This is a genomic window from Cupriavidus sp. (genome assembly GCF_057315035.1).
Map to the genome: position 1 here is coordinate 352411 of NZ_DBHKYV010000003.1, position 56482 is coordinate 408892.

General features: G+C 63.3%; 55 protein-coding genes (2 of these 55 running past the window's edge). 31 read left to right on the forward strand and 24 right to left on the reverse strand.

Annotated elements, in window-relative coordinates; all coding sequences use genetic code 11:
* On the forward strand, nt 1-488 hold the 3' portion of the coding sequence (locus tag ACO550_RS07995) for a ParB-like protein (RefSeq protein ID WP_315593556.1). The gene continues 127 nt to the left of window position 1, outside the view; only the last 488 of its 615 coding nucleotides appear in the window; its start codon lies beyond the left edge, outside the window; the stop codon is at nt 486-488.
* A 99-nt stretch (nt 489-587) separates the two neighbouring features.
* On the opposite strand, the gene ACO550_RS08000 is transcribed toward ACO550_RS07995, so the two are convergent.
* The 4 genes from ACO550_RS08000 to ACO550_RS08015 form a co-directional block, all read right to left on the reverse strand.
* Complete coding sequence (locus ACO550_RS08000) at nt 588-776, reverse strand: DUF3008 family protein (protein WP_315593555.1); 189 nt, start codon at nt 774-776, stop codon at nt 588-590.
* Between the two features lie 11 nt (nt 777-787).
* Nucleotides 788-946, reverse strand: a complete 159-nt coding sequence (locus tag ACO550_RS08005) for a DUF3309 family protein (RefSeq protein WP_315593554.1) — start codon at nt 944-946, stop codon at nt 788-790.
* A 200-nt stretch (nt 947-1146) separates the two neighbouring features.
* Nucleotides 1147-2304 carry an iron-containing alcohol dehydrogenase gene (locus ACO550_RS08010; protein ID WP_315593553.1) on the reverse strand — a complete coding sequence of 386 codons (1158 nt, stop codon included), beginning with the start codon at nt 2302-2304 and terminating at the stop codon, nt 1147-1149.
* Nucleotides 2305-2394: 90 nt separating this feature from the next.
* Nucleotides 2395-3843, reverse strand: a complete 1449-nt coding sequence (locus tag ACO550_RS08015; RefSeq protein ID WP_315593552.1) for an NAD-dependent succinate-semialdehyde dehydrogenase — start codon at nt 3841-3843, stop codon at nt 2395-2397.
* A gap of 176 nt (nt 3844-4019) precedes the next feature.
* On the opposite strand from ACO550_RS08015, the gene ACO550_RS08020 reads away from it, so the two are divergent.
* From ACO550_RS08020 to ubiT, 4 genes are all read left to right on the forward strand, one after another.
* Nucleotides 4020-4835 (forward strand): IclR family transcriptional regulator domain-containing protein, encoded by an 816-nt coding sequence (locus tag ACO550_RS08020; protein WP_315593551.1) that lies wholly within the window; start codon nt 4020-4022, stop codon nt 4833-4835.
* Nucleotides 4836-4916: 81 nt separating this feature from the next.
* Entirely contained in the window at nt 4917-5945 is a 1029-nt protein-coding gene (gene ubiU, locus ACO550_RS08025; protein WP_315593550.1) for a ubiquinone anaerobic biosynthesis protein UbiU, read from the forward strand.
* A 38-nt stretch (nt 5946-5983) separates the two neighbouring features.
* Nucleotides 5984-6910 carry a U32 family peptidase gene (locus ACO550_RS08030; RefSeq protein ID WP_315593549.1) on the forward strand — a complete coding sequence of 309 codons (927 nt, stop codon included), beginning with the start codon at nt 5984-5986 and terminating at the stop codon, nt 6908-6910.
* Nucleotides 6907-7365 carry a ubiquinone anaerobic biosynthesis accessory factor UbiT gene (ubiT, locus tag ACO550_RS08035; RefSeq protein WP_315593548.1) on the forward strand — a complete coding sequence of 153 codons (459 nt, stop codon included), beginning with the start codon at nt 6907-6909 and terminating at the stop codon, nt 7363-7365. The genes ACO550_RS08030 and ubiT overlap by 4 nt, the downstream gene beginning before the upstream one ends.
* A 36-nt stretch (nt 7366-7401) precedes the next feature.
* Here ubiT and ahbB read toward each other — a convergent pair whose 3' ends face one another.
* A complete protein-coding gene (ahbB, locus tag ACO550_RS08040; RefSeq protein WP_315593547.1) occupies nt 7402-8409 on the reverse strand; it encodes a siroheme decarboxylase subunit beta in 1008 nt (335 codons plus the stop codon).
* A gap of 564 nt (nt 8410-8973) precedes the next feature.
* On the opposite strand from ahbB, the gene ACO550_RS08045 reads away from it, so the two are divergent.
* Nucleotides 8974-9513 (forward strand): hypothetical protein, encoded by a 540-nt coding sequence (locus ACO550_RS08045; RefSeq protein ID WP_315593546.1) that lies wholly within the window; start codon nt 8974-8976, stop codon nt 9511-9513.
* Nucleotides 9514-9540: 27 nt separating this feature from the next.
* Here the strand turns inward: ACO550_RS08045 and ACO550_RS08050 are convergent, their stop codons facing one another.
* Nucleotides 9541-9870 carry an H-NS family nucleoid-associated regulatory protein gene (locus ACO550_RS08050; RefSeq protein WP_315593545.1) on the reverse strand — a complete coding sequence of 110 codons (330 nt, stop codon included), beginning with the start codon at nt 9868-9870 and terminating at the stop codon, nt 9541-9543.
* Between the two features lie 266 nt (nt 9871-10136).
* Between ACO550_RS08050 and ACO550_RS08055 the strand changes: the two genes are divergently transcribed.
* The gene (locus ACO550_RS08055) at nt 10137-10547 is read left to right on the forward strand and encodes a VOC family protein (protein ID WP_315593544.1); all 411 of its coding nucleotides are present in this window, start codon (nt 10137-10139) and stop codon (nt 10545-10547) included.
* Nucleotides 10548-10656: 109 nt separating this feature from the next.
* On the opposite strand, the gene ACO550_RS08060 is transcribed toward ACO550_RS08055, so the two are convergent.
* A complete protein-coding gene (locus ACO550_RS08060) occupies nt 10657-12039 on the reverse strand; it encodes a solute carrier family 23 protein (RefSeq protein WP_315593543.1) in 1383 nt (460 codons plus the stop codon).
* Between the two features lie 447 nt (nt 12040-12486).
* Between ACO550_RS08060 and ACO550_RS08065 the strand changes: the two genes are divergently transcribed.
* A complete protein-coding gene (locus ACO550_RS08065) occupies nt 12487-13449 on the forward strand; it encodes a chemotaxis protein (protein WP_315593542.1) in 963 nt (320 codons plus the stop codon).
* A 388-nt stretch (nt 13450-13837) separates the two neighbouring features.
* Here ACO550_RS08065 and ACO550_RS08070 read toward each other — a convergent pair whose 3' ends face one another.
* The 5 genes from ACO550_RS08070 to ACO550_RS08090 form a co-directional block, all read right to left on the reverse strand.
* Nucleotides 13838-14494, reverse strand: a complete 657-nt coding sequence (locus tag ACO550_RS08070) for a peroxiredoxin (RefSeq protein WP_315593541.1) — start codon at nt 14492-14494, stop codon at nt 13838-13840.
* Between the two features lie 216 nt (nt 14495-14710).
* Nucleotides 14711-15841 (reverse strand): 2-oxo acid dehydrogenase subunit E2, encoded by a 1131-nt coding sequence (locus ACO550_RS08075; protein ID WP_315593540.1) that lies wholly within the window; start codon nt 15839-15841, stop codon nt 14711-14713.
* 25 nt (nt 15842-15866) lie between these two features.
* Nucleotides 15867-16847 (reverse strand): transketolase C-terminal domain-containing protein, encoded by a 981-nt coding sequence (locus tag ACO550_RS08080; protein ID WP_315593539.1) that lies wholly within the window; start codon nt 16845-16847, stop codon nt 15867-15869.
* A complete protein-coding gene (gene pdhA, locus ACO550_RS08085) occupies nt 16840-17931 on the reverse strand; it encodes a pyruvate dehydrogenase (acetyl-transferring) E1 component subunit alpha (RefSeq protein ID WP_315593538.1) in 1092 nt (363 codons plus the stop codon). Before pdhA ends, ACO550_RS08080 begins: the two co-directional genes overlap by 8 nt.
* Before the next feature lie 184 nt (nt 17932-18115).
* Nucleotides 18116-19096 (reverse strand): aliphatic sulfonate ABC transporter substrate-binding protein, encoded by a 981-nt coding sequence (locus ACO550_RS08090; RefSeq protein ID WP_315593537.1) that lies wholly within the window; start codon nt 19094-19096, stop codon nt 18116-18118.
* Nucleotides 19097-19323: 227 nt separating this feature from the next.
* Here ACO550_RS08090 and ACO550_RS08095 point away from each other — a divergent pair, with 227 nt between their 5' ends.
* From ACO550_RS08095 to ACO550_RS08115, 5 genes are all read left to right on the forward strand, one after another.
* The gene (locus ACO550_RS08095; RefSeq protein WP_315593536.1) at nt 19324-20199 is read left to right on the forward strand and encodes a TauD/TfdA family dioxygenase; all 876 of its coding nucleotides are present in this window, start codon (nt 19324-19326) and stop codon (nt 20197-20199) included.
* Nucleotides 20200-20234: 35 nt separating this feature from the next.
* On the forward strand, nt 20235-21284 hold the full coding sequence (locus ACO550_RS08100; RefSeq protein ID WP_315593535.1) for an ABC transporter substrate-binding protein: 1050 nt from the start codon (nt 20235-20237) through the stop codon (nt 21282-21284).
* Between the two features lies 1 nt (nt 21285).
* Nucleotides 21286-22152, forward strand: coding sequence for an ATP-binding cassette domain-containing protein (locus tag ACO550_RS08105; RefSeq protein ID WP_315593534.1), 867 nt, complete (start codon nt 21286-21288; stop codon nt 22150-22152).
* A gap of 2 nt (nt 22153-22154) precedes the next feature.
* Nucleotides 22155-23024 (forward strand): ABC transporter permease subunit, encoded by an 870-nt coding sequence (locus ACO550_RS08110; RefSeq protein WP_315593533.1) that lies wholly within the window; start codon nt 22155-22157, stop codon nt 23022-23024.
* Nucleotides 23025-23092: 68 nt separating this feature from the next.
* Nucleotides 23093-23860 (forward strand): methyltransferase domain-containing protein, encoded by a 768-nt coding sequence (locus ACO550_RS08115; RefSeq protein WP_315593532.1) that lies wholly within the window; start codon nt 23093-23095, stop codon nt 23858-23860.
* On the opposite strand, the gene ACO550_RS08120 is transcribed toward ACO550_RS08115, so the two are convergent.
* Entirely contained in the window at nt 23861-25099 is a 1239-nt protein-coding gene (locus ACO550_RS08120; protein WP_315593531.1) for an MFS transporter, read from the reverse strand.
* A gap of 221 nt (nt 25100-25320) precedes the next feature.
* Here ACO550_RS08120 and ACO550_RS08125 point away from each other — a divergent pair, with 221 nt between their 5' ends.
* Nucleotides 25321-26094 (forward strand): helix-turn-helix domain-containing protein, encoded by a 774-nt coding sequence (locus ACO550_RS08125; protein ID WP_315593530.1) that lies wholly within the window; start codon nt 25321-25323, stop codon nt 26092-26094.
* Between the two features lie 234 nt (nt 26095-26328).
* Nucleotides 26329-27567, forward strand: coding sequence for a diguanylate cyclase (locus tag ACO550_RS08130; protein ID WP_315593529.1), 1239 nt, complete (start codon nt 26329-26331; stop codon nt 27565-27567).
* Between the two features lie 53 nt (nt 27568-27620).
* Here ACO550_RS08130 and ACO550_RS08135 read toward each other — a convergent pair whose 3' ends face one another.
* Both ACO550_RS08135 and ACO550_RS08140 read right to left on the reverse strand, forming a co-directional pair.
* Entirely contained in the window at nt 27621-28232 is a 612-nt protein-coding gene (locus ACO550_RS08135) for a DUF1120 domain-containing protein (protein WP_315593528.1), read from the reverse strand.
* Nucleotides 28233-28623: 391 nt separating this feature from the next.
* On the reverse strand, nt 28624-29052 hold the full coding sequence (locus tag ACO550_RS08140) for a TOBE domain-containing protein (protein ID WP_315593527.1): 429 nt from the start codon (nt 29050-29052) through the stop codon (nt 28624-28626).
* A 312-nt stretch (nt 29053-29364) separates the two neighbouring features.
* On the opposite strand from ACO550_RS08140, the gene ACO550_RS08145 reads away from it, so the two are divergent.
* A complete protein-coding gene (locus ACO550_RS08145) occupies nt 29365-31482 on the forward strand; it encodes a TonB-dependent siderophore receptor (RefSeq protein WP_315593526.1) in 2118 nt (705 codons plus the stop codon).
* 46 nt (nt 31483-31528) lie between these two features.
* Here the strand turns inward: ACO550_RS08145 and ACO550_RS08150 are convergent, their stop codons facing one another.
* Complete coding sequence (locus tag ACO550_RS08150) at nt 31529-32479, reverse strand: EamA family transporter (protein ID WP_315593525.1); 951 nt, start codon at nt 32477-32479, stop codon at nt 31529-31531.
* A gap of 80 nt (nt 32480-32559) precedes the next feature.
* Here ACO550_RS08150 and ACO550_RS08155 point away from each other — a divergent pair, with 80 nt between their 5' ends.
* Together ACO550_RS08155 and ACO550_RS08160 are read left to right on the forward strand one after the other, a co-directional pair.
* The gene (locus tag ACO550_RS08155) at nt 32560-33429 is read left to right on the forward strand and encodes a LysR substrate-binding domain-containing protein (RefSeq protein ID WP_315593524.1); all 870 of its coding nucleotides are present in this window, start codon (nt 32560-32562) and stop codon (nt 33427-33429) included.
* 85 nt (nt 33430-33514) lie between these two features.
* Nucleotides 33515-34588 carry a mechanosensitive ion channel family protein gene (locus tag ACO550_RS08160; protein WP_315593523.1) on the forward strand — a complete coding sequence of 358 codons (1074 nt, stop codon included), beginning with the start codon at nt 33515-33517 and terminating at the stop codon, nt 34586-34588.
* Nucleotides 34589-34617: 29 nt separating this feature from the next.
* On the opposite strand, the gene ACO550_RS08165 is transcribed toward ACO550_RS08160, so the two are convergent.
* The 6 genes from ACO550_RS08165 to ACO550_RS08190 form a co-directional block, all read right to left on the reverse strand.
* On the reverse strand, nt 34618-34974 hold the full coding sequence (locus ACO550_RS08165; RefSeq protein ID WP_315593522.1) for a hypothetical protein: 357 nt from the start codon (nt 34972-34974) through the stop codon (nt 34618-34620).
* Between the two features lie 182 nt (nt 34975-35156).
* The gene (locus tag ACO550_RS08170) at nt 35157-35396 is read right to left on the reverse strand and encodes a DUF2789 family protein (protein ID WP_315593521.1); all 240 of its coding nucleotides are present in this window, start codon (nt 35394-35396) and stop codon (nt 35157-35159) included.
* An 85-nt stretch (nt 35397-35481) separates the two neighbouring features.
* Nucleotides 35482-37002, reverse strand: coding sequence for an MltF family protein (locus tag ACO550_RS08175; protein ID WP_315593520.1), 1521 nt, complete (start codon nt 37000-37002; stop codon nt 35482-35484).
* Between the two features lie 138 nt (nt 37003-37140).
* Entirely contained in the window at nt 37141-38151 is a 1011-nt protein-coding gene (locus tag ACO550_RS08180) for a hypothetical protein (protein WP_315593591.1), read from the reverse strand.
* A 175-nt stretch (nt 38152-38326) separates the two neighbouring features.
* Nucleotides 38327-40672 carry a cytochrome P450 gene (locus ACO550_RS08185; protein ID WP_315593519.1) on the reverse strand — a complete coding sequence of 782 codons (2346 nt, stop codon included), beginning with the start codon at nt 40670-40672 and terminating at the stop codon, nt 38327-38329.
* 36 nt (nt 40673-40708) lie between these two features.
* Nucleotides 40709-41689: a tripartite tricarboxylate transporter substrate-binding protein gene (locus ACO550_RS08190; RefSeq protein WP_315593518.1), complete on the reverse strand. Its 981-nt coding sequence runs from the start codon at nt 41687-41689 to the stop codon at nt 40709-40711.
* A 101-nt stretch (nt 41690-41790) separates the two neighbouring features.
* Here ACO550_RS08190 and ACO550_RS08195 point away from each other — a divergent pair, with 101 nt between their 5' ends.
* On the forward strand, nt 41791-42600 hold the full coding sequence (locus ACO550_RS08195; RefSeq protein ID WP_315593517.1) for an IclR family transcriptional regulator domain-containing protein: 810 nt from the start codon (nt 41791-41793) through the stop codon (nt 42598-42600).
* Between the two features lie 3 nt (nt 42601-42603).
* On the opposite strand, the gene ACO550_RS08200 is transcribed toward ACO550_RS08195, so the two are convergent.
* Nucleotides 42604-43311: a glutathione binding-like protein gene (locus tag ACO550_RS08200; RefSeq protein WP_315593516.1), complete on the reverse strand. Its 708-nt coding sequence runs from the start codon at nt 43309-43311 to the stop codon at nt 42604-42606.
* Nucleotides 43312-43584: 273 nt separating this feature from the next.
* Here ACO550_RS08200 and ACO550_RS08205 point away from each other — a divergent pair, with 273 nt between their 5' ends.
* The 11 genes from ACO550_RS08205 to ACO550_RS08255 all read left to right on the forward strand — a co-directional run bounded on the left by ACO550_RS08205 (nt 43585) and on the right by ACO550_RS08255 (nt 55828).
* Nucleotides 43585-44643 (forward strand): porin, encoded by a 1059-nt coding sequence (locus ACO550_RS08205; RefSeq protein WP_315593515.1) that lies wholly within the window; start codon nt 43585-43587, stop codon nt 44641-44643.
* 228 nt (nt 44644-44871) lie between these two features.
* The gene (locus ACO550_RS08210) at nt 44872-46059 is read left to right on the forward strand and encodes an alpha/beta hydrolase (RefSeq protein ID WP_485994593.1); all 1188 of its coding nucleotides are present in this window, start codon (nt 44872-44874) and stop codon (nt 46057-46059) included.
* A 41-nt stretch (nt 46060-46100) separates the two neighbouring features.
* A complete protein-coding gene (locus tag ACO550_RS08215; RefSeq protein ID WP_315593513.1) occupies nt 46101-47819 on the forward strand; it encodes an AMP-binding protein in 1719 nt (572 codons plus the stop codon).
* Between the two features lie 14 nt (nt 47820-47833).
* Nucleotides 47834-48703: a VOC family protein gene (locus ACO550_RS08220; protein ID WP_315593512.1), complete on the forward strand. Its 870-nt coding sequence runs from the start codon at nt 47834-47836 to the stop codon at nt 48701-48703.
* Nucleotides 48700-49860 carry an FAD-dependent monooxygenase gene (locus ACO550_RS08225; protein WP_315593511.1) on the forward strand — a complete coding sequence of 387 codons (1161 nt, stop codon included), beginning with the start codon at nt 48700-48702 and terminating at the stop codon, nt 49858-49860. The genes ACO550_RS08220 and ACO550_RS08225 overlap by 4 nt, the downstream gene beginning before the upstream one ends.
* Nucleotides 49857-50306 (forward strand): thioesterase family protein, encoded by a 450-nt coding sequence (locus ACO550_RS08230; protein ID WP_315593510.1) that lies wholly within the window; start codon nt 49857-49859, stop codon nt 50304-50306. The genes ACO550_RS08225 and ACO550_RS08230 overlap by 4 nt, the downstream gene beginning before the upstream one ends.
* A 20-nt stretch (nt 50307-50326) precedes the next feature.
* On the forward strand, nt 50327-51082 hold the full coding sequence (locus tag ACO550_RS08235; protein ID WP_315593509.1) for an aspartate racemase/maleate isomerase family protein: 756 nt from the start codon (nt 50327-50329) through the stop codon (nt 51080-51082).
* A 65-nt stretch (nt 51083-51147) separates the two neighbouring features.
* The gene (locus ACO550_RS08240; RefSeq protein ID WP_315593508.1) at nt 51148-52458 is read left to right on the forward strand and encodes an MFS transporter; all 1311 of its coding nucleotides are present in this window, start codon (nt 51148-51150) and stop codon (nt 52456-52458) included.
* 81 nt (nt 52459-52539) lie between these two features.
* Entirely contained in the window at nt 52540-53364 is an 825-nt protein-coding gene (locus tag ACO550_RS08245) for a TetR/AcrR family transcriptional regulator (RefSeq protein ID WP_315593507.1), read from the forward strand.
* A 177-nt stretch (nt 53365-53541) separates the two neighbouring features.
* On the forward strand, nt 53542-54507 hold the full coding sequence (locus ACO550_RS08250) for a tripartite tricarboxylate transporter substrate-binding protein (protein WP_315593506.1): 966 nt from the start codon (nt 53542-53544) through the stop codon (nt 54505-54507).
* A gap of 145 nt (nt 54508-54652) precedes the next feature.
* The gene (locus ACO550_RS08255; protein WP_315593505.1) at nt 54653-55828 is read left to right on the forward strand and encodes a porin; all 1176 of its coding nucleotides are present in this window, start codon (nt 54653-54655) and stop codon (nt 55826-55828) included.
* Nucleotides 55829-55912: 84 nt separating this feature from the next.
* On the opposite strand, the gene ACO550_RS08260 is transcribed toward ACO550_RS08255, so the two are convergent.
* Complete coding sequence (locus ACO550_RS08260; RefSeq protein ID WP_315593504.1) at nt 55913-56137, reverse strand: hypothetical protein; 225 nt, start codon at nt 56135-56137, stop codon at nt 55913-55915.
* A gap of 291 nt (nt 56138-56428) precedes the next feature.
* Between ACO550_RS08260 and ACO550_RS08265 the strand changes: the two genes are divergently transcribed.
* Nucleotides 56429-56482, forward strand: partial view of an isocitrate lyase/phosphoenolpyruvate mutase family protein gene (locus tag ACO550_RS08265; protein ID WP_315593503.1) — the 5' end (the start) only. The gene runs 831 nt beyond the window's last position; the window shows 54 of its 885 coding nt (coding positions 1-54); its start codon is at nt 56429-56431; its stop codon lies beyond the right edge, outside the window.

Consider the following 56482-nt stretch of genomic DNA (forward strand, 5'->3'; position numbering starts at 1 on the left):
TCATGAACAGTCATCGCATCCAGACCATTGCCGGACCCGGCGGCGCGTTGTTTATCGCCGATCATCACCATTGGGCACGTGCATGGCTGGAACTCGGCTGGCACCAGGCGCCGGTGGAAATCCTGGATGACCTCAGCGCGCTGTCGCCGGGGAAGTTCTGGAAGCGCATGCGTGAATTGGGCCATCTGCATCCGTACGATGAACATGGCAAACACCTCGATGCCAAGGCATTGCCATCGACATTGATGGGAATGCGCGACGATCCGTATCGCAGCCTGGCGGCATTCACGCGTAATGCGGGAGCGTATCGCAAGCCCGGCAATGCCTATGGCGATTTCCAGTGGGCCGCGTTTTTTCGCCGGCATGTTGAAGAGGATATGCACAGCATTGCCGGCTTTGCGCGGGCCATGACACTGGCCATTCCACTTGCACGAAGCAGCAAGGCGAGAAAATTGCCGGGGTTTGTGGGAAGGTGCGAGGGGATGTAGGGGGAGGTGTGGGGGCGTGCGCGATCCGTCGCCGTGGGTTGAACTGTTTGCCCTCTCCCCCGGCCCCTCTCCCGCGTCACGGGAGAGGGGAGAGAAGGCTTAGCTCTTGGACTTGTGCGTTGGCTTGCCCTTTTGCTTGGTGCTTGCCATTTTCTTGAGTTCGGTCTCGCTCATGGACTTGGCCATCGACTTCGATGCGCCTTTGAGTGTGCTGGCTTTACGTTCGCCGCGCTTGGCCGAGAGCGCTGCGCCCGCCGCCATTTGTTGTGCCTTCGATTTGGCTGGCATGTCGATCTCCTTTATATGCGGCCCAAGACGACCAGGAGCACGACGATCACGACGATCAGCCCAAGGCCACCACTCGGGCCATAGCCCCAGCCGGAGCTATACGGCCAGGTCGGCAATGCGCCAACCAGCAGCAGGATAAGGATGATCAGAAGAATGGTGCCGATGCCCATATTGCGCTCCTTGTTGTGGTTCTGGCGGCGCGGCGGAGATAGTGCTGCCGCGCGGCTGTCCCGATGCTTCAAGGTTAGGACAGCACCAGTGCGCACTGAGGCGGGCAAGGGCTGAAATCAGTGTAGGAATAAGACGACGCCTGATCAGCACATCAGCACATCGGCACATCGGCACATCGGCACATCGGCACTTCAACAAATCAGAAAGCGGCGCTGTAGATGGCGAAGGCATCGGCTTCACGTACTTCGCGCGGATTGTTCACGAGCAGGCGGGTCTGCAGCATCGCATCGCTGGCCATGCGTGCCAGGTCGCTTTCCTTGACGCCCACTTCGCGCAATGTGCGTGGAATGCCAGTGGCTGCCACCAGGCCTTCGATATGAGCGATCAGCGCGGCCGTCTTGGTCTCTTCACTGCCGGTGGTGCCGGGCAGGACCACATCGCACAGTTCAGCGTAGCGCTTGCAGGCTGCCGGTGCGTTGAACTTCATCACATGTGGCAGTACCAGCGCGTTGGACAGGCCATGGGCTACGTGGAAGATGCCGCCAATCGGATAAGCCAGTGCATGCACGGCCGCGACCGGCGAGTTGGCGAAGGACTGGCCCGCGAACATCGCCCCCAGCAACATCGCCTCGCGCGCGGCGCGATCGTTGCCGTTATCGCATGCACGCATCAGGTTCTGCGACAGCAGTTGCAGCGCCTGCACGGCCAGCATGTCGGAGACCGGGTTCTTCAGGTGCGCGCTGGTATAGGCCTCGATGGCATGCACCATGGCGTCGATACCCGTTGCCGCCGTGGCGCCGCGCGGCAGGCCCAGCGTCAGTTCGGCATCCAGGATGGCAAGGTCGGCAAACAATTGCGGAGCGACCACGCCCATCTTGGTGGTTTCGCCCGTGGTGACGATCGAAACCGCGGTGACCTCGGATCCGGTACCGGCCGTGGTGGGCATCTGCACGAGCGGCAGGCGTGTGCCGGTGACCTTCTTCACGCCATACATGTCCTTGATCGACTGCGTGGCCGGCAGCAGTACCGCGATCAGCTTGGCCACGTCCATCGATGAGCCGCCGCCCAGCCCGAGCACCACTTCGGCATTGGCCTGGCGCGCGCGTTCGGTAGCGTCGAGCACTACATGCTCGGGTGGGTCGGCGATGACGTCGTCGATCACGGTGACCTGCCAGTCGTGCCTGGCAAGGTCGTCCAGCGCGGGCGCCAGCAGGCCGCTCCTGGCCAGGAACCCGTCGGTCACGACGCACAGGCGCCGCGCCTGCGGCCACGTCTCGCGCAGCAATGCGCCAAGCCGGCGCGCGGCACCGAACTCGACGACCATCGTCGGCACGGTCTGAAAGCGGAACGGGTTCATGGTGTCTCCGGATCTGGGAATGTTTTGTAGTTGTGCTCCCCTCTCCCGCCGTGCGGGAGAGGGGAGCAAACATATACCAACAGCAGATTTTTACATCTGCAGGCAAAGATACTTGATTTCGAGGTATTCCTCGATACCGTGACGTGAGCCTTCGCGGCCGACGCCCGATTGCTTGATGCCGCCAAACGGTGCCACCTCATTCGAGATCAGGCCGGTATTGAGTCCGACCATGCCGTACTCGAGCGCTTCACCGGTGCGCCATGCGCGGGCGATGTCGCGGGTATAGAGGTAAGCGGCCAGGCCGTATTCGGTGGCGTTGGCGGCGGCCACGGCTTCTTCATCGTGCTTGAAGCGGAACAGCGGCGCCACCGGCCCGAAGATTTCCTCGCGTGCCATGCGCATGTCGGCCGTGGCATCGGCGATCACGGTCGGCGTGTAGAACGTGCCGCCCAACTTGTGCACGCCGCCGCCCGCGATCACGCGTCCACCCTTGGACGTCGCGTCATCCACCAGCGATACGACCTTTTCGATGGCCTTGTCCTCGATCAGCGGACCGATCACGACACCGTCTTCAAGACCATTGCCAACACGCAACTGGCTGGTGCGTTCGGCGAACTTCGCCGCGAATGCATCGTAGATGCCGTCCTGGATGTAGAAGCGGTTGGCGCAGACGCAGGTCTGGCCGCCATTGCGGTACTTGGCGGCAATCGCGCCTTCCACGGCCGCGTCCACATCGGCATCGTCGAAGACGATGAATGGCGCATTGCCGCCCAGTTCCAGCGACAGTCGCTTCACGGTCGGCGCTGACTGTGCCATCAGGATGCGACCCACTTCGGTGGAACCGGTGAACGACAGCTTGCGTACGATCGGGCTGCCGGTCAGCACCGCGCCAATCGTCTTGGCATCGCCGGTTACCACCTGCAGCACGCCGGCCGGCACGCCGGCACGGTGGGCCAGTTCAGCCAGGGCGAACGCGGACAGCGGTGTCAGCTCGGCCGGCTTGATGACGATGGCGCAGCCCGCGGCCAGTGCCGGGGCTGCCTTGCGCGTGATCATCGCGGCCGGGAAATTCCACGGCGTGATGGCGGCGCAGACACCTACCGGCTGGCGTAGCGTAACCAGGCGTTTGTCTGCGGCAGGCGTGGCCAGTACCTCGCCGTCCACGCGCTTGCCCTCCTCGGCGAACCACTCGATAAAGCTGGCCGCGTAGGTGATCTCGCCCTTGGCCTCGGCCAGCGGCTTGCCTTGCTCGCGCGTCATCAGGTAGGCGAGGTCATCGGCGTTGGCGAGCATCAGGTCAAACCAGCGGCGCAGGATGCTTGCACGCTCCTTGCCGGTCTTGGCCGCCCAGCCTTTCTGGGCCTTTTCCGCGGCCGCGATGGCGCGGGTGGTTTCCGCGGCGCCCAGATCGGCCACCTTGGCGATGATCTCGCCCGTGGCGGGGTCGGTAACGTCGAAGGTCGCGCCGGACTCGGCGGCGGTCCATTGGCCATCGACATAGGCCAGTTGCTTGAACAGCGAAGGATCCTTGAGTTGCATGGCGAATTTCCCGGATAAGAGCTTGAACGAGAACAAGGCAGAACACCGACTTGTCTTCGTTCAATAGATTGAACTATATTCGATATGTCGAACGATGGTCAGATCATACGCCCATGTCTGGCAGACCGCCAGTGGGAGTGACCGTTCCGTTTTGCCTGCCCAGTACAATCGCGTCCATGCCCAAGTCCGCCTACTCCTTATCCGATGACGATGCCGGTACAGCGTCGGCCGCCAGGCCAACGTCGCCAGCCGTGGTGCGAGCCGTGCAAGTGCTCGATGCCATCGCCGCCGCGTCAGTGCCGCTGACGCTGGCCGACCTGACCCGGCTCACCGGTGCCCCGAAAAGCTCGCTGCACGGCATGTGCGAAACGCTGGTGCAACTGCAACTGGTCAAGCGTCTTGCCGGCGGGGCGATGGCCTTGGGACCGCATGTGATGACCTGGGCCAACGCCTTCCTTTCGCAGACGCAGATCACGGAAGAGTTTCGCGGGCTGTGGGGGCAGACCGATGCGTTTCACGATGCCACGGTGACGTTGTCGACCATGGAGGGTGTCGAGGTTGTCTACCTGGCCTGCCAGAATGGCGACCATCCGCTCGGCGTGACATTCCGCATCGGCATGCGGCTACCTGCGCCCTATACCGCAACCGGCAAGGCAATGCTCAGCACGCTGTCGACCGCCGATGTGCACCGGCTGTTTGCCAATGGCTTGCCGCCGCCACTGACGCGCGCCAGTGTGGCCAACGCCGAGGCCCTGGTCGAGGAGCTTGCGCAGGTGCGCGCGGTGGGGTATTCGGTCGACAACGGCCAGATGCGCGAAGGCATGACCTGCTATGGCGCGCCAGTGTTCGATGCGTTGCAGTCGCGTGCGGCCGGTGCCATAGCGGTCAGCTTCCTGTCCAGCGAAATCGATGTCGCCACTGGCGAACGCATTGGCCAGCAGGTGCGCGCACTGGCCGACCAGCTTTCGGCGCGGCTCGGCGCCCGCGCCTGACAACCGGCATTTGCGCGTGGTCAAAGGCCTGGACTCGTAGAATCGCTAGCATCCGGGGGGTCCCTTTCCTGATCCCACGCGATGACATCAACCTCGGCGAACCCGGTTCGCCGCCCCCAACTGGTAGCGCCGGCCGGCTCGCTCGCGGCGCTACGGATGGCGCTGCAGCACGGCGCCGACGCGGTTTACCTGGGCCTGCGCGATGCCACCAATGCGCGCAATTTCGGCGGCCTGAATTTTAGCGAGGACGACATCCGCACCGGCGTGGCCGAGGCCCACGCGCGCGGTGCCGAGGTGCTGTTCGCCATCAATACGTTTGCGCAGATGGGGCAGGTCGAGCGCTGGCACCATGCCGTGGACGCGGCGGCCGCGCTCGGTGCCGACGCCGTGATCATGGCTGACGCCGGCCTGATTGCCTATGCGGCGCGACGCCATCCGTCACTGCGCATTCATCTTTCGGTACAGGGCTCCGCCACGCATGCCGATGCCATCGAGTTGATGCGCGAGCAGTTTGGCATTCGCCGCGTGGTATTGCCACGCGTGCTGTCGGTGCCGCAGATCGCAAAGCTGGCCAGGCAGACCGATATCGAACTGGAAGTATTCGGTTTCGGCAGCCTGTGCGTCATGGCCGAGGGGCGTTGCCTGCTGTCTTCCTACGCCACCGGCGATTCGCCCAATAACAAGGGCGTGTGCTCGCCAGCCCATGCGGTGCGCTGGGACGAGCAGGACGGCACCATGCATGCACGGTTGTCCGGAATCCTGATCGACAGCTATGCGCCGGGCGAACCCGCCGGCTATCCCACGCTCTGCAAGGGACGTTTCACGGTCGAGGGCGAGCGCGGCTACGTGCTGGAGGAACCGACCAGCCTCAACGCGGTGTCCTTGCTGCCGGCCCTGATCGATATCGGCATTGCCGCCATCAAGATCGAAGGGCGCCAGCGCAGCCCGCGCTACGTGGCCGATGTCGTTGGCGTGCTGCGTGCCGCCATCGACGATGCCTGCCGTGACCCGCGGCGTTTCGTGCCGCGCCAGGACTGGCAGGCCACGCTGGGCCGCCACGCCGAAGGCGACCAGGTCACCCAGGGCGCGTACGACCGCCCGTGGCGCTGACATTCACCTCCATGCAATTCACACCGCCAGGACAAGCCATGGCAACCACAAACCAACCGAACCCGGCGCCGTTTCGCATCGCGCTGGGACCGCTGCTGTACTACTGGCCGCGTGCCGACGTGCTGCGGTTCTACGCGGCGGTGGCTGAATCGGCCATCGACCGTGTGTACCTGGGCGAAGCCGTTTGCACGCGCCGACATGAAATGCGCTTCGCGGACTGGCTCGACATAGCTCAGATGCTGCGCGAGTCCGGCAAGCAGGTGGTGCTGTCCACGCCAGTGCTGGTGGAATCGGACAGCGATATCGCGGTGATGCGTCGGGTCTGCGCACAAGATGATTTCCTGGTGGAGGCCAACGACCTCGGTGCCGTGCATTGCCGCACGCGCCGTGCGTTTGTCGCTGGACCGCATCTCAATGTCTACCATGCCGATACGCTGGCCTGGCTTGGCGGGCTGGGCGCGCACGGATGCACCGTGCCCGTGGAGATGGATGGCGCAACGATGATGGCGCTGGCAGCGGCGCGCCCCGCCGGCATGACGCTGGAGGCCATGGTCTGGGGCCGCATGCCGCTGGCGTTTTCGGCGCGCTGCTTTACCGCGCGCCATCATCGCCTGCGCAAGGATGCCTGTGAATTCCGCTGCATCGAGTATCCCGATGGCCTGGTGGCCAACACCGGTGAAGGGCAGGCGTTCTTCACGCTCAACGGCATTCAGACCCAGTCGGCCACCTGCCTCGACCTGTGCGGCAATGTGGCGAGCATGGCCGGCGCTGGAATTGACTACATGCGCGTCAGCCCGCATGCCACGGGCACGCTGGAAGTGGTGGCCCATCTCGATGCAATCCGTAGCGGCCTGCGCGTAGCATCGCCAAGCAATGTGATGCCAGCCGATGCGGCACCGAGCAATGGCTACTGGACCGGCGCGCCAGGCATCTGCTGGGCAGCGCAGGAGAGGGCCGGCATATGAGCGGACTGAATGTGAATGCGGTACTGATGCGTGTCCATCGCCATATGCCCGCGCCGATGCGCGCTGCGCCACTGGTGATGGCACTCGAAGCCATGCGTCGGGCTGGTTGGCTTGCGCCGCCTGCCGCGCTCGATGGCCGCACGTTCTCGCTGACGGTCGACGATATGGGGCTCGAGGTGCGTTTTCATTGCGCTAACGGACGCTTCCTGCCAGGGCCGTTCCAGCATCGCGAGACCGACTTGACGCTGCGTGCGGGCGCGCTGAGCTACCTGCGGCTGATCGGCGGCGATGCCGATACCGATACGCTGTTCTTCCAGCGGCGCCTGTCGATTCGTGGCGACACGGCACTGGGCCTGGAGGTCAAGTATTGGCTCGATGCCGCGCCACGCCCCGGCTGGCTGGCCGTGCTGGCGCAGCGGCTGTCGCTGTTGTTTCCGGAGCCGCGCGCGGCTTGACCAAGTGCGCGGCTGCGGCAAGAGGTGGCAGGGTGGTCAGAACTCCGGCATGGCTCCGCCATAACGCGAGCCACGTTGCTTGAAGCACTGGTTGGCCTGCAATGCCGCGCATGGGGCATCGACCAGTCCGCCGACGGTCTGGAAGCGTGCCAGCGTCACGTTGAGCTCAGCGGCGCTGCGCGCGCGGACCATTGCGAAGAGGTTGTACTGCCACACCGGAAGCCGCCGCGTCCTGCGAAAGCACATGGTGACGTGCTGCACCTCGGCAATCCGCGAGCCAATTGCATCGACACGCGCATCGGGCACGTTCCAGACGCACATCACGTTATGCGTGTAGCCGAAGTGGCGATGCCGCAGGATCGCGCCAAACCGGCGAATCAGGCCCGCGTTACGCCAGTTCGTCAGTCTTGCCAGCGTTTCCGATGCCGCCAGGCCGGTGCGTCGCGCCAATGCGTGGTACGGCCGCGGTGTCAGCGGCAGACCCGCTTCCAGCGCGGTGGCCAGTCGCCAGTCTGCATCGTCGAACTCACGCTGTTCCAGCGGCCCGAGTATCCGTGCCGCTTGCGGTGCCTGCGTCGACGTGCGGCGTGCGCAGCGCGTGAGGCCCAGCGGCAAGCCCAGATCGGCTCGATATTCGCGTTCCAGTGGCAGGTCGATCGGTTTCTGGCCCACATCGGCGGCAATGCGCGCCAGTACGCCATCGAGCTCCGGGCGGTCGCGCGCACCGGCCACGAACCACAGGTTGTAGCGATGCCCGTCGCGCGCGTGGCTCTGGCTGATATCGGGGTCGCCATTGATACGCTCGACCACGCGCTCCATGCGGGCAGGTGGCACCGCCAGCGCCGCCACGGTGCTGGCACCTATCGCGTTGGGCGCGAAAATGGCGCCGATGCGGCTGATGCGTCCGTTGCCAAGGTCGCGCGCAAGCAAGCTCAGGATGGTGCGTTCGCAGACGCCGAAGGCTTCGCCGGTACGCTGATACGGGCGGTCGTGTAGTGGAAAGTCGTGCTGGATATGGTCGTAGAGTTTGGTTTCGTCGAACATGGCGAGCGATCTGGACGGTCGGGACAATGCGTGTGCAATGCACGGAGTCGATGCGCAGGCGCCGAATGTTGCGATGAACCGGAGCACGCCCGCATCATGCGGGCATCATCATCGTGAAGTTATGCGGTTATCTCGTTGACACTTATCAAGCTGTGTAGAGATGGTGCGAGGCAGGTGTCTTCAGTGTGTTGCGAACGCCGTCGTCATTCGAGTAGTGGTATGTGACGTAAGTGCCATTTATGTAGCGGACCGCTGGCGCAATACGCCTCCAGGTGGGCCGGCCTTGGGTCCCGGCCAATCCTGATCTACATTGATCTGTTACGGCCGCTTGGACGGAACGCTGCCGCGTGTGCACAGATGTTGCCTAATTTTTGAGCAGTCCAGTGCGATGCCGCACAGACACGGGCGTAGCGGTTCGATATGGCAGGATATCCACAGTTTCTGTGGATATCCTCAACGTATCCTCGCCCACAGTCGCGCAGCGGCAATTCGCATATGCTGGCGCATCAACCTCGGTCAATTGTCAGCTTCGTGCTCGCTATGCGCAGGATTCGGATTGCCGCAGTGTCTTCTGTCGTGCTTTTGGCCTGGCCACTGGCGGGTTGCGTGACGCAATACCGCGTACCCTCCGACGCGCCCTATGCCAGCGTGCGCCTGATGACCAGTACCGATGACCGCACGACATTCAACGTACTGGACCCGGCCAAGTGTCCGACGCCGCGGCCACTGGTGCTGGCCGGCATGGGCAAGCAGCTTGCCTCGATGGGTCGCGATTCCACGCTGGAGATGGCCGGCAGTTCGCCAGAGCCGCCATCGCGCACGCGCGAACGCAAGGTATTACCGGGCAAGCGGATTTTCGTGGCCGTGACATCGTACGTGGCGCCGCCGGCCGATGATGCCCGCTGCGCGGCAGGGGTGTCGTTTATCCCGCAGGTCAATGCGCAATACGAGATTCGCTACACGCGCGATGACGCCGCAACGCACTGCGCGGCGCAAGTCATGCGGCTGCAGCCGCTGGCGGATGGAGGGGCGAGCGTGGCGCCCGAGCCCACGCAGCAGGGTTTCCGGGCGCTGCGAGCGGAATATCTGTGCGAGGCGCGCTAAGGCGTGCCTCGCAAAACCATAAGCCGATCAGGCTGCCTGTTCGATCAGGAAGCGCTCCGGGCGCTTGCCTAGCCATGCCGGTGCACGGCCGCGGCCGGACCACGTCTTGCCGGACTTCGGATCGCGGTACTTCGGGGGCAGCGCCGCCGTCGTCTTGCGTGCCGCACCCACTGCGATACTCGTGCCGGCCGGACGGCCGCGGCGGCGCTTCGGTGCAATATCGTCGACGGTCAGATCATAATCGGCCATCAGTTGGCGAATCTGCTCGATCACGCTGGCCACTTCATTCGCGCGCACTTCGCTGAGCTTGGCTTCCAGTGCTTCTTTTTCGGCCAGTAGTTGCTTGTAGGTTGGCATTCTTGGATCCCCGTTCAGATTGGCGGCTGCCGCAATATTGCCGCAAGCGTGTCCGCATAGAAAAATATTACAAGAACCATCCGGAAAAGCACGATAAAAGCACGATTCAAACGCGAATCGAGAAAGAAATCGTAAGGGATTTGGCAAAAAAGACGCGCAGCCACTACCTTTTACCGGATCCGCCTTGCGCTGGCACGATGCAGGGTCGGTTATTTCATGATTTGCACCGCATCGCATCGTAACCACAACTGCTAATAGGAGGCAATATGGCAACCCGAATTTTCGTCAATCTTCCGGTTCGCGATCTCGATAAGTCGATCGCTTTCTTTAGCCGGCTCGGCTTCCGCTTCAATCCCCAATTTACCGATCAGACCGCAACTTGCATGATTGTCAGCGATGATATTTTTGTCATGTTGCTGACTGAGGCAAAGTTCCGTACCTTCACGCCGAATGAAATCTGCGACGCGCGCAGATTTACAGAGGTACTGGTGTGCCTGTCAGTGGAAAATCGTGCACGGGTGGATGCCATGGTGCGCGATGCGCTGGCCGCGGGCGGCACGACCTACAAGCCGCCACAGGATCTGGGATTTATGTATGGCCATGGTTTCCAGGATCTCGATGGCCATATCTGGGAACTGGTTTATATGGATCCTGCTGCAAGCGGCGCGGCCCAATAAAAAAACCCCCGGGAGGAAAGCTCCGGGGGTGGTAAATCCACCGGTATCCCAGGTGGAGGAGACAACCTTGCGGACGCCGCAGGCGTCCGCGAAATCAAAGAAGTCTTTATCAGATGGCCCAGCCACCGGCATAGAACGCGGCCAATGCCACTGCGATGGCTACCGTGCCGATATTGAGCTTGCGCCATTCGCCCGCGACAATGCGGCCGATGACCAGCGTGCAGAAGCCGAGCATGATGCCGGTGACAATATTGCAGGTCAGCACAATGAACACGGCGCAAACCAGGCCCGACAGCGAATCGACCAGATCGTCCATATGCAGGCGCGAAACGCTCGACAGCATCAGCAGGCCCACGTACATCAATGCGGGTGCCGTGGCGTACGACGGTACGAGCCCGGCCAGCGGCGAGAAGAACATCACGGCCAGGAACAATACGCCGACGGTGACCGCAGCCAGTCCGGTGCGCGCGCCCGCGGCCACGCCGACCGTGGATTCGATGTAGGCCGCGGCCGGTGCGCCGCCGAAGAACGCCGAGAAGATAGAGCTGACCGAATCGGCGGTCAGTGCACGGCCACCATTGTGGATACGGCCCGTGGCGTCGAGCTGGTTGGCCTGGCCGGCCACCGCGCGAATCGTGCCGGTAGCGTCGAAGACCGCGGTCATGACCAGCGCCAACACGCTGGGCAATACGGCAGCCGACAGCGCACCGCGAATATCCATGGCACCGATCAGCGAGGCATGGCCAGGCGTGGACAGCGACGGCAGCGCGAAGATGCCGGTGAACTTCACGGCCGGATCGAAGATCAGGCCAAGCGCCGAGATGCCGACGATCACCAGCAGGATGCCGCCAGGCACGCGCCGGCGTTCCAGGCCGAAGATCGCGGCCAGGCCCAGTACCGACATCATCACCGGGAAGGCCGTGATGTGGCCCAGCGCCACTGGCAGGCCCGGGCCGGGATTCTTCACCACGAGTCCGACTTCGTTCGAGGCAATCAGCAGCAGGAACAGGCCGATGCCGATGCCCGCGCCGTGCGCCACGCCGGCTGGCAGGTTGCGCAGGATCCAGGAGCGCACGCCGGTGACCGAGATCGCGGTAAACACCACGCCCATCAGGAACACGGCGCCGAGCGCGACGGACGGTGACAGTTTCTGGCCCAGCACCAGGCCAAAGGCCATGAACGCGGTAAGCGAGATGGCGCAGCCGATGGCGATCGGCAGCTTGGCCCACAGGCCCATCAGCAGCGATCCGAATGCCGTGGTCAGGCACACGGCCACGAATACGGCGCTGGTATCGAAGCCGGCCTTGCCCAGCATGCCGGGCACGACGAATACGGCATAGACCATCGCCATGAAGGTGGTGATGCCGGCTACGACTTCGCGGCGCTGCGTGCTGCCGCGCTCGCTGATCTGGAAATACTGGTCGACCGGGCCTCCGGATTTCTGGGGGGCGGCCTCGACGTCCGTGACGGACGGATACGGCTGTTCGATCATGCTCTGTCTCCTTGCAGGGGCGCTGCGCGCGTCCGCGTACGGATCGGGCGTCAGCCTCGTCTCACGTGGTTCCGGGTGAGGGCGGAGGTCCCGTTGGCATCGGCAAGGGGTGCGGGTGTCTCGTTCCTCGGTGTCCGGCCACTTGGGCCGGGGCCGGTCGACTGCCTCTGGTGGGCTGGATCCGGCGAGGCTCAAAGGTAGGCGAGGCTTCGGGCATGTTCATCATCGGGTGTGCATGCGGAACATGCCGATGCCCGAATAACCACGGCATTCCGGTGCTTCCGGAAGCTCAGGGATTTCCCTTGGTGGCGGGGAATTCGCGCCGTCAGGCCAGTCATGCGTCACAACGGAGGTGCCAGGCGCATGCCGGGCTAAAGGTCACGGCGCCGTGGCCGATAGCCCTTTGGCAACACCCATATCCACATACCGAGCCAGCGGAGCAATAGCATGACCAGCGCGATGAGGGACATCGACGAGCGCACCAACCTGACCAACAACAACCAGTTCGAGTTGCTGTTGTTCCGACTTGGCGATGCGACGCACAGCGGACAGTCCGAACTGTTCGGCATCAACGTTTTCAAGGTCCGGGAAATCCTGGTCATGCCGTCGGTCACGACCGTGGTTGGCGCGGGACCCTCGATCCTTGGCATGGCCGATATCCGCGGTCAGGTGATTCCGGTCATCGACCTGCCACGCCTGCTCGAGTGCTCGCCGAAGTCGGGCCTCAACATCATGCTGGTGACCGAATACGCGCGCTCGACGCAGGGCTTTGCGGTCGAGGCGGTCGAGGAAATCGTACGGCTCGACTGGAGCCAGGTCATTTCGGCCGAGACCAGTGTCAAGGGCGGGCTGGTGACCAGCATCGCCAAGCTTGATGCCGGCGGCGACAACCCGCGCCTGGTGCAGGTACTGGATGTAGAGCAGATCCTGCGCGACGTGCTGCCGACCCGCCAGCCCGATGTGGACCCCGCCACGGTGGGTCCGCAATTGAACCTGCGTCCGGGCACCAAGATCCTGTGCGCGGACGACTCCGCGCTGGCGCGCGGCCTGATCGAGAACGGCCTCAAGGCGATGGGCGTACCGGTGGTGATGACCAAGACCGGTCAGGAAGCCTGGGAGATGCTGGGCCAGATTGCCGACCTGACGTCGAGCCAGGGCAAGTCGGTGCGCGACGAAGTGGCACTGGTGCTGACCGACCTGGAAATGCCCGAGATGGACGGCTTCACACTCACGCGCAAGATCAAGGCCGATGCCCGGCTCAAGTCGCTGCCGGTGGTCATTCACTCGTCGCTGTCTGGCGAAGCCAGTGAGGAGCACGTGCGCAAGGTCGGTGCCGATGCATACGTGTCGAAGTTCCTGGCGAAGGACCTCGCCGATACGATTCGCGGCGTGTTGGCAAGGCATCCGTAATACCTTTGCCATGCCCTCGGTGTTCTCCCCTCTCCCGCGTGCGGGAGAGGGGCGGGGGAGAGGGCCAGCGGTTCAAAATGCGATAAGCAGCAAGCAGAACCTCATGCCCTCACCCCCAACCCCTCTCCCGCCTGCGGGAGAGGGGAGCAACAACATCAGTATCCGCGCTTCAAAACCCCGCCACGCATAAATCCCACCCCAACGCAACAAAGCCCTTGAAGCAACGGCTGCACAAAAAAAAGGCAGTCCAGCTCCATCCAGAACCGGCGCGGGCTGGCGGGTTGTCAAGAGGGGGATTATCCACGCAATCTGTGGATAGTTCCGCGGCAAAAGCGGGCCACGCGGGTAACTCAAACAGGTATACCCGCGCGCGTTGTTGCCCACATTTCTACTTGGGTTGTTCCACTGTACGCAAATACGGCTTCAGTGTCTTGAACCCTTGCGGATATTTTTTCTTCGCATCCTCATCGGACACCGAAGTCGGGATGATCACGTCTTCGCCCGGTTTCCAGTTCACTGGCGTGGCCACCGTATGCTTGGCATTCAGCTGCAGCGAGTCGAGCAGGCGCAGTACCTCATCGAAATTGCGCCCCGCGCTCATCGGATAGACCAGCATGGCCTTGACCTTCTTGTCGGGGCCGATCATGAACACCGAGCGGATCGTGGCGTTGTCCACGGCCGTGCGCGGTCCACTGCCACTGGCTTCGGGGTGGATCATGTCGTAGAGCTTGGCCACGTTGAGGTCGGCGTCGCCGATCATCGGGTAGTTCACGGCGCTGCCCTGGGTTTCCTCGATGTCCTTGGCCCAACGCGAATGATCGGTCACGGGATCGATCGACAGGCCAATGATCTTGGTATTGCGCTTGTCGAACTCGGGCTTGAGCTTGGCCATGTAGCCGAGCTCGGTGGTGCAGACTGGCGTGAAATCCTTTGGGTGCGAGAACAGGATGGCCCAGCTGTCGCCGATCCATTCATGGAAATTGATCTTGCCCTCGGTGGTGTCTGCAGTGAAGTCCGGGGCGGTCTCGCCTAGTCGGATTGCCATGGTCAAACTCCTTCGAAAGGTTGCGTGGTCGAGTGTGGAGCGATGGGAACGTCGGGGCACTACGGCCGGCCCGGGCAGACGGGCAGCACTCCAGTATAGGAACTGCGCAGCCAGTTGGCGCTCGTCCCGGAGGAGGAAGGGATACCTCTGATCGACAGCTTGCGCGTTGCCGGTATCGTCCCCGTCACACCTTCACTTCAAACCTGCAGCCAACCCTCATGCGGGCCGCTCCAGGTCCGCGATGACCGCGCGCAGGAAGCGTGCCGCTTCGCCGCCGGTGACCACGCGGTGATCGAATGTCAGCGACAGCGGCATCACGCGGTGGACGGCCGGCACGCCGCCGGCGGCGACCACTTCGTCGTGGATACGGCCCGCACCAAGAATGGCCACGGTGGGCGGTACCACGATCGGGGCCGCGTAGCGTCCGGCAATCATGCCGAAGTTCGACAGGGTGATGGTGTTGCCGCGCATTTCCTCTGGTGCGATGGTGCGGGCCAGGATGTCGGCGCGCATGCGGTCGAGCCCGCTGCGCAGGTCGGCGGCGTCGCGCTTGCCCACGTTGCGCAGCACCGGCACGAACAGGCCTTCGGGCAGGTCTGCCGCGATGCCCACGTCGATCCGTTCCAGTACATGGCGCCGGCTGGTCTTGCCCTCGTACCAGGCGTTGAGCGCGGGTTCGGCATGTACCCCGGCCACCAGGGCACGCACCAGGCGAATCGTGATGTCGTGGCCCGCGGCGGAACCTACGGTCTGCCATGCATGCAGGTCGGCATCGTCCATTACGGTGGCGGCGGCCACCTCGCTCTGCGCGCGTGCCATGTTCTGCGCCATGGCACGGCGCACGCCCCGTATCACCTCGGCGGGACCAATCTCCGCGAGCGTGGTGGCCACGCGTTGCACATCGGTCGCGGTAATCACGCCATCGTGGCCCGATGGCGTGACCATGGCCAGGTCAACCGACAGCTTGTGCGCAAGCGCGCGTACCGCGGGCGTGGCCTTGATGCCGTGGCCACCTGCCATGCCCGACGCACCCACGCGCGTCTGGTCTTCGCGTACCACGTGGGTGCCCACCTTGACCGCGCCCACCACGGTGCCGGCATCGTCGGAGGCGCCGGCGCCTTCAAAGCCGACCAGTGGCGCACCAAGGTGCACGATATCGCCCGGTTGGGCATACAGCTTGGCCACCTTGCCACCGAATGGCGACGGGATCTCGACGATGGCCTTTGCGGTTTCCACCGACAGCAGGGGCTTGTCCGCATCGATCGTATCGCCGGGCTTGACGTGCCAGGTCACGATCTCGGCCTCCTGCAGGCCTTCGCCAAGGTCGGGCAGCTTGAAGATCCGCATGGTTGTCTCCGTTTGCCTGCGATATCTAGGATGCGGCCAGCGCGACGCGCGCGGCGTCAACAATCCGCGCCACCGACGGCAGATAGCTGTGCTCGAGCCGTGCCAACGGCACCACGGTGTCGTAGCCGGTGACGCGCTGCACCGGTGCGCTGAGCGAATACAGGCCGGCATCGGCCAGGTTCGCGGCAATCTCCGCGCCGATTCCCGCCGTGCGCGGGGCCTCGTGCACGATCACGCAGCGGCCGCTTTGCGCCACCGATTCCAGTATCGTGTCCATATCGAGCGGCTTGAGCGTGGCCACGTCGATCACGGCTGCGGACACCCCTTCGTCGGCCAGTTGGTCGGCGGCCGCCAAGGTCTCCTGCACCATGGCGCCCCAACTGACCAGCGTGATGTCGCTGCCGTCGCGCAATGTGAAGCAGGCATCGAGCGGCAACGCCTGGCCATGGTCTTCCACTTCCTGCCGGAACAGCCGGTACAGGCGTGTCGGTTCGAAGAAGATCACGGGGTCGGGATCACGGATCGCGGCCAGCAGCAGCCCGTATGCGCGTGCGGGGGACGAGGGCATGACCACACGCAGCCCCGGGATATGCGCGAACATCGCCTCGGGGCTTTCGGAGTGATGCTCGGGGGCGTGGATGCCGGCGCCGCTGGGCGCGCGCACCACGAGAGGACAACTGAGCCGACCGCGCGTGCGATGCCGCAGATGGCCCGCGTGGTTGAGGATGTTGTCGATGGCCGGATAGATAAACCCGGCGAACTGGATTTCCGCCACGGGCTTGAGTCCCATCGCGGCCATGCCGATTGCCGCGCCAACGATCCCGCCTTCCGCCAGCGGCGTGTCGATGACCCGGGCCTCGCCAAAGCGGGCTTGCAAGCCCACCGTCGACCGGAATACGCCGCCGTTGACGCCGATGTCCTCACCAAGCAGCACCACGTCGGGGTCGTTGGCCAGTTCATGTGCCAGCGCCAGATTGACCGCTTCCACCAGATGCAGTTCAGCCATGATTAGCCTCCTGGTCCTGCGTGGCGTAGCGCTGCGCGGTTTCGAGCTGGTCGGCCAGCGCGGCGGGCAGCGTTTCATAAAGGCAGTCGAACATCGCCGAGACATCGGGATGGGGCAGTTCCAGATACGCGGCCACGGCGGCGCCCACCGCCTGCTGGCATTCGCGGATCAGCGCTTCCTCATGCGCGGCGTCCCATGCGCCCAGACTGGCCAGGTAGTCGCGCAGGCGCGTGATCGGCTCATGCCGCCACGCCTCCTTGACAGTGGCTTCGTCCCGATACCGCGAGGCATCGTCGGCGGTAGTGTGGTCTCCCAGCCGGTAGGTGACCGCTTCGATCAGCGCCGGCCCGGCGCCATCGCGCGCACGTTCGATGGCGTCGCCAACGCGTTGCCGCACGGCGATCACGTCGTTGCCATCGACCTGCTCGCCAGGAATGCCGGCCGCGATGGCCTTCTGCGCCAACGTGGCGGCGATGGTCTGCCTGGCACGCGGCATCGAGATGGCCCACTGGTTGTTGTTGATGACAATGACCAGCGGCACCTGCCATGCGCCGGCCATGTTCATGCCTTCATAAAAGGCGCCGTTCGATGTACCGCCATCGCCGATGATGCAGACCGCCACGCCCGCCTGCTTGCGCAGTTTCAGCGCGTAGGCCACGCCGGCCGCATGGCCGACCTGGGTACCGATCGGCACGCAGTTGCCGAAGTCGTGCGGCACCGCCGCAAATCCGCTGCCACGTTCGTCGCCACCCCAGTAGAGCAGGCTCTCGGTCATCGTGACGCCCCGCACAAACTGTGCGGCATGATCGCGATACGAAGGCACGAGTACGTCGTCGGCCCGCATCGCCATGGCCGTGCCCACCCCGATGGCTTCTTGCCCTAATGCAGACGCGAACGTGCCGATCTGGCCCGTGCGTTGCATCGCGATGGCCTTGAGGTCGAATTGCCGGGTGAGCACCATGGCGCGATACAGCGGCAGCAGCGCGGCCGGGTCGCGGGCAAAGGCGGGAAGATCAGGGGCGGTGGTGCCCTCGGGAGACAGATAGCGGGTAAAGCCAATTTCAAAGCGCGCAACAGTGCCCATGTGGAAGTCCCCTTGTGGTTCGCTGTGTCCTGTGCGGCGCAGCATCTTGTGGACGCTGCTGCATTGGACTATAGGGCAAGGAACCAGGGTTTGGGCGTGCGCTGGCGCACTGGCGTCAATGCTGTTGATTGACTCCCCTCTCCCGCGCCGCGGGAGAGGGGAGCAGGACAGCGGCGTCAGACGATCAAACCGGCTTCCATACCGGCGACGTGGCCACGGTCACCTTGCGCGGCAGGATCGACTGGCCGGCGAATGCATCGGCAATGCGTTGTTGTTCATCGAGCGAGGCCGCATCGACCGGCTGGACCTGATACGTGCGGCGCGCATTGGCGGCTTCCACGGTGGCCGCATCGAGGCCGATCAGCGGCGCATGCCATGCGGCGGCCTCGGCAGGATTTGCCTTGAGCCACTCACCGGCGCGGCGCAGTTCGCCGTAGACCGTGGCCAGTACGTCGGGACGGCGCTTCGCGTAGGGCGTGGCGGCCAGGTAGAAACGGCGGTAGCTCGACAGCCTGGTGCCATCGCGCAGGATGCGCGCATTGGCCTGGCGCTGTACCGCTGCCAGGAACGGGTCCCAGATCACCCATGCGGCGACACTGCCACGCTCGAACGCCGCGCGTGCATCCGCGGGGGTCAGGTAGGCGGGATCGATATCTCGCATCGACAGCCCGGCCTCGTTCAATGCTTCCAGCAGCAGGTAGTGTGCGCCGGCTCCCTTGGAGAAGGCGACGCGTTGTCCCTTCAGTTGTGCCACGGTGCGAACCGGCGAATCCTGCTTCACCACGATGGCCTGCGCAGTTGGTGATGGTGCCTCGATCGCGTAGTACGTCATGCTGGCGCCCGCGGCCAGCGCGAACGGTGGAACCGCGTCGGCCACATCGGCAGTCAGGTCAAGGTTGCCGACATTGAGCGATTCGAGCAACGGCAGGCCCGACGTGAACTCATGCCACTGAACACTGACCTTGCGCGGTGCCAGCGCCTGTTCAAGTGTCTGGCGCGATTTCAGCCAGATCATCAGCGTCGAGGATTTCTGGTAGCCGATACGCAGGGTCTCGGGGTTCTCCGCGCCTGACGCCAGACCGGGCAGCGTTGCGGCCCCGAGTCCGGCGAGGCCGCCCAGGCCGCTCAGTACGATGCGCCTGCGCGCGGGATTGGACAGTGACATGCTGAATTCCTTCATTCCGTTCTAGAGCCAGCGGGGCAGCCTAAGCGGCACCGCATGGTGCGGGAACGAAGAAAAGCGCGCTTGCTTATGCAGATTCTGCGCGCGCTCTTCGCATGCGGGGCCATATACGCCGAGCGCATAACCGAGCGCGATTTGATTCGTTGTGTGCCACGTGCATCGTCCCTACAGTGCATGGCTTGTGCTTTCCCCCAGAGCCGCTACTTGCCATGACGCTTGCCGCAGATACCCTCCAGGATTTCGAGATCCGTCCGCTTGACGCCGCACTCGGTGCCGAAGTGGTCGGGCTCGACCTGAACCAGCCGCTGTCTCCCGAAGACTTCCGTCGTATTCATCGCGCCCATCTTGACTACCACGTGGTCGTGTTCCGCGACCAGCGTATCTCGCCGGCGCAGCAGATCGAGTTCAGCCGCCGCTTTGGGCCGCTGCAGATCCACGTGCTGAACCAGTTCCAGCTGGCCAATCATCCTGAAATCCTGATCGTGTCGAACGTGCTCAAGGACGGCAAGCCGATCGGGCTTGGCGATGCGGGTCATTTCTGGCATTCGGACCTGTCGTACAAGGAAACGCCAAGCCTGGGTTCGCTGCTGCATGCGATCGAGCTGCCGGCCGAAGGTGGCGACACGCTGTTTGCCAATATGCATGCCGCGTACGACGGCTTGTCAGCGGAACTCAAGCGCAAGCTGGAAGGGCTGACCGCCGAGCACACCTATCTGGCGCGCTACGCCGAGCTGCAGAAGCGCAGCCCGTGGCGGCCGAACCTGACGCCCGAGCAGATCGCGCAGGTCAAGCCAGTCGTGCATCCGGTGGTACGCACCCATCCCGAAACGGGGCGCAAGGCGCTGTTTGTCAGCGAGCATTTCACGACGCGGATTGTTGGTTTGTCTGACGACGAAAGCCGCGGGCTGCTCGACGAGCTCTTCGCGCACAGCGTGAAGCCCGAGTATGTCTATCGCCATCAATGGCGCGAGCACGACCTTGTGTTCTGGGACAACCGCTCGTTGCAGCATTTGGCCGCCGGCACGCCTGACCACCTGCGCCGCGTGATGTACCGCACCACGATCGAAGGCGATACGCCGTTCTGAATTGCAATTCCATACTCAAATCTCCGGAGTTCCGCATGTCCCTGCGCCTGTCCTCGCGCCTTTCGCTACTTTCGTCCGCCTCGACCTTGACCCGCCGCGCCGCGCTGGCCGTATTGACCGCTGGCCTGGCGCTGACCGGCACCGCGCACGCGGAAGGGCGGCTGCGGATTGCCGAGCAGTTTGGCGTGGTCTACCTGCTGCTCAATGTGGCACGCGACCAGCAACTGATTGAAAAGCACGGCAAGCAGCAAGGCGTCGACATCAAGGTCGAATGGACGCAGCTTTCCGGCGGCTCGGCGGTCAACGATGCGCTGTTGTCCGGCGCGATCGATATTGCCGGTGCCGGGGTGGGGCCGCTGCTGACGATGTGGGACCGCACCAATGGGCGCCAGAACGTCAAAGGCGTGGCGTCGCTCGGCAACTTCCCGTACTACCTGGTCAGCAACAATCCCAAGGTGAAGTCGATTGCCGATTTCACGGACAAGGACCGTATTGCGTTGCCGGCAGTGACGGTATCGGTGCAGTCGCGCGTACTGCAACTGGCCGCAGCAAAGCAGTGGGGCGACAAGGAATTCAATCGACTCGACAAATGGACCGTGGCCATTCCGCACCCCGATGCGGCGGCAGCCGTAATTGCCGGCGGCACCGAAATCACGGGCCACTTCGGCAACCCGCCGTTCCAGGAACAGGAGTTGGCGGGCAACCCGAACGCGCGCATCGTGCTCAATTCGTACGATGTGCTCGGCGGACCGAGTTCGGCCACGGTGCTGTACGCGACCGAGAAGTTCCGCAACGACAATCCCAAGACCTATCGCGCGTTTGTCGATGCGCTGGCCGAGGCGGCCCAGTTCGCGACGAAGAACCCGGAAGCAGCGGCGGATCTTTACATCCGCGTGAACAAGGCAAAGATCGATCGTGCGCTGTTGGTGAAGATTCTCAAGAATCCGCAGGTCCAGTTCAAGGTCACGCCGCAGAACACGTTCCCGCTGGCTGAGTTCATGCATCGCGTAGGCGCCATCAAGAACCAGCCGAAGTCGTGGCAGGACTACTTCTTCCAGGATCCGGCCACTGCACAGGGGAGCTGACATGGGCGACGCATTGCACGGCAGCGCGCGCTTGCGCGTGGTGTCAGATTCGCAGCCGCTGCTGCAGGTCGACAACGTCTCGCTGGAATATCGCACGCCAGAGCGCGTGGTGCGAGCCACCCATCGCGTCAGCTTCGACGTGCATGCGGCCGACCGCTTTGTCCTGCTTGGACCATCCGGCTGCGGCAAATCGACCCTGCTGAAGTCGGTGGCGGGCTTCGTGCCGCCAGCCGAGGGCGAGATCCGGCTGGAGGGGCAACGCGTGCAGGCACCGGGGCCGGATCGCATCGTCGTGTTCCAGGAGTTTGACCAGTTGCCGCCATGGAAGACCGTCAAGCAGAACGTAATGTTCCCGCTGCGGCAAGCGCGTGGCATGTCGAAGTCCGAAGCTTCGGACGTGGCCATGCATTTCCTGAACAAGGTGGGGCTGGCTGCGTTTGCCGATGCCTATCCGCACACGTTGTCGGGCGGCATGAAGCAGCGTGTGGCCATTGCGCGCGCGCTGGCCATGCGGCCGAAGGTGCTGCTGATGGACGAGCCATTTGCCGCGCTCGATGCCTTGACGCGTCGGCGCATGCAGGAGGAACTGCTCGAATTGTGGGACGACGCGGCGTTCACGCTGCTGTTCGTGACGCATTCGATCGAAGAGGCACTGGTGGTAGGTAGCCGCATCCTGCTGTTGTCGCCGCATCCGGGGCGCGTGCGCGCAGAGCTGAACAGCCATCAGTTTTCGCTGGCCAGCCAGGGCAGCGCCGAATTCCAGCAGGCGGCGCAACGCATCCACGAGATGCTGTTCGAAGCGCCGCCTGAAACCCGCAAGGCACCGCACGATACGCCCGACCACGTATTCCAGGCTGTACGACACTGATCATGACAACTGCACAACCAACGGTGCGCACCGAGTACGAGCGCGTGCTGGAACCATTCACCGCCGTGCCATTGTCGCGCGCGCTGCCGTGGTATCGGCAACTGTGGGACCATGGCTGGCTGCGCAAGGCGGTGATCCTGGTGGTCCTGGCCGTGCTCTGGGAAGCCATCGCGCGCGTGCAGGACAACGACCTGCTGCTGCCGACCTTCCTGGCCACTGCACGTGCGTTTGCCGAGGCCATCGCCAGTGGCGAGTTGCCGGACAAGGCGGCCGTATCGCTGTCGATCCTGTTGCAAGGCTATGCGGCTGGCATCGCGCTGGCATTCGTGCTGACCACGCTGGCCGTGTCCACGCGTATCGGCCGCGACCTGCTCGATACGCTGACCGCGATGTTCAATCCGCTGCCCGCCATCGCGCTGTTGCCGCTGGCGTTGCTGTGGTTCGGGCTTGGCAGCAAGAGCCTGATCTTCGTGCTGGTCCATTCGGTGTTGTGGCCGCTGGCCTTGAACACCTATGCGGGATTCCGCGGCGTTCCGGAAACGCTGCGCATGGCGGGCCGCAACTATGGCCTGCGCGGCCTGCGGTACGTGGTGCTGATCCTCGTGCCGGCCGCGTTGCCGGCGATCCTGTCGGGGCTCAAGATCGGCTGGGCCTTTGCCTGGCGGACCTTGATCGCGGCGGAACTGGTATTTGGCGCGTCATCGGGCAAGGGCGGGCTGGGCTGGTACATCTTCCAGAACCGCAATGAACTCTACACGGACCGCGTCTTCGCGGGACTGGCCACCGTGATCCTGATCGGCCTTGCCGTGGAAGGGCTGGTGTTCACCACGCTGGAACGGCTGACCGTGCGCCGCTGGGGCCAGCAGCACTAGCAATTTGTGGTGCCGAGCCTTGCCGATTTACTTGCCGATGTCATGCGGGCGGCGTATCGTGACGGGTCATGACGACGATCCATCATGCTGCCGCCCAGGGTTTCTCGACCCAGGCCGATACCTACGCCCGCGGGCGTCCCGATTATCCCGCCGAACTCGGCGACTGGCTGCGCGATACGCTTGGCCTGGCACCCGGCAAGACCGTGGTCGATCTCGGGGCCGGCACGGGGAAATTTACACGTTTGCTGATACCTTCCGGCGCCACGGTGATTGCCGTGGAACCGGTGGAAGCCATGCGTGCCCAGCTCTCATCGAAGCTCCCCGACGTGCAGGCCCTGCAGGGCAGTGCCGAGTCGATGCCGCTGCCCGATGCCAGCGTCGACGCCGTTGTCTGCGCGCAGGCCTTCCACTGGTTTGCCAATACTGCCTCCATGCAGGAGATCCGCCGCGTGCTGAAGCCGGGCGGCCGTCTGGGCCTGGTGTGGAACGTGCGCGATGAATCGGTGGAGTGGGTGGCGCAACTCACGGCGATCATGACGCCTCATGAAGGCGATGCGCCGCGCTTCTACAAGGGCGACTGGAAGAAGGTGTTTCCTGCCGAGGGTTTCGGGCCGCTCGGACTGACCCGCCTACCCTATACGCATACCGGCGCGCCGGAACAGGTGATCGTCGACCGCGTCATGTCGGTCAGCTTTATCGCATCGCTGCCGCAAGCGGAACAGGACGCCGTGCGTGCGCGCCTGCACGCGGTAATTGCTGCCGATCCGGCACTGCAGGGCCGCGACGTGGTGTCGTTCCCCTACAGTACCGAGGCTTACTGCTGCGAACGGCGCTAGTCAGACCGCCGCTGCGAACTGGTCGCGGTAGCGCGCGGCCAGTACCTGGCTCAGTGCCAGCGCCAGCAACGCGCTGACGGCCGCGAACAGGTAGACCGCCGGATAGTCGCCTTGCCCGGCGATCAGGCCTGCCACCGGACCGGTCAGGCCCAGCGCGAAATCGAGGAACAGTGCATAGGCACCGAGTGCCGAGCCCCGGTTGGTGGCCGGCACGCGCTTGACGGCTTCCATGCCGAGCGCCGGAAATACCAGCGAGAAGCCAAAGCCGACCACGGCCGCGCCGACCAGCGCCTGCCACTGGGCATGGGCCATCCAGATGATGGCCAGTCCAGCCGCTTCCACCGCAAACGACACCAGCGCCACCGGATAGCCACCAAAACGCGAAATGCTGTCGGCCATCAGCAGGCGCCCGAGTACGAAGCAGGTGCCGAGCGCGGTCAATGCCAGCGCTGCGTGATCCCAGCCATGGCCGGCGTAGTAGAGCGTGATGAAAGCGGTAATCACGCCAAAGCCGACCGAACCAAGCGCGAGGCACACGCCGAATGGGGTCATCGCACGGAAAACACGAGCGAATGGCAGACGTTCGCCTTTCAGGATCGGCACCGGCGCACGACGGCGTGCCAGCAGCAACGAGGCACCGGCAACCAGCGTGGTCACAACCCCGATGATGCCCAGCCCGCCCTGGTCGGCCAGTACCACGCCCAGCGGTGCACCCACGGCCAGCGCGCCATAGGTGGTGATGCCATTCCACGAGATGACCTTGGCGGTATGGCGCGCGCCGGCGCTGCCGATGCCCCAGGCGATCGTGCCCGTGGTGACCAGGCTTTCCCCGGCCCCGAGCATCAGGCGCGCGGCCAGCAGCCAGCCCAGGCCGAGCCAGTCGCTATCTGGGAACATCGATGTCAGCCATGCAGCGATCAACGTCAGCACGCCGCTGCCCGTAACCAGTGTCATGCCGGTCAGTACCGAGCGCTTCGGTCCCTGCGTATCGCACAGCGTGCCGGCCCACGGGCGGCTCAGCAGCGTGGCCAGGTACTGGATGCTGACCGCCAGGCCCGCCAGCACTGCGCTGTAGCCAAGGTCGCCATGGACAAAGCCCGGCACCACGGCAATCGGCAGGCCAACCGCCAGATACGCGATGAAGTTGAAGAAAACAACGCCAAGGATACGGCGGGTCACATTTTGATTGGCGGATTCGCCATGCGACGGTGTGACCTGGGAAGGGCTCGGGGCGGACATGGGTGGCTCAGGGGGCGCGGAATTGGCCGGATTTGCCAGAATCAGGTATGACGACCTAGGGAAAACCCGGAAGATGCCATCATACGGCATTGCAGCATTTGCGTGGCGCCCTGAGTGGAAGCCCGAGTAGGAGTGTGGCGTCATTGACAACACATGGTCCGTTCTATACGGTGAACGCCCGTTCCAATTGCCTCTCCGGTCACCTGGGGTCACCTGCATCGATGCCACGCAAAGCCGCCCAACTGTCTGAAGCCGACAAGCACTCCGCTGAAGGAGGAGCCGTGGCCGTGGATCGGGCGTTGTTCGTGCTGTCGGTGTTCCGGGAGGGGGATACGTCCCTGGGGCTGGCCGAACTGGCCCAGCGCAGTGGCCTGTACAAGAGCACGTTGCTGCGGCTGCTGGCATCGCTGGAACATGCGCGGCTGATCCAGCGCCTTGCCGATGGCAGGTATGGTTTGGGATCCGAGGTCGCACGGCTCAACGCGGTCTATGCCGCTTCGTTCTCGCTGGAGCAGGTGGTGATGCCGGCCTTGCGCGAACTGGTGCGCGTAACGCGCGAATCGGCCGCATTTCACGTCGAACAGGGCGAGCATCGCCTGTGCCTGTATCGCGTGGATTCGCCGCAGCCGGTGCGCGACCATATCCGTGCCGGTGATTTGCTGCCGCGCAATCGCGGTTCGGGCGGGCGTGTATTGCGCGCGTTCGCCGGCGCGCGCGGCGAGATCTTCCAGAAGATTCGCGATGAGGGGGTGATTGCGCTGGTAGGCGACCGCAGTCCCGATATTGCCGGCGTGTCGTCACCGGTGTTCGGACCCGGCGGCGAATTGAAGGGCGCACTGACATTGACGTGCCCGACGCCGCGCTTCACCGATGCATTTCGCGAGCAGGTGCTCGATGCCGCGCGGTCGTTGACGCACGCGCTCGGCGGCACGTTTCCCGACGTGTCGCCGCCTGCTGCCCAGTCCGCACCGGCGCTGCCGCAAACGGACGACTGAGCGCGCGCACGCGTTCCCGCGCCCGTGTTCCGCTGCGCAGCATTTCCCTTCTATTTCAATCCGTTACAACGCGCGCTTACCCGGCTTGTCGGGGGTGCCGCCGCGCGTTGCGCGCGGGCTATGATGCGTGTTTTCGCGCCGATTCAATCGACCGTTTCCACGTCGGGTCACCCGTTACGGGTTAACGTGGATAACGGCAGTCGCCCCCGGTAGCTTTAGAGGAAACTCATTCCCGTGCACCTGGCTCAGCAGACCATTCTGGTCGTCATGATGGTGGTTTTCTCCAGCACGCTGGTCATGGCAGCGGGGCTGGTGCTCGCGCTGCGCGCCAGCGACGCGGGACGCCTCTGGGCCGTGGGCCACGTGGTGGCATCGGGCGCGGGCCTGGTAGTGGCCGCCAGTGTCGGCTCCGGCTCGATGCAGCTTGGTGCCCTGGGCGCGGGCTTCTATCTGATTGGCAGGCTGACGATCTATCGCGGCGTGCGCGTCTACTATGGCCTGCCTGACCACGTCCTGCTGTTGCGCGGGATTGGGCTGGCGGCGCTGGTGTTGCTGGTGCTGGTGACCGGGCGGCCGGATGCGCAACTGCTGCAGCATGGCGTGGGCTACGGCATGCTGGCCATGATCTCGTTCAGTACCATCGTGACCATGCTGCGCAGCCGACGCGGCCGCACCAGTATCGGCGGCCCGCTGGTGCTGGCATCGCACCTGGTCCTGCTGGGCTCGCAGGTGGCCGCGCTGAGCTACGGCGCGGCCTTCAAGGGTCTGGCCATTACGCCATTCTTCCTGCAGACCAGCGCATCGGTCTGGCCGCTGGCGCCGCTGGTGGCCGTGTTGCTGGGCCTGTTCGGCTTCAGCCTGATGGCGATGGAGCAGATCATCGCGCGCAACGAGAACGGCGCGCGGCTGGATGCGCTGACCGGCCTGCTGAATCGCGGCGCGCTCGACATGACCGCCGTCGGTATGGTGGCCCGCTGGCAGCGCGAGGGTGACCCACTGTCATGCCTGGTCATCGACGTTGACCACTTCAAGCAGGTCAATGACCGGCATGGCCACCACGCGGGCGACCATGTCCTGCGCGAGATCGCCATGGCGCTCGACAACTCCCGGCGCGCCTCGGATATTGCCGCGCGTTACGGCGGCGAGGAGTTCTGCATTCTCTGCCCCCATACCGACGAACACCAGGCCACGGCCCTGGCCAACCGGATCCTGCGCAAGGTCAGGGCCATCGAACTGCCGCCCGGCGACGGACCGGGCTGCGGCCATGCCAGTGTCAGTATCGGCATTGCGCAACTGCATAGCGGAGCATCGAGCAGGGAAGGTCTCTGGCGCAGCCTGTTCGCCGATGCCGACCGGGCGCTCTACGTCGCCAAGCAGCGGGGACGCGATCAGTTCGTGCTGGGCTCCAGCATGGCGCAGCCGACCACCGAAGTGGCGGTGCAGCCCGAGGTGGATTGCGTGGGGGTGGTCTGAGCGGGGGGGGCGAGCGCCGACAGCGAGATCAACGCTCGCCTCATGGAACGCTATCAGAGATAGTAGAGCGTCATGATGATAAAGCCATCCAGCGTCAGGCCGTCTTTGAAGTCAGGCAGGTCGCTCTTTCTTGGAAGGCGCGCCTGCACCTCCAGGTTCTGAGTCATGGTCGAGTATGCGTAGGGAGTGCGTGCACCAGGGATTGCCCAGGCCATAAAGGCGAGATGATTTATCCCGTATTCCTCAGTGGTGGCATACCAGTCGTATTGGGTGCTCATGAACTGATAAATATGGCCTGTGGTATTGCCGTCCCCCCGGGAGCCGCCTTTCCGGAAGACTTTTGCTGATCCGATATTACGGTTCCCAGCCGTTCCCAAGCCAAAATTCTGATTGGTACCTTCGGTGTTGGTTTCTTCCAGGGCGGTACCAGGACGACCGTCGGATAATCGCACGGCAAAGCGGGTCGGCTGATCGCACCTGATGGAAAGTGTTATCGGAATGCCTGGCAGGACATTGATTGTGGAATCGCTCAAGGTCAGTGCCCGAATGCTGCCATAATCCACCAGGCCGCTCTTGCTCAGGCTCAAATCGCAGGCTGTAGGGCGAATCGTTCCCTTGATAACTATATTGGCGGTATCGGCAGGGATGGCGGGTAATGCCATCATGCAAGCTGGTACCGTGAACAAGATGGAGAGTGAGGTTCTGATCGATTTCCTTTTATGGCGGTGGATTAAATTCATATTTTAATCTGTCTCGTTGAAAGGAAATTCAATGTAGGTCGGCTCCAGAACCTTGTGAAATAAGATGTTTCCTATTTTTATCCGGTACGTGCGTTGAAAATGCTGGGCGGCGGAAATTTCCAGCACTCGTATATTGGAATTTCCCACGCTCTCGCATTAATCCGGGATCGGGCGAGCAATTTCAGCAGTGTATTGATTTCATTCGCGCATGCCCGGGCGGCGAGCGCTTCGATACGGCGATGCAGTCGGACGGCTTCCGTCCTTCCCGCTGTCAGCCGGACTACGCCGGCCGACGTTCTCACTTCGCGGAAAAAAACTAGCCGTCTACGCCAACGATCACGCTCGACGCCTTGAACATCGCGGCTGCCGGCTTGCCAGCGGCCAGGCCAAGGCGATCGACACTGGTATTGGTAATGATCGCCGAGACTGCCACGCCGTTGTCGCCGGTGATCGTCACGTCGGTATTGACCGCGCCCTTCGTGAGGTTGGTGACCTTGCCCGACACGAAATTGCGCGCCGAGACCTTGCTGGCGTCCGCATCGACCATCACGATCACCGAGGTGGCCTTTACCAGAGCCGTTGCCTTGGCGCCTGCCTTCAGGCCCAGTCGCGCGGCGCTGTCATGCGTGACGGTGGCCACGATCTGCTGGCCGCCGTCGACGTTGATGATGATCTCGTCATTGACGGCGCCGGCAGTCGCCTGGGCGATGACACCTGAGAACTGGTTGCGTGCGCTGGTTTTCATGTTTTCCTCCGATCCTTTTATGCAAGCGTCAAAAAGTTGATATTACGCGCTGCCAGAGAATCCACGGTCCGCTTAATGAAATTGCGTGAGGGGTCGTCGCGGCAAGATCGGAAAATGCCACCCGGCACAACCAAAGGAAGAGTGCGTTGTCTCATCAACCGAGCACATCCCGTGTTGGTCGTCGTGCCGCTGCAACAGTTCACCGCTCTGTACATCAGAACAGCACCATCTTTTATCGGGGTTAGTGCAACCAAGAACCATAATCATTTACATTCATGGCCTTTCGTAAGTTTCTTGTTACAAGGGAAGACCATGAACTCGAGCCGCCGCGGCCTGCCGTTTGCCGTGCCCCAATTCGCGATGTGCGCCACGGCGCTTGCCGTCACCATCCTGTGCGTGCCGCACATGGCTATTGCGCAGCAGGCAAGTGAAGACGGGCAGGGTAGCGGACAGGAAAAGGTTCTGGATACCGTACAGGTAACGGGAAACTGGCTGGGCACGGGCCTGCAGAACAGCGTGAAGACGTTCCCGGGCGCGCGTACCGTGGTCAACGAGCAGCAGATCGAGCAGAGCGGCGCGCAGAGCATTGGCGATGTCATGCGCCGTATCCCTGGGGTGCAATCGACTGACAACTCGGGTACCGCGGGTAGCGCCATTTCCCTCAATATCGGTGTGCGCGGCCTGACGGGCCGCTACTCGCCGCGCTCGACCGTGCTGCTGGATGGCATTCCGATGGCCGTTGCGCCTTATGGCCAGCCGCAACTGTCGTTCGCACCGGTGAGCCTGGGCAATATCGAATCGATCGACGTGGTGCGCAGTGGTGGCGCCGTGCGCTACGGCCCGCAGAACGTGGGCGGCATCATCAACTTCAACACCAAGCCAATTCCGGGCACGTTCAGCGGCGAGGCGTCGGTCCGCGAGAATATCTTCACCGAGGGTGGTGGTAGCAACACGCAGTACAACACGTTCGTTGGTACCACGCTGGAGAGCGGATTGGGCTTGGCCTTGCTGTACTCGGGCATGACCGGCCGTGAATGGCGCAAGGGCAGCAATGACGACGTCAACGACCTTGCCGTCAAGTTTGCCTACGACATCACGCCGACGCAGCAGGTCTACGGCAAGCTGTCGTACTACGATGTCCGCTCGCGCACGCCGGGCGGGCTGACGGTGGCGCAGTACAACGCGGACCCGTTCCAGAACACGCGGCCTAACGACTACTGGAGCGGCAACCGCTACGGTTTCGATCTTGGCTATGTGAATACGATCTCGGCCAACCAGGAGTTCGAGATCCGCACGTTCTTCAACGACAGCTATCGCCAGAGCACGCTGCAGCAGAGCGCCACCGTGATCGCGCACCAACCGCGCAACTACACCACATTCGGTATCGAGCCGCGCTATACGCAGCGTTTCGGGGTGGGGCCCACCACGCATGACGTGACGGTCGGCTACCGCTACATCCGCGAGCGCGGCGACGACAATACCTACAACCAGAGCCTGGTGACCGGCGTGAAGGCGGCCACCACCACGTTCGACAATGCCACCGATGCGCACGCGGTCTATATCGATGACCGCATCGCGTTTGGCAACTGGCGCATCGTGCCGGGCGTGCGTTTCGAGCATATCGACACCACGCGCCAGCAGCGCGGTACCGCGACGCAGTGGGACAGCGTGAACAACAAGGCGCTGCCGTCGGTCAACGTGTCGTACCTGATGAACAGTGCGTGGACGGTGTTCGCCGACTACAGTACATCCTTCGGCCCGGTGCAGAATACCCAGCTCAACTCCCAGACGCCGAACAATCCGCTGCAGCCGGAAGTGGCGAAGACTTTCGAAGTGGGTACGCGCTGGACCGACAGTCACATCAAGGGTGAGCTGACTGCGTTCAAGATCAAGTTCGACAACCAGATCCTGCAGGTGCCGGGCCTGTTCCCGGCCACGTTCCAGAATATCGGCGCCACCGACCACGATGGCGTGGAAGCGGCAATCGACTATACGTTCGACCGTGCCAGCATGCTGGGCGGCCTGAACCTTTACGCCAACTACACGTACACGCGGGCGATCCAGAAGTCGGGCACCACTGCCGGCAATGACGTGCCGTTCTACTCGCGCACTACCGATACGATCGGTGCGCGCTATGACTGGCGCAGTTGGACCTTCAACGTATCCACGACGCACCAGAGCAAGCAGTACGCGGATCTGGCCAATACGGTGGCGGAATCCGCCGACGGTAGCAACGGCCTGATCCCGGGCTTCCGTACGTGGAATATCCAGGCGATGTTCAAGCTGCCGCAGCGCAAGAACACCGACATCACGATCGGCATCAACAACCTGTTCGACAAGCGCTACTACACGCGTACCACCGACAGCAACGCCGGCCGTCTGGTGGGTGCACCGCGCATGGTCTATATCCAGGCACGCGCCGGATTCTGATGCGGATGGCGGGGCGGGCTGCGCGTTTCGGCAACTCGCCCTGCACTCATTTTCCTGGCGATCGCTCCGCCAGCAGGATGGCCACGGCCATCACCGTGACCCCGGCAAGCTGATAGCCGGATAGCTTGTGGTCGAAGACCAGCCAGTCGAGCAGGATGGCAACCGCAGGGTAGACAAACTGCAAGACTGCGACGCGCGCGGTGGATAGGCGGGCCATTCCGGCGTATATCAGCGTGTATGCCAACCCCGTATGGACCAGCCCGAGTCCGGCCAGCCAGATCCACGAGGTGCCCGATGATGGCCAGCCTCTGGTGAGCGGCCAGATCCACAAGGCCGCGGAGCCTATCGCGCACTGCCACCACGCAACGACTCCAGGCGGAACGTCGCGTAGTTTCCGCGCAATGATCGTCACGCACGCGGTGCAGAAGGCGCCGACCAGGCAGGCAACCACTCCCATCCAGTAACCGGGCCGTTGGCCCCCATCGTCCTGTCCGAACGCAGCGAGATGCTCGGGAAGCCCGGTAGCCAGGACCAGTCCACCCATCGCCGCGGCGACCGCGACAATGCGCTGCCGCCCCACGGCTTCTTTCAGCCACAGGCTGCCGAGAAGCAGCACCCACATCGGCTGGAAATGAAAGAGCACGATGGCCACGGCTGCCGATGTGCGCGTGATGGCGTCAAAGAAAAGCGCCCAGGAGGCCACCATCAACGCGCCTGCCAGTAATATCCACGGGCCGGTTTCCCGATTCAGGCGAAGATGGTGCATTTGCCGCCGCTGCCATAGCCAGAGCGTCAGGCAGAGCAGGCCAAAAACGCTTCGAAACCACGTGGCGGTCAACGGGTTCGTGCTGGCGTAATGCACGAATACACCGATGGTTCCCAGCAGCGCATTGCCGGCAAGGAAGGCTGGCGCACCGGATGCGTCTGCCGGCCGTGCCGATTGCTGCTGGGCTGAAGCTGCTGCTCGCCCGGAGATGATTTGCGTTTTCGTATCCATGGCGACAGTCTGTCTCGACCATGCGAAAGCGGAAAGCGCATAATTCACAGTGGATATATTCGATTTTCGAAAGGGATTGCATGGACCGTCATGACCTGCAGCTCGATTGGCTTAAATGCTTCGTTGCCGTGGTCGATACAGGCTCGCTGTCCAATGCGGCAGAAGAGGTGAGTCGTTCACAGTCGGCGGTAAGCATGCAGCTCAAGAAGCTTGAGGAAGCGTTAGGCAAACGCGTGATCGATCGTGGCACGCGGACGTTGCAACTGACGCCTGACGGACAGACGCTGTTGAGCTACGCACGAAGAATCCTGGACCTGCATGCGGAGGCGCATATGGCCCTGCGTGGCGAGGAACTTACGGGTCGCGTCCGACTTGGCGTGCCCGACGACTATGCGGCCAAATACCTCACGCCGACCCTCCGGCGTTTTGCGCTGCGCCACAGCGGCGTCGAGATCGAGTTGAACTGCGAGCAATCCACCTCGCTGATTCCGCGCGTGGCGAGCGGCGACCTCGACCTTGCACTGGTGTCGCGAGACCATTCCCGGCGCGGCACGCTGCTGTTTCATGAGCCGATGGTCTGGGTGGGGGCGCCCCAGTTCGAACTATGGCGGCGCGACCCGCTGCCAATTGCCGTCTACGAAAGCGCAAGCCTTGCACGGCGGTGCGCGCTCAATTCGCTGGCACAGCAGGGGCGCCGATTCAAGGTGGTGTACAACAGTTCGAGTCTTGCCGGACAGCTTGCCGCCGTGGAGAGTGGCCTGGCGGTAGCCGTGCTGACCCAGTGTAGTGCACCCGGCCACCTGCAGATTCTAGGTGGCGAGCACGGGCTTGGGCCACTCGAGCCCATGGAAGTCGCCGCGTATCGCAGCCGAGGCTCGCGCGGCTCGAAAGCCGTCGATGGCCTGCATGCATTGTTGATCCAGACGCTCAGGTCGGCGAGGCCGGATTGAATGAGCAGGGCGCACAGAGTGGAAACTTTTTCCATTCCGCGACGTCGTTATTCGCAACCCTTAAGAAACGAGCCAGGAAATCCAGATGAATCCAGCCATCATCCTTGCCCACCCGTGGTTCAACACCTGGACCGCAGCGCTGATTGCCGTGATCGCGGCGCTCGTGGTGCACCGGATTGGTGGCATCGTGCTATTGCGCCTGTCACGCGCCGCGCCGGTGCTGCATACCATCGTGATCAAGGCCCGCGCTCCCGCAAAGGCCGTGTTGCCGTTGCTGGCGCTGCAAACTGTGTGGCAGGCCGCGCCTGACGATCTTCGCTGGATCGATGGCGTGCGCCACCTGAACGGCCTGTTGATGATCGTTGCCACCACGTGGCTGGTCGCGCGACTGATTGCCGGGTTTGCGCAGGGTGTGCTGGATCGGCATCCGGTGGACGTGCAGGACAATATGGGCGCCCGACGCATTCACACCCAGACGCGTGTGCTCGCGCGTATCGCGATGACGCTGGTCGTGGTGATCGGCGCCTCGATGCTGCTGATGACCTTTCCCGGCGCGCGGCAAGTCGGCGCCAGCCTGCTGGCATCCGCCGGGGTGGTGGGCCTGATTGCCGGTTTTGCGGCCAAGCCGGTCTTCAGCAATATGATCGCGGGACTGCAACTGGCGCTGACGCAGCCGATCCGTCTCGACGACGTGCTGATTGTCGAAGGGGAGTGGGGGCGCGTGGAGGAAATCACCGGCACCTACGTTGTATTGAAAATCTGGGATGAGCGTCGCATGATCATTCCGCTGCAGTACTTTATCGAGAAGCCGTTTCAGAACTGGACGCGCAACGATGCCCGGATCATGGGATCCGTATTCCTGCACGTGGACTACGCCATGCCATTGGCGCCTTTGCGCGCGGAGCTCGAACGCATCATCCGGCAAGCGCCGGAATGGGACCAACGCTTCTTCAACCTCGTGGTCACCGAAGCCACGGAGCGAACCATGCAGCTACGCGTGCTATGTACCGCCGCGTCGTCTGGCCTGGCATGGGACCTGCGCTGCGTGTTGCGCGAGGGTTTGATCGACTTCATGCAGCGTGAGTATCCGCAATTCCTGCCGCGGATGCGGATTGAAGGCGATCTCCCGCAGCGCGCCGCGTCGGCGCAGGCAAACTGAGGCAAGGCGGCGAGCCTTGCCCGATCAGCTTACTGGCACTGGCTGATTGCGCCGGCCGGCCCGCTATCGGCACCGCGATAGCCGATCCATGAGCCAGATCCGGTCGGCGACTTGCGCACGACGGCGGCCGAACCGGCTGGCGGTTGTTGTCCGGGGACGTAGACGTCGAACGCCTGGTCGTTGGCGAGCATGTACTGCATCCACACTTGTTGCCCGGTGCTTTGCGCCCATTTTTCGCCGATGCACTGCGCAGCCGCCTTGGGTGCAAGTTTGCTTTCGCCGATGGGGCGCGTGCCTTGCGTTGGCGGGGGGATGTAGGGCGACGTGGCGCAGCCTGCGACTGTGACTGCGGCGGTGGCTAGAGCGACGATGAACGGATATTTCATGTTATTGGCTCCATGTCGAATCGCAGAAAGCACCGATTGAGGTGCCCTTTACGTGACCCGGGGTGGATCAAGAGGCCGGGTCCGTACAAGGTAACAGTCTAGGCACCAGACGCCAGATGCTGCAATGGAAACTTCACGCCCGCCGATGCGACTGCCGCGCCGAAGCAGGGCCGCAGGTTGGCTCAGGCCGGTGCGCGCAGCGCCAGATTCAGTTGGTCGACCGCTTCCGCCCAGTCAGCATCCTCGATCAGTTCGTCACGCAACAGCGAGGCCTGGGCCGGCGTCCAGAATGATGCTTCCGGAAGCTCGACATCTGGCGGTAGCGGCGAATGCTTTGCAATGAAAGCACGGATGTCGGATTCGTCGGATGGCAAGCCCAACTGCGCGAACAGATCGGAGAATTGGTGGAACGGGGTGTCCATGTGAAACCTCCAGGTGAGCAAGGATATGGCGGCGCAGATTGCCGCCGCCGCTTGCTACAGGATAGCAGCGCTATTTCCAAACGCTTCAGCGATTGATCTGCTGGACGGCACGATCGCGCTGCTGCTGCGCATCCTTGAGCAGGCGATAGGAGGCGTAGTACTTGTAGATGTTCCTCACATATGTGGTGGTTTCGATGCCGATCTTTTCCGCCACGACGATCTCGACGTTGTTGAACCAGACGTCCGGGTTGAGCCCGCGTTCCGCCGCCAGCTTGCGCATCTTCGCGATATTCCCGGGCCCGGCGTTATAGCTGGCAAACGCAAACAGTGGCCGGTCCACTTCAGAGAACCTGGCATCCTGGAAGTAGCGTGTCATCAGTTGGTCAAGATATTTTGCGCCGGCATGGATGTTCGCCTCCGCGACCTTGATGTCGCCGACACCGAGCTCCTTTCCTGTTGCCGGCATCAACTGCATGATCCCGACCGCTCCTACCCGGCTCTTCGCGTCCTGTTTGAGCTGCGACTCCTGAAAGCCCTGGGCCGCCAGCATCAACGGATCGAAGTTGTATTGCTGGCCAAATTTCTCAAAGAAGGCCACGGTCAGTTCGAATCGCTTGAGTTCGGCGCTTTCCGCGTTGTTGTGGATCTGCTTGATGCCTTGCATGTACTGCTTCAGGCGGATCTGGGCGATGCTCTGCTTCCTGATGAAGTTCTCATAGAAGTCGCCGATGAATGCTTTCAACTGCGGGCTTTGCTTGCGAATCGCCCAGCCTACGTTGCCGCCTTCGCGCACCGCGATCTTCTCATTCACCTTGACCTGGGGCAGCATCTGCGCCCACATGCGGGCCTTCCAGTCGTCGACTACCAGGATCTGAAGCAGGCCGACGTTCAACATCTCCATCGCATCCTCATCCTCGAGTGCATCTGGCAGCAGCGCGAGCCGAATTGGCGGCTTGCCGGATTTTTGAAAGCGGCTGTTCAAGGCGGTAAGACTCTCGTAATAGCTGCTTTGCCGGCGCACATGCACGGTCTTGCCGCTCAGATCGTCGACGGTGGACAAGGCCGGTGACTTTGGGCCGGTCAGCACCAGCTCCCGGGTAGGCGTGAGCGCATGCGCGGTAACGAAATCGACCTGGTTCAGCCGCTCCTGGGTGACCGTCAGGTTGCCGGCGGCAATATCGCCTAGGCCTTCGTTGAGGCCTGGCAGCAGGCGGTCTCGCGTGGTGGGAATGATCACGACCGTGATCGGACGCTTGCCAAGCCGATCCGCATAGGTCTTGTTGATAAACCGTTCGAAGTCCCGCACGAAGTCCGCGGTGAGGCCGCGCTCATGTCCGCGGTCATTGAAATACAAGGTGCGACTGAAGGGCACCAATACGCGAATCAGGCGGCGCTCGATCATCGCGTCAAGGTCGCCACGCCAGGGCTTGACGGTCAGGTTCAGTTGTCGCGAGGGGTTTGCCGGTGCCGTGGGGGGTACCGCGGCAGGAGTGGTCGCGGATGAGGCCGCGGACGCGTTTGGCAACACTGCGGCATATATCGCGCTCGACACCCAGAGCGCAACGCCGAGGAGGCTGGGCAGCAGCCAAGCGCGCGTAGATTGCATCACATGCACCGATGGTATTGCGAGCCTGCCTTTCGCGGTCCGTCAGTCTGGATGGCGGTGGGGCTCTCTTACAGCATAGCCGCGCAAGAAGCCGCTTCAAGGATCGGCATCGCGCATGGTGCTGCGCTGCGGTTTGGGTTACAGCAGGCGCTCCGCCTCATCGAGCAGTGCCAGCGCGGATAGCATGTCGGCGCGCGCGATGGTTACCAGTGTGAAGGTTCGCACCAGGGGTGGATCGCCGGGGACGTGTGCGGTGAGCAGTTCCAGTTCGCAGGCCGGAGCCGGATTATCCGGCGCGAGCAGCACATTTGTGGCACTGAGCCGCACGTTGTCGTGATCGATAGTAAAACTGGTGTGGGCGTCCATAAGTGTCTCGCCCAGGCACGCCAGTTGACGTTCGAGGGCCCCGGCGCCAACCGCAACCTGCGAGAGTTCGTGCTCGTTGCTGGCAATCTGCTCGCGTAGCCTGGCCGCCTCCGCAGGGCTGGTCTCGCCATCGCTGCCGACCACCGAACGCATCCCCATGCCTTGCCGTTCGAGCAGGCGCAGGCGTGCCACGAGCAGTGTCTGTTCCCGGTCGAGCACATCGCGCCGGGATTTTCCGGCAGCAAAACGGGCCAGGCCTTCCAGTGCCAACTGATCGAAGATGCGTCGCACAATCTCTGCGCGCAGGGCCGCATCGGTGTCGGAGATGATCCTGACCTTGTGATCGCTGAAGCAGATGTTGGTCTGTGGCACGTCGGAACGCATGACTTCGCCTTCCAGCGCCACCCCCAACGTGGTGCGTCTTGTCATGGCCATCCCGAGCACCGCATAGGCCGTTTGCGTCTGCGGTGACTGGTCAAAGAACTCGCGCAGTTCCGGAGACCGGCTCAAGGTTGGCGCAACGTCGCGCGGCGTGCCGAAGAAAGCATGAATACAGGCGTCGGATCCCCATGTATGCGCCGTGGCTTGATGGGGATTGGGAAGGCAGCGGACGAGTTCACGTACATAATCCAGCGCATGCTCCAGCGCGGGTTGAAGCTGGCGCTGATAGTGCGATACAAACCGCAAGCGAGGATTGAGCCGGGTTACGCGCTCGGCGAGTTCGGCAATGTCGCGAGCGTCGTGCGACGCCGCCCGCGTTGTGCGTCGGTGCACCCACCCCATGAAATCCATGAGTCTGCCCCCGCATTGTTTCAGTACGCCATGCTGTCCTTGAAGTGTAGTCAAAACAGGCCGGAAACACTGGAATGCCCGTGGAGATAACCGACAGCATCTGAAACACTGTAGTTTTTCTCCCCTCTCCCGCCTGTGCGGGAAAGGGGAGAAAACCGAGGGTGTTCTACAGCGCCAGAACAATCTTTCCGCCGTTCACTGCGCGTGAGCAGCAAGACATCATGCGGTTGTTCGCTTCGCGCTCGGTGCGTGTCAGCACCACGTCGCGGTGATCCACGTCGCCGGCCAGCACGCGTATTTCGCATGACCCGCACAGACCTTCTTCGCAATCGCTCTGTACGTCGATATTGGCGCAGCGTAGCGCCGTAAGCAGCGTCTGATCGGCGGGGACGTCCAGCGTCAGGCCGGAATCTTTCAATTCCACCGTGAATGCCTGTTCTTGCGCGGGATCCAGCGTGCCCAGCGTGGAACTGAAATGCTCCACGTGCAGCGTGTCTTCGGGCCAGTTCGCGCAGCAGGCTTCCAGTGCTTCGATCATGCGGGCCGGGCCACACGCGTAGATATGTGTGTCGGCATCGGGTGTGGCCAGGATCTGTTGAAAATTGGCGCGGCGGCCTTCGTCGCTGGCGTGGACATGCAGGCGGGAACCATGCAGCGCGGCCAGTTCATCGAGCATGGCCATACCTGTGCGAGATCTTCCGCAGTAGTGGAACGCGTAGTCGATGCCGAGCTCCTGCGCACGGCGAGCCATCGCACTGACCGGGGTCACGCCGATGCCCCCAGCGATGAAGATCGCCTTGCGGTGGGTTTCATCGAGCCGGAAATGGTTGCGTGGACCGCGCACCTTGAGCTTGTCGCCCGCGCGCAGGCTGCCGTGGATCCATGCCGAGCCGCCACGGCTGGCCGGCTCGCGCAGGACCGCGATCTCGAAGGTGCCGACATCGGCCGGGTCGCCGCAAAGCGAATACTGGCGTGAGATGCCGGTATTGCCGCATTCGACGTCGATATGCGATCCCGGTGACCAGCGCGGCAGCGCGCGGCCGTCCTGTGCCACCAGCCGCAGGCGCAGCACGTCTTGTGCGGCGGGTTCCAGCGCCGCCACGACCAGCGTGCGGCCAATGGTCTTGCCCGTGGGCTCGCCAATGCGCACCGCATCGCGCGGTGCCAGCACCGCCGGGTTGGCACGTTCAGGGTTCCGTGCCGGGTCCCATTCCACCCACAGATGCTCGGGGCCGCGGAACGAGGTATTGGGCACATAGGTGAAACGCTGCTCGGCCAGCCGCATATGGGGCAGCCGGCTGGTCAGTTCTTCGAGGAAGATCTGCATTTCCATGCGCGCCAGGTTCTTGCCCATGCACTGGTGCGCGCCATAGCCGAATGTCAGCTGGTCGCTGGCATTGTCGCGATGGATGTCGAAGAGATCGGCATCGGCAAAATGCCGTTCGTCGTGGTTGGCCGATGACGTGACGATCAGCAGCTTGCTACCGGCGGCCAGCCGGATGCCGCCCACTTCGGTATCGCGGGTCACGATGCGGCGCCACGCAGCCACCGAGCCGTTGTGTCGCAGGCATTCCTCCACGGCATTCGGAATCAGGGCCGGGTCGGCGCAGATCTCGCGCCAGACGTCGGGATGCTGCAGCAGCAGCTTGAGGGCGTTGGCCGATGCATTGGCGGTGGTCTCGTGCGCGGCCACGATGCCGGCCATCATCATCGAGTGCAGATAGGAATCGGTGACCACCTCGGGCAGTTCGCGCTGGCGACGCAGGCCATACTGCATCCAGCCCGGGCCAGACGGATCTTCGCGCATCTTGTCGAGGATGCGGCCCGCCAGTTGCCAGAAGTTGCCCACGGCATGCGCCACGGCCACCTGTTCCTCGGGCTTGGGACGGCCCCATGTGTTCACGGTGTGGGCGATCGAGTACTGGCGCAGCAGGTCCATGTCTTCCTCGGGCACGCCGAGGAAATGCAGCGCCACCGTCAGTGGCACTTCCCAGAGCATCTGGTCCACCAGGTCGGCGCGGCCGTCGTTGACAAAGCGGTCGACGTATTCCCGCGCCAGCCGTCGCACCATCGGTTCGTGGTGCGCAAGTTCGGCCGGCGTGAACGGTTCCATCAGCGCACGGCGGCGCGGCATGTGCGCGGGCTCGTCCTCGTTGACCAGCGTGCGGTTCATCGCGTAGCCATACGATGCCAGCACCGCATTGGCGGCCTCGCCGGTGGGCGTGATCTTCTCCAGCGCGATGGCGGGGCTGAAGGTGAGGTTGTCGCGGAAGATCGCCTTGATGTCGTCAAAGCGTGTCACCACCCAGTAACCGAGCTTCGGGCTGAAGAACACCGGCTCCTGTTCGCGCGACCAGCGCACATAGTCGGGCGGGTCCTGCTGGTAGCCGTCTTCGAACGGATCGAATGCCGCGGCATTGTGGCTGATCGGACAGCCATTGGGCGCGCGCAAGGCGCTATGGTCGATCGGACAACCCCCGTTGCGGGGGCTCGTCGTGGCGGACTGGTTCATGCGTAACTCCAACTGCAAACATCGGAACGTCGGGGTTCAGTCGAGCGAAATCTTCAGGTCCTGGATCAGCCGGGTCCAGCGCGCGGTTTCGCTACGCAGCAATTCACTGAACTGTGCCGGTGAGTTGCCGACCGGCTCCACGCCGAAATCGACCAGCTTCCGGTTGATGGCAGGGTCCTTCACCGATGCCACCACTTGCCGGTTCAGCGTGTTGATCACGTCGGGCGGCGTGGCGGCGGGTACCACCATGCCGACCAGTGCGGCGGCTTCCACGTTCTTGTAGCCAAGTTCCGCGAAGGTCGGCACATCGGGCAGTTGCGGCAGCCGGGTGGCATTGGCCACCGCCAGCGGACGCACCTTGCCGCCCTTGATAAAGCCCGCGCCGGCGGCGTAATCGACCATCATCGCGGGGATCTGGCCCGCGGCCACATCCGACAGCGCCGGCGCTGCGCCACGATACGGCGCGTGTGTCATGGTCAGGTGCGCTTCCACCTTGAGCAGTTCCATGGCCAGGTGATGCGGGCTGCCAGCGCCGGCCGAACCATAGTTGACGCCGCCGGGCGTGGCCTTGACCTGGGCGATGAATTCCTGCGCCGTTTTGGCCTGCGTGCCTGGCCCAACCACAAGGATCATCGGGAAGCGGCCAAGCAATGTCACCGGTGCCAGGTCACGCGACGGGTTGTACGAAAGGGTCTTGTACAGCGCGGGATTGAAGACCAGTGTGCCGTTGTCGGCGGACAGCACCGTGTAGCCGTCGGCATTCGAGCGTGCGGTTTCCGCGGCCCCGATCGCGGTATTGCCGCCGGGCTTGTTGTCCACCACCACCGGCTGGCCGACGCGGCCCGCCAGTCCCTGCCCGATGGTGCGGGCCAGGAAGTCCGAGCCGCCGCCGGCCGGGTAGGGCACGATCCAGCGGATTGGCTTGGCAGGATAGGCATCGGCGGCGTGCGCGGGGGCGGCACTCATGGCCAGGGCAAGGCACGTCACAAGCAGCGCGGCTGGCTGATAGCGGGGCATCGGGGTTGTCTCCTTGGTATTTGGCCGGATTGTGGTTGGCCTGTTTTGCGTAAATCATATACGCATTGCGTAATCATTGAATGAGGGTTAACCTCAGCGCCATGACGACATCACCCGACAATTCCGCAGCGCGTCCGCGCGAACGCCGCCAGCGCGTGCAGGCCGCCGAAACCGGTATGGCGGTGCTCAAGGCGCTGGCGCGTCTGGGTGGCCGCGCCAGCCTGACCGCGATCGCGGCGCAGATCGAGGAGAGTCCGGCCAAGGTGCACCGCTACCTGGTCAGCCTGATGGAGGAGGGGTTTGTCGCCCAGGAGGCGGGCACGCAGCAATACCACCTGGGCATCGAGGCATTGCAGATCGGCCTGGCCGCGATGCGGCAGGCCGACCCGATCCGGCTTGCCGAAGCTTCGCTGATCCGTCTGCGCGAACGGCTGGAAGTGACGTGCTTTATCGCGGTGATGGGCAACAAGGGGCCCACCATCGTACGTATCGAGGAGCCGGGCTTGCCGGTGATAGTGAATGTACGCGTGGGCTCGGTGATGCCGTTGCTGTGGTCCGCCACTGGGCGTGTGTTCCTTGGCATGCTCGACGAATCGAACGTGCAGGCCCTGGCACGCGAAGAACTCGCAGCGCTGACGCCGGCACAGCGCGCGGATCTTGATGCGCAGGATCCGCTGGGCAAGCTGCGCGAACCGGTGCTCGCGCAAGGTTGTGCGGCGGTACGCGACACCAATCTGAAAGGCATCAGTGCGGTGGCGGCACCCGTGCGCGACTACACGGGGCGTGTGTGCGCGGTGCTGACTGCATTGGGCGCCACCGGCGGCTTCGACCCGTCGATCGACGGGGCGATTGCGCGCGCGGTGCGCGACGAAGCCGCGGCAATCAGCGCATTGCTGGGCTTCGCCGGCTAAGGTTTACTCGGGGCGCTTCGGAATATTCACTGCACGCTGCACGGCGGGGCGCGCCACGAACGCTGTCAGTACACGCGACACCTCTGGAAACTCGTTGATGCCGACCAGATGGCCCGCGTCATAGAAACCGAGCAGGTTGCGCACCCATGGGAAGGTGGCCATGTCGGCGATCGTGTAGTCATCGCCCATGATCCACTGGCGGCCCTTGAGCCGTTCGTTCAGCACGTTCAATAGCCGCTTCGATTCCCCCACGTAGCGGTCGCGCGGACGCTTGTCTTCATAGTCCTTGCCGGCGAACTTGTGGAAGAAACCCACCTGCCCGAACATCGGGCCGATGCCGCCCATCTGGAACATGACCCACTGGATCGTCTCGTAACGCAGTGCTGGATCGGCGGGCATGAACTTGCCGGTTTTCTCGGCCAGATAGATCAGGATTGCGCCCGATTCCCACAGGGCCAGCGGTTTGCCGCCGGGACCGTCGGGATCAATGATCGCCGGGATCTTGTTGTTCGGGCTCAGTGACAGGAACTCTGCCGTGGTCTGGTCGTTCTTGTCGAAACGCACCAGTTGCGGCTCGTAGGGCAGGCCCGTTTCTTCCAGCATCAGCGACACCTTGATGCCATTGGGAGTGTTCAGCGAATACAACTGCAGGCGGTCAGGATGTTGTGCCGGCCATTTACGGGTAATCGGAAAAGCGGACAGATCTGCCATGGGGAATCTTCGGTTCTGTGGTGGGCGAAAACGACCATGGTAATGGGTCCTGTCCGATTCTGCCGGGCAGCGTGGCGGCACCCGATGCAGGGCGTGCCAATCCTTCAGGGAAAACCATTATTTGACTGGGTATCAAAAAATCCGTAACTTTAATTATGTGCATGTCAATTACTGTCGTCGGTGAGCCAAGGCTCCGCAAGTGACGGTCAGCGCAGGGCTGCACATCGCTGGCCGCTGTCCGGCCGCGATCCAAGACCAAATTACGGAGAAGACATGAAACGGAGCCTGGCCATCGCCGGTGCGCTGCTAGCGACCGGTGCGACCGCGCACGCCCAATCGTCCGTCACGCTGTACGGCGTGGCCGATGCGGGAATCGAATACCTGAACCACGTACCCAATGCCGCCAAGCAGAGTTCAAGCCTGGTGCGCATGACTTCGGGCAATATCGCCGGCAGCCGTTGGGGCCTGCGTGGCGTTGAAGATCTTGGGGGCGGCCTCAAGGGGGTGTTCGTGCTCGAGGGTGGCATGGTGCTCGATACCGGCTCGGCTGCCCAGGGCGGCCGCCTGTTCGGCCGGCGTGCGTATGTGGGGCTCGATACGCCATACGGACAGGTCACGCTGGGCCGGCACCACAACCTGACTTTCGACCTGGTGATCGGCTTCGACCCGATGTACTTCGCGCCGAAGTATTCGTCGTACTCGCACGATACCTGGCTGGCCGGCCGCACCGATAACGCGGTGAAATACACCGGCAAGTTTGGCGCGCTGACCGCCGCGGCGTTGTACAGCTTTGGCGTGGATTCGACCATTGCCAACGGTGCCGAGGTGCCGGGCAATAGCCGTGTGGGCCGGGAAATGAGCGCGGGGTTTTCCTATGACATGGGCGGCGTGCGCTTCGCCGGCGTGTACGACCAACTTAACGGCACATCGGCGGCAACAGCCGGGCGCACCGAGCGTCGCTACGTGGCATCGGCCGCGGCGGACTTCGGGCCGGTGTCGACGTATGTTGGCTACCGTCGGCTGGTCAGCCAGATCCTGACATCGATGACGCGCACGGACCTGTTCTGGGCTGGCGCCACCTACAACTTCAGCCAGGCGATTGCGCTGACCGGCGCCGCTTACAAGACCAACGATCGCACCTCGGCCAAGGATCCGATGTCGCTGGTGTTGTCGGCGGACTATCGCTTTTCAAAACGTACCGATGCCTACCTTACGGCGTCGTACACGCTCAACAAGGGCGGTTCCGCATTAAGCGCGAATGGCTACGACGGCACCGTGATTGCCGGTGCCAATCAGTTCGGCGCGGTACTCGGCCTGCGCCATAACTTCTGATCAGGTTGTCGACTGGCGCGCCGGCTGGGTCGCGCCTTGGGGCGTGCCACGCGTGTGGCACGCTCATTTTTCCCGCTTTGGTTCGAGTTCCGCGGAATTATTTGACAGTATATCAATTAAGTACTAGATTATTGAGACGGTCGCATTTATGAAGGAGACAACGTGACGGAAGCAGACAAGCCGCAGGTGACGGCAGGAATGCGTGGCGCCTCGTGGGACGCCCGCCTGATGAACCGCCCGTATCAGATGGTGCCGTATGCGCTGGGCACGGCCGACGGGCAGCGCACGCTTGGCTTCCTGTTCAGCGTGACCGGCAACGAGAAGACCGTGGTCTCGCTGATGCATCCGCGCGAAATGGCCATCACGCACTACCTGGTCCCGTTCGTACTCGATGCCGGCTGCGCCTGCTGGGTACAGGGCCCGCGTTCGATCGGCAACGATCTGCGTCTGGAGCATGAGACGGCATTGTTCGACGTGGCAGCCGGTATGACGCACCTGCGCGAGCTGGGCTTCGAGAAGATTGTGATGCTCGGCAATTCGGGTGGCGCCGGGCTCTATACGTTCTACAACCAGCAGGCGCTGACGCCGCGCGAAATGCGTATCGCGCGCACGCCGGGCGGCCGCCCCACCAATCTGGGCGAGCTGCATATGCCCGAAGTCGATGCGTTCATCCTGGTGTCGCCGCATCCGGGGCAGGGCAAGCTGCTGATGAGCGGTATCGACCCGTCGGTGGTCGACGAGGACGACCCGATGCAGACCGACCCGGCACTCGATCCGTTCTCGAAGGCCAACGGCTTCGATGCGGAGACCGGCAAAGGCAGTTACGCGGCGGACTTTATCGAGCGTTACAAGGCGGGCCAGACAGCCCGCGTGGCGCGCATCGATGCACGCGCGAAAGCACTGCTGATGGCCAAGCATGAAGCGCGCAAGGCAGTGAAGGCCGGCACCGCCACCGAAGCCGAGCGCCGCACCGCCGCGCATGCACCGATCTTCCAGGTCTGGCGCACCGATGCCGACCTGCGTTCGTGGGATATCACGCTGGACCCTTCAGATCGCAAGACCGGATCGCTGTGGGGCAAGGACCCGTTGATCTCGAACTGGGGCAGCGTGGGATTTGGCCGTATTGTCACGCCGGAGTCGTGGCTGTCCACATGGTCGGGACTGTCTTCGCATGCCGCGCTCGACAAGACGCTGGGCGCGCTCCACCAACCGACGCTGCTGATCGAATACACCGGCGATCAATGCACGTTCCCGGCTGATATTCGCGAGATCTACAACCAGATCCCGGCACCCGACAAGCAGCACGTGCGGGTACGCGGCAACCACCACGGCATGGCCCTGGGCCGTGACGAAGAGCCAGGGCAGCGCATTGCCGGCCGCCAGATCGTCGAGTGGTTGCGTGCCACCATGGTTTGAGCGGCGACGGTGAACCTATAAAGAGACAGAGGTAGACAGAAATGCTGCAACCCACCCATGTGCGCCCGTCAATGCTGCTCGACGGCGTGCGCTATCCCGATGAAGAGCGCCTGCGCCAGTATGTGGCGGATGGTTACCTGACTGACGAGACGCTGGTTGGCGCATTCCGCCAGTCGTTCCGCGAGCACAAGGATCGTCTCGCACTGGTCGGCCCGGAAGGCGACATCACATACCAGCAACTCGACGAGCAGACCGACCGGCTCGGCGCGGCGCTGCTTGCGCTGGGACTCAAGCCACTCGATCGCGCCGTGTTCCAGTGCGGCAACAGCCAAGAACTGTTGCTGGCGTTCTTCGGCTGCCTGAAGGCCGGCATCATCCCGCTGTGCTCGTTGCAGGCCTTCCGCAAGCTTGAGATCGGCTATCTGGGCAACCTGTGCGAGGCAAGGCTTCACGTCGTGCAGGGCGACGACCCCAAGTTCGACGACGTGGCATTTGCCGAGGAAATGCAGGCCGAGGTGCCGAGCCTTGGATTCATCCTCCAGGCGCGCGGCGAGCGGCGCGGTCGAGCCGTGTTGCTGGCCGACCTGATCCGCGACATGCCGCTGGAGAAAGCGCAGGCAATCCTGTCCGATGTCAGGCACGAGCCGTTCCAGGTAGCCGTGTTCCAGTTGTCTGGCGGCACCACGGGCGTACCCAAGATCATCCCGCGCTTCCAGAACGAGTACCTGTACAACATGCGGGCGGTGGCGGCGTGCAATGGCTATACCGCGGAAGACGTACTGTTCTTCCCCACGCCATACATGCACAACCTCAACATGGGTTGCTTCTTCGGACCGTTCCTGTTGCGCGGCGCCAAGGTGACGGTCGCCGCCGATATCTCGGAAGACACGCTGCAGGCGCTGGTGCGCAACTACGAACCTACCTGGTTTGGCGTGGCGGGGCCGATCCTGAACCGGATCGCGCCCGAGTTGTTGCGTGGCACGGCTGCCGACAAGGCGCGCCGCAACTTCATCGCGCCGAAGAATGCGGCCAACCTTACGCGGCTGACCGGCTCGCCGACGCATCATATCTTCGGCATGACCGAAGGCGTGATCATGTTCACGCGACCCGAAGATCCGCACGAAGTCCGTGAGCAGTCGATCGGACACCCTGTGTCGGTCGCCGATGAAGTGCGCATCGTCTTTCCGGGTACCGAGGACGACGTGCCCGACGGCGAGGCCGGCGAAGCACTGTTCCGCGGCCCCTATACGATCCGTGGCTACTACAAGTCCGAGAAAGAAGATGTCACGCGCTTTACCGCCGACGGCTTCTATCGCTCGGGAGACCTGATGTCGGCCAGCGTGATCGATGGCAAGCGCTACTTCTTCTTTCGCGGCCGCATCAAGGACGTGGTCGATCGCGGCGGCGAGAAGATCAACGCCGAGGAGCTCGAAAACGTGATCAACCAGCATCCCGCCATCCTCGCGTCGGCCGTGGTGGGCATGCCAGACAAGGTCTATGGCGAGCGCGTCTGCGCATTCGTTCTGCTGAAGCCACCCGCGGCGGCAGCGGGCCTGACGCTGCAAGCGTTGACGCAATACCTTGGCGAGGCTGGCCTGGCCAAGTTCAAGTGGCCGGAGCGGCTGGAGATCATCCCGGAATTCCCGCTTACCGCATCGGGCAAGCTCAGCAAGGTACTGCTGCGCGATCGCATCGTGCAGGTCCTGCAAGCCGAAGCCGCCAAAGACCAAGACACCGACACTGTTCAGCAAGCCAAGTGACGAAGGAACGCGACATGAACCCATCCACCCAAGCCAACGTGCCGGTTGTTGAACTGCACGGCGTCCACCATACCGCCCGTCCTACCTGGAAGCTCGCGGAGACCGTGAACTTCTACCGCGACCTGCTGGGCCTGCCGCTGGTCCACGCAATCTCCGCCAAGGGCTGGGGTCCGGACAACCACGCCGACTTCCTGCATTTCTTCTTCGATAGCGGGAATGGCAGCACCATCGCGTTCTTCTACTACATCGGTACCGAGCGCCCGGACTGGCTGACGGTGCGTGAGCACTATCAGGACCGCGCCACGCACACCGCATGGCGCGTGCGCGACGAAGCCGAACTGCTGCAATGGCGCCAGCGCGTGGAAGCCGTTGGCATTCCGTTGCGCTACCAGATTCGCCACGAGGTGATTGAATCGATCTATTTCAACGATCCAAACGGCTACCCGATCGAAATTACCTGGCAGGTGCGTCCGTTCAGCGAGGCCGATCATCACGATGCCGCGCTGACGATCGACTCGGCCATCGAGCTCGAACGTGCCCGCGATGCCGGCGCGCCATTTTCGTCGATCGATCCGGTCTGGCAGCGCAAGGCCGAGCGCATCGAGAAGGCGGTGGCGGACCAGGGCAGGGCGTCGGTCTACGTGCTCGACGTACCGGAGTTCGCGCCGCTGATCGACGTGGCACGCAAGACCGACGGCTATCACACCACGGCACTCGGCAACGGCTATGTGCGCATCGATGGCAATCCGACGCTGCAGTTTCGTCGCAAGGAACTGGGCTTCAAGCCGGCGGTCTGGTACGGCGCGCTGACCGGCGGCCTGGCGGGGCAGATTCGCCAGTTCGATATGGACGCGCTGGTGATTGCTCCGGGAGCTGCGCAATGAAGGTAGCAATCATTGGCGGGGGACCGTCCGGGCTGTTCCTGGCGATCCTGCTCAAGGAACGGATGTCGCAGGTCGACATCGACGTCTACGAACAGAATCCGGAAGACGCCACGTTCGGCTTTGGCGTGGTGCTGGCCGATACTGGCCTGTCGAACCTGCGCGCGGCGTCGCCAGCCGTGGTGGACCGCTTGGCCAAGGTCATGCGGTTCAATGACCAGCATTCGATCGTGTGCCACGAGCACCCGATCATCATGAAGAAGCCGGGTGCTGGCGGTGGGGCCATTCCGCGCATCAGCCTGCTGTCGGTGCTGCAACAACGCGCGCATGAGTTGGGGGTACGCGTGAGCTACAACCGGCGTATTGCGGATTTCGACGCGCTCGATGCCGATCTGGTGGTCGGGGCCGACGGTATCAATTCGCAGTTGCGTTCGGCCAACGAAGCGGGTTTCGGCACCACCCGTCGCACCCTGAGCAACCACTTTGCGTGGTTCGGTGTCGAAAAGCCGTTCGCGAGCCCCGCACTGGTGTTCCGCAAGTATGAAGGCGGCTACTTCGTGGCGCACTACTATCCGTACTCGGATGCGATGAGCACCTTCGTGGCCGAGTGCGACCACCAGACCTGGCTCGACTTCGGCATGGAGGACATGAGCGCACAAGAGCGCCAGGCGCTGTTCGAGAAAGTGTTCGCGCCCGAACTGGCCGGCTACGGGCTGGTGTCGAACAATTCGGTCTGGCGTCAATTCCCGGTCATCCTCAACGAGAACTGGCATGTCGGCAAACAGGTGCTGATTGGCGATGCGCTGACCAGCGCGCATTTCTCGATCGGCTCCGGCACGCGTATCGCCATGGAAGACGCCATGGCACTGGCCGATGCCATCGTGGCGCATCCCGATGACGTTACCGCGGCGCTGCTGCAGTACGAGGCAGTGCGCAAGCCAGAGAAGGCCAAGCTGATCAGCGCGTCCGAAGCTTCGTACAACTGGTATGAGCGCATTCGCGAGTGGATGGACCTGCCGACGCCGCACGAGTTTGTATTCCGCTTCATGACGCGTACCGGCCGAGTGGATGCCGAGCGTCTGCGCGCCCAGTTCCCCGCCCTGATGGCGGAGCTTGCCGCGGGCGGCGTGGCCGGTGATGCCCGCGTAGGCCAGCCATGATCCAGGCTACCGAGTATGTGCTCAGCGAAAGCCCGTTTGTCGTCAGGAGAACGGTGCGCTGGGGCGATTGCGATCCGGCCGGCGTGGTCTACACCGGCCGGTTCACCGACTATCTGCTCGGCGCGGTCGGGCTGTACACCGCGCATATGGCCGGCGGCGATGGCAGGCTTGGCGAAGTTCACGGCGTAGGCACACCGTGCAAGGCGATGCGCTTCGAGTTTATCGGGACACTCTGGCCCGATGACGTGATCGACATTACCTGCACCGTGGCCGCGATTCGCACGCGCTCATTCGATCTGCACTGCGTGGCGCGCCGTCCCGACGGATCTCCGGTATTCGACGCGATGTTCTCGGCGATCTGCGTGCGGCTGGACCGGCGCGAAGGTACGCCGATTCCGGATTCGCTACGCGCCGTGCTGACCCGCTACCTTTCTCCCGCCCCCTGAACGTTCCTGGAATTGCCAAGATGAAGTATCGAATCGGACAAATCGTGCCCAGCTCCAACATCACGATGGAGCGCGAGGTGCCTGCCATTTTCGCCGGGCGCATGCAGGCGTTGCCAGAGCAATTCAGCTTCCATGCCAGCCGCGTGCGCATGCACCGCGTGGTGGCCGAGGAACTGGAAAAGATGAACCGCGACATGGGCCGCTGTGCGCTGGAACTGGCCGATGCGCGTGTCGATGTCATGAGCACCGCGTGCCTGGTGGCCACCATGTGCATGGGGCTGGGCTATCACCGGCAGGTGGTGGACGAACTGACCGAGGCGATTGCGGAGGTCCCGTATCGACCGCAGATCATGACCTCGGCCGGCGCACTGGTGGAAGAACTGAAGGACTTCGGTGCGCGCCGCATCTCGCTGATGGCACCGTATAGCGATGCGCTGACCAGGACGGTAGTCGAATACATCGAGCACGAGGGCATCGAGGTCAAGGACGTGATCAACTTTTCGATCCTCGACAATCTCGAAGTTGGCGAGCGCGATCCGCTGCAGTTGCTGGAAGACGTCAAGCGGCTCGACGTGAAAGGCGTGGATACCGTGGTGCTGTCGGCATGCGTGCAGATGCCATCGCTGGCCGCCATCGAGCCGGCGCAACTGGCGCTTGGCATTCCCGTGACCTCGACGGCGGTCTGCACCGCGCGGCAAATGTTGCGCAAGCTCGGCCTTGCCGCGGCGGCGCCAGGTGCCGGGGCCTATCTGGGTAGTCAGGCCGGACTGCGTTGAGCGCGGCATTCCCGCCAGGAGCGAGCCGTCCATAGAGACGGTGCCGCGATCAAGGAGACTGAATCATGCACACCGCCCCCAATACTACGAATACCTCCAACATACCGCCGCCGCGCGTGTCGGCGTGGATCTACGCAAGCGTGATCCTCGGTGCCGCGCTTGGCATGCTGGCCGGCTACGCGCCGCTGTTCAACGCGACTGCCGGTGTCTTTGTCAGGCCGTTGGCCGGCGAGTTTGGCTGGGGACGCTCCCAGGCATCGCTGTCCTATGCCGCGTCGATGTTCGGTCTGGCAATCGTCAGTCCGATTGTCGGCGCGATGATGGACCGCTTTGGTATTCGCCGCGTGATCGTCGGCTCGGCCATCGTGTTTGGCCTGGCTACCGCGGCCATGGCGTTGCAGAACGGCAATCTGTTGCTGTGGGTAGCGCTGTCGGTGCTGGTGGGCATCTCGGGCGCGGCCACCTCGGTCCTGGGCTATCTGGCGGTGCTGCCGCAATGGTTCGATCGCCGGCTGGGTCTTGCGCTGGGCATTGCCATGTGTGGTCTCGGCGTGGGCACCGTGGTGCTGCCGATTACAGCGCAGTATCTGGTGTCGACGTTCGGCTGGCGCATGGCTTACGTAGGACTGGGTATGGGTTCGGTGGTGCTTTCGCTGGTCGCATGCAGCCTGCTGCGTGAAAGGATTCCGGCACGAGGCGCAGAGGGCGGGCATGGTGGACAGGACGGACAGGGCAGGGTGGCAACGCTGCCAGCAGGCGAGGCGCTACGCGTTGCGTTGCGTAGCTACCGGCTTTGGGCCTTGTGGTTTGTCTTTGTGCTTAGTTCGGCTGCGACACTGTCACTCGGACCGCATTTGCCGTCGCTATTCGCGGATCGTGGCTTCGATGCCGCCATGGCGGCACGCAGTGCATCGACCGTGGGTATTGGCCTGCTGGTGGGGCGCCTGGCCACTGGCCTGCTGATCGACCGCATTCACGCACCATTCGTGGCGAGCGTGTTCTTTGTCGGCGGCGCCGTCGGGGTCTTCCTGCTGCGCGGTGCGCATGACTACACGACGTTGCTGGTAGCCACCGCACTGATTGGCTTGACGATTGGGGCCGAAGGCGACCTGATCTCGTTCCTGGTCCGCTCGTACTTTGGTCTGACATCATTCGGAGCGTTGTTCGGCATTGCGTTCTCGGGCTACGCGCTCGGTGCCGTGATCGGGCCGATCGGGCTCGGTGCGTGGTTCGACCGTCATGGCAGCTACGATGTGCCACTGCTGGTGCTGCCGGCCATGTTGCTGCTTGCCTCTGCCCTCGTGCTGTCGCTTGGACGTTACCGGTCGGCCAGCCATGCCGCGCCGGCTGCCGAAATGGCTTCGGCCTCGGCCTGAAGGGGTGGCATAACGGGCGAACGCGGATAGAATTGGCACACTACCAATTCCACGCCGGTTCGTCCGCCCGACCGCCCGCTCATGCCTGCCGCACGCAAGTCCCCCGCAGTAAAGGACGCCGCAGTAAAGTCCGCCGCAGTACAGCAACCGACCACTCCGGCACCGCGCCGCCGCGGGCGCCCACCCAAGACGGAGTCGCCGATCGGCGGCGAGCCGATGCTCAGCCGCGTGGCAATCCTGCAGCATGCGATCGAACTGACCAAGACAATGCCGCTGGACCAGATTTCCATGGTCCAGTTGGCCAAGGACTTTGGCGTGGCCCCCGGGCTGATTCATTACTACCTGGGTGGACGGGACCAACTGGTTTCCGGCGTGCTCAATGACTACTATCGCCAGCGCACCCAGCGCGTGCCGCCGCTGACCGGCGACTGGCGCGCGGATGTGGAGAGGATCGCGCGGCTCAGCTTCCAGGTGGCCGTGGAGAATCCCGGCGTCAGCAACTATGTGGCGTCACACAACCGGTATCGACTGTTCCAGGATGTGCAACCGGGCGAGACCGATTACGGCCTGGAGTTCTTCAATCGCATGACCTCGGCCATCATGCAAGGCGGATTCTCGGCCGAGCAGGTCGCGCTTGGCTATCACCTGCTGGCGCAGTATCTGGTAGCCGCCAGCATGGCCGAGGCGTCGCGGCAGTTGCCCGCCTATCATCAGGCGTTTATCGAGGACAAGCTCGGCTCGGTATCGGCCGAACAGTATCCCGGCGCGCGCTTTGTCAGCAGCGCGTTCTCCCGCCTGTCGTCGGACACGGCCTTTGAAGAAGGGCTGCGCATTACGCTCGACGGTATCGCAGCGTGGCTGCGCGACGCGAAACCCGCCAGGAAGAAAAGCGCACGCGCCGCCTAGTTGGCGGCATCCTCCGGTTCCGCCCAAAGGCGCGGGCAAGCGGCGCATCAGCGGCACGTCTACTGGTATCTACTTATTTGATAGTCAGTCAATAAATCTACAATCGATATTTGACTGTATATCAAATAAGTACCTCTCCGCGCTGGCGCGGCCGGTACAACAGACGTTGGAGACCACATGAAGCGCCCCCTTCTTGCACTGGCCATGCTTGCCGGTTCCGTGATTGCACTGCCTGCCGGTGCGACCGCGTATCCCGACAAGATGGTTCGCATCCTCGTACCGTCGATTGCCGGCAGCGCGCCTGACATCATTGCGCGCCAGGTGGCAGAACGCCTGAGCACCGCCTGGAAGCAGCAGGTGATCGTGGAAAACAAGCCCGGCGGCAATGGCATCGTGGCCATGAGCGCGTTGAAGCAGGCTTCTGCCGACGGCTATACGCTGGTGTTGTTCCATGCCGCGGCCGCCGTGACAACGCCCGTGATGTACAAGGAAGCGAAGTTCGATATCCAGCGCGATACCGAGGTGGCCGCCACGCTGGCCTACACCCCGATGATGTTCGTGGCGGGGCCCGCTACGAACTACAAAAGCCTGTCCGATGTGCTCAAGGATGGCAAGGCGCATCCTGACGACGTGGTGATCGGCAGCCCGACCCGCGGATCGGTGCCGCACCTGACCGCTGAAATGATGGGCCAGTTGCAGAAGACAAAGTTCCGCCAGGTCAGCTTCAGTGGCACCACGCAGGCCATCCAGGCGGTGGTGAAGGGCGATATCCCGGTCTACGTGGATGGCATCGCGCCGCTGGTGCCGCTGGTGCGCGCCGGCAGGCTCAAGGCCTTGGCCGTGACTTCGGATGCAACCCTGCCAGGTCTCGACGGCATCCCGCTGGCCCGCGACGTTGCACCGGGTCTGGTGGCCAAGGGCTGGTTCACGATCTTCGCACCGAAGGGCACGCCGATGCCGGTACTGGACCGGATCAACGTGGCGGTCAACCAGAGCCTGTCCCAGCAACCATTCGTGGATCGCCTCAAGGAACTCGGCACATATCCGATGCCGATGTCGCGCGCGGACGGGGCACGGTTCATCGAATCGGAGAAGCTTCGCTGGGAGAAGGTCATCGCCGAAGCGGGCGTCAAGCCTGAGTAAGCAGCGCGGCGGCACACCTCATCCAACTCATCGATTTCCAGTGTAGAGCGCGCCTTTCCGGGCGTGCCGCCGTTCGTCGTCCGTACGCACGGAAACCTGCCGGTTCCAGCAAGCCAGATGTGTCACAAAAACCAAGGAGACAGTGGTGAGAATGAATCGAATTGCAGCAGCAGTGTTGTTTGCCTGTTCCTGTCCGGCCTGGGCGCAGTCGGGCGTTACGCTTTATGGCGTGGTCGATGCGAGTATCGAGTATGTGAGCAATGTCGGCGTGGTGCCGACGGCGGCCAACGGGTTCAATCCCGGGCCGGCGCACGACGTGGTGCGGCTCAATTCCGGCGGCCTGTCCGGGTCGCGCTGGGGGATTCGTGGGGTGGAAGACCTTGGCAATGGCACGCAGGCCGTGTTTGTGCTCGAGAACGGCTTTAGCGGGGACACCGGCACGATGCAGCAGTCGGGCCGCCTGTTCGGCCGGCAGGCGTTCGTGGGCCTCAAGAGCGCGCAGTTCGGACAGTTGAGCCTGGGGCGGCAGTACACGTCGCTGTTCGATGGCATTGTCAACTTCGTGCCGGCCTACTTTGCCACGCAGTATGAGCCGATCACGCTGTTCACCGGCGTGAACTTCCGCGAGGACAACACGATCAAGTACACGGGGACCTTTGGCGCGCTGACCGGCGTGGCCCACTATTCGTTTGGTACCGGCGTGGCGTTGCCCCAGGCATCGCAGGCGGGGCTGGCACTGGGCGGCAATGGCGAAGTCCCCGGCCAGGCACGTCGCGACAGCGCCTACGGCGCGTCGTTGTCCTATACCGGCGGCGCACTCTGGGCGGTGCTGGCATATGACCAGTTCAACCCGACCATGGGAAGCACCACCAGCGCAAGCAGCGGCACGTTCAGGAAGGCCACCGCAGCGCTGAGCTACAGCTTGCCATGGGGCCGCATCATGGGCGGCTATCGCTGGGGCCAGAACCGGAACCCGGCCGGCGTCACGATCGGCCGCGACGATTTTTTCTGGGTCGGCGGCGTCTACCAGGTCACGCCCGCATTCAGCCTGACGCTCGAATATGACTACGACAAGGTACGAAACCTGTTCGGCAATACCAACGTGGCGAACCCATGGCAGGTCAACCTGATTGCCGACTACAACTTCTCGAAACGCACCGATGTTTACCTGTCGGCCGCATACGCAAAGAATGCGGGCCTGATGTTCGATTCCGCGTTGATTGCCAATGCCAACAGCCTGTCGCTCGGTAACAGCTACATACCCGGCAACGGCACCACCTCGATGGTGGCCGTGTCGGTAGGTGTGCGGCACAAGTTTTGAGCCAAGCGGATCGTGCGTGAAGCGCGCATGCTGACAACTGGATGGTGCGCATCGGCTGTCAGCATGGCGTCACGCGTCGCGTGCTTACTGGTAGCGCGGATCCAGTTCGTGCGAAGGCGGCTTGTAGCCACCGAGGTCGATCGGCAGGCCCGGTGGCAAGCCGATGTTCGGAGGCATCCAGCCGGGCCAGCGTGGCCAGCCTGTGGGCTCCCCGACCCTGATGTAGGCAATGCCTCCGACAATGGCGCGGGCAGCGCCCCTTTCCAATGATGTTTCGCGGCTCAGGTCCGCGACTTTCAGCGTGCTCATGATGGGCTCCTGAACGTGGTGGCGTGATGGTGCAATGGTGGGCAGCGTGGTGGCGGCGCCCGCTTGAGTATCAGCAGGGAACGTGCCATCCGCGTCGTGAGCACATTGCCGCACGGCTTGCGGGTCGTTCGACAGGATTCGTATGGTGCGGTCCAACACTCAGGCGTGCATGGTGTTGGCTGACCTGATCCCTGACGCTGGTCAAACCACGGAGCACCAAGGGCTGGGGGAGCATGGCAAAAGGTGTAATCTACAGGCCTGCCAACGGCATCCCACCCCCTGGAGCATCCGATGACCTCCACCGCATCTTCCCGCAGACAGGCGTTCCGGCAACAGGTAGCGGCC

Excerpts from the sequence above, each read along its gene's own strand:
- pdhA (WP_315593538.1), bottom strand. The coding sequence starts at position 17,931 with ATGGGCACTGTTGCGCGCTTTGAAATTGGCTTTACCCGCTATCTGTCT.
- ACO550_RS08225 (WP_315593511.1), top strand. The coding sequence starts at position 48,700 with ATGAAGGTAGCAATCATTGGCGGGGGACCGTCCGGGCTGTTCCTGGCG.
- ACO550_RS08055 (WP_315593544.1), top strand. The coding sequence starts at position 10,137 with ATGGCAACCCGAATTTTCGTCAATCTTCCGGTTCGCGATCTCGATAAG.
- ACO550_RS08070 (WP_315593541.1), bottom strand. The coding sequence starts at position 14,494 with ATGGCAATCCGACTAGGCGAGACCGCCCCGGACTTCACTGCAGACACC.
- ACO550_RS08260 (WP_315593504.1), bottom strand. The coding sequence starts at position 56,137 with ATGAGCACGCTGAAAGTCGCGGACCTGAGCCGCGAAACATCATTGGAA.
- ACO550_RS08010 (WP_315593553.1), bottom strand. The coding sequence starts at position 2,304 with ATGAACCCGTTCCGCTTTCAGACCGTGCCGACGATGGTCGTCGAGTTC.
- ACO550_RS08215 (WP_315593513.1), top strand. The coding sequence starts at position 46,101 with ATGCTGCAACCCACCCATGTGCGCCCGTCAATGCTGCTCGACGGCGTG.
- ACO550_RS08095 (WP_315593536.1), top strand. The coding sequence starts at position 19,324 with ATGACGCTTGCCGCAGATACCCTCCAGGATTTCGAGATCCGTCCGCTT.
- ACO550_RS08060 (WP_315593543.1), bottom strand. The coding sequence starts at position 12,039 with ATGATCGAACAGCCGTATCCGTCCGTCACGGACGTCGAGGCCGCCCCC.
- ACO550_RS08210 (WP_485994593.1), top strand. The coding sequence starts at position 44,872 with ATGAACCGCCCGTATCAGATGGTGCCGTATGCGCTGGGCACGGCCGAC.
- ACO550_RS08125 (WP_315593530.1), top strand. The coding sequence starts at position 25,321 with ATGCCACGCAAAGCCGCCCAACTGTCTGAAGCCGACAAGCACTCCGCT.
- ACO550_RS08155 (WP_315593524.1), top strand. The coding sequence starts at position 32,560 with ATGGACCGTCATGACCTGCAGCTCGATTGGCTTAAATGCTTCGTTGCC.
- ACO550_RS08220 (WP_315593512.1), top strand. The coding sequence starts at position 47,834 with ATGAACCCATCCACCCAAGCCAACGTGCCGGTTGTTGAACTGCACGGC.
- ACO550_RS08020 (WP_315593551.1), top strand. The coding sequence starts at position 4,020 with ATGCCCAAGTCCGCCTACTCCTTATCCGATGACGATGCCGGTACAGCG.
- ACO550_RS08080 (WP_315593539.1), bottom strand. The coding sequence starts at position 16,847 with ATGGCTGAACTGCATCTGGTGGAAGCGGTCAATCTGGCGCTGGCACAT.
- ACO550_RS08190 (WP_315593518.1), bottom strand. The coding sequence starts at position 41,689 with ATGCCCCGCTATCAGCCAGCCGCGCTGCTTGTGACGTGCCTTGCCCTG.
- ACO550_RS08185 (WP_315593519.1), bottom strand. The coding sequence starts at position 40,672 with ATGAACCAGTCCGCCACGACGAGCCCCCGCAACGGGGGTTGTCCGATC.
- ACO550_RS08050 (WP_315593545.1), bottom strand. The coding sequence starts at position 9,870 with ATGCCAACCTACAAGCAACTACTGGCCGAAAAAGAAGCACTGGAAGCC.
- ACO550_RS08240 (WP_315593508.1), top strand. The coding sequence starts at position 51,148 with ATGCACACCGCCCCCAATACTACGAATACCTCCAACATACCGCCGCCG.
- ACO550_RS08195 (WP_315593517.1), top strand. The coding sequence starts at position 41,791 with ATGACGACATCACCCGACAATTCCGCAGCGCGTCCGCGCGAACGCCGC.
- ACO550_RS08245 (WP_315593507.1), top strand. The coding sequence starts at position 52,540 with ATGCCTGCCGCACGCAAGTCCCCCGCAGTAAAGGACGCCGCAGTAAAG.
- ACO550_RS08115 (WP_315593532.1), top strand. The coding sequence starts at position 23,093 with ATGACGACGATCCATCATGCTGCCGCCCAGGGTTTCTCGACCCAGGCC.
- ACO550_RS08005 (WP_315593554.1), bottom strand. The coding sequence starts at position 946 with ATGGGCATCGGCACCATTCTTCTGATCATCCTTATCCTGCTGCTGGTT.
- ACO550_RS08175 (WP_315593520.1), bottom strand. The coding sequence starts at position 37,002 with ATGCAATCTACGCGCGCTTGGCTGCTGCCCAGCCTCCTCGGCGTTGCG.
- ubiU (WP_315593550.1), top strand. The coding sequence starts at position 4,917 with ATGACATCAACCTCGGCGAACCCGGTTCGCCGCCCCCAACTGGTAGCG.
- ACO550_RS08075 (WP_315593540.1), bottom strand. The coding sequence starts at position 15,841 with ATGCGGATCTTCAAGCTGCCCGACCTTGGCGAAGGCCTGCAGGAGGCC.
- ahbB (WP_315593547.1), bottom strand. The coding sequence starts at position 8,409 with ATGTTCGACGAAACCAAACTCTACGACCATATCCAGCACGACTTTCCA.
- ACO550_RS08090 (WP_315593537.1), bottom strand. The coding sequence starts at position 19,096 with ATGTCACTGTCCAATCCCGCGCGCAGGCGCATCGTACTGAGCGGCCTG.
- ACO550_RS08065 (WP_315593542.1), top strand. The coding sequence starts at position 12,487 with ATGACCAGCGCGATGAGGGACATCGACGAGCGCACCAACCTGACCAAC.
- ACO550_RS08235 (WP_315593509.1), top strand. The coding sequence starts at position 50,327 with ATGAAGTATCGAATCGGACAAATCGTGCCCAGCTCCAACATCACGATG.
- ACO550_RS08165 (WP_315593522.1), bottom strand. The coding sequence starts at position 34,974 with ATGAAATATCCGTTCATCGTCGCTCTAGCCACCGCCGCAGTCACAGTC.
- ACO550_RS08170 (WP_315593521.1), bottom strand. The coding sequence starts at position 35,396 with ATGGACACCCCGTTCCACCAATTCTCCGATCTGTTCGCGCAGTTGGGC.
- ACO550_RS08120 (WP_315593531.1), bottom strand. The coding sequence starts at position 25,099 with ATGTCCGCCCCGAGCCCTTCCCAGGTCACACCGTCGCATGGCGAATCC.
- ACO550_RS08110 (WP_315593533.1), top strand. The coding sequence starts at position 22,155 with ATGACAACTGCACAACCAACGGTGCGCACCGAGTACGAGCGCGTGCTG.
- ACO550_RS08135 (WP_315593528.1), bottom strand. The coding sequence starts at position 28,232 with ATGATGGCATTACCCGCCATCCCTGCCGATACCGCCAATATAGTTATC.
- ubiT (WP_315593548.1), top strand. The coding sequence starts at position 6,907 with ATGAGCGGACTGAATGTGAATGCGGTACTGATGCGTGTCCATCGCCAT.
- ACO550_RS08250 (WP_315593506.1), top strand. The coding sequence starts at position 53,542 with ATGAAGCGCCCCCTTCTTGCACTGGCCATGCTTGCCGGTTCCGTGATT.
- ACO550_RS08150 (WP_315593525.1), bottom strand. The coding sequence starts at position 32,479 with ATGGATACGAAAACGCAAATCATCTCCGGGCGAGCAGCAGCTTCAGCC.
- ACO550_RS08160 (WP_315593523.1), top strand. The coding sequence starts at position 33,515 with ATGAATCCAGCCATCATCCTTGCCCACCCGTGGTTCAACACCTGGACC.
- ACO550_RS08230 (WP_315593510.1), top strand. The coding sequence starts at position 49,857 with ATGATCCAGGCTACCGAGTATGTGCTCAGCGAAAGCCCGTTTGTCGTC.
- ACO550_RS08205 (WP_315593515.1), top strand. The coding sequence starts at position 43,585 with ATGAAACGGAGCCTGGCCATCGCCGGTGCGCTGCTAGCGACCGGTGCG.
- ACO550_RS08145 (WP_315593526.1), top strand. The coding sequence starts at position 29,365 with ATGAACTCGAGCCGCCGCGGCCTGCCGTTTGCCGTGCCCCAATTCGCG.
- ACO550_RS08100 (WP_315593535.1), top strand. The coding sequence starts at position 20,235 with ATGTCCCTGCGCCTGTCCTCGCGCCTTTCGCTACTTTCGTCCGCCTCG.
- ACO550_RS08030 (WP_315593549.1), top strand. The coding sequence starts at position 5,984 with ATGGCAACCACAAACCAACCGAACCCGGCGCCGTTTCGCATCGCGCTG.
- ACO550_RS08180 (WP_315593591.1), bottom strand. The coding sequence starts at position 38,151 with ATGGGGTGGGTGCACCGACGCACAACGCGGGCGGCGTCGCACGACGCT.
- ACO550_RS08140 (WP_315593527.1), bottom strand. The coding sequence starts at position 29,052 with ATGAAAACCAGCGCACGCAACCAGTTCTCAGGTGTCATCGCCCAGGCG.
- ACO550_RS08105 (WP_315593534.1), top strand. The coding sequence starts at position 21,286 with ATGGGCGACGCATTGCACGGCAGCGCGCGCTTGCGCGTGGTGTCAGAT.
- ACO550_RS08200 (WP_315593516.1), bottom strand. The coding sequence starts at position 43,311 with ATGGCAGATCTGTCCGCTTTTCCGATTACCCGTAAATGGCCGGCACAA.
- ACO550_RS08015 (WP_315593552.1), bottom strand. The coding sequence starts at position 3,843 with ATGCAACTCAAGGATCCTTCGCTGTTCAAGCAACTGGCCTATGTCGAT.
- ACO550_RS08000 (WP_315593555.1), bottom strand. The coding sequence starts at position 776 with ATGCCAGCCAAATCGAAGGCACAACAAATGGCGGCGGGCGCAGCGCTC.